The following is a 57,671-nucleotide window of genomic DNA, read 5'->3' as shown; positions in this document are numbered from 1 at the left end:
TGGTCCTGAAACCAAATCGACATTATTTATTCTCTCAAATGACATTTTCCCTGAGAAGCCAGAACTGCATAGTGAATGAAGCTGCATACGGATGAAGCCACTGACATATGCAGCAAACCACGGCCTGCTGAATACCGTTGTGTATTTTTTTTCTGAGGGCCATAGGTAGCTGTCCAGTTCTCTGCAGTTGTAGTTCAGTGTGTTTCCATCAATGTGTAAATATCCATACATTCTGAATCCAAACCATGGAAAGCTAATATGAGGATTGACTGTGTTGGTACGGCCCGCCAGAGCTGTCCGTTTGGCAAGCAACACTAAACATCTGTCTGTTTCATCGAGTACTTCATACCAGGAAACCGGAGCTGGCTCTCCCCAGTACTCTTCGTTGTACAGGCAATTATAGATCTGAACGATATCCAGAGCGTTTAATGTCATTATACGGTCATTCACCACAGCCTCTGTTAAGGTGCCCTTCAGCGCTGCTAATTGGGATAATCGTTGAAGATCAGATGCTGCCAGACGGTTTCTGTATGTCTGGAGTTCTTCTCGCATGTGAGCAACGATTTGCTGATCCTCGATAGCTATATCACTGGTGGTGTGATTTAGCAGATCTCCCCAGCTAGAAAACCGATAAAAATACGCGACCATCTCATAGGCATGGTTCAATTGAACATTGCAGTGATCCCTGAGGAAACGGGCTTGTTTGCGAAGCTGATCGAGTGAGGGGACATATCGGTGATTGTTAACATTGATGCGTGAGAGCATTGCATATGCCTTTTACAAATACTCTGCGGCCTGTAAACACAGAGCAAAGTTAAAAGGATATGCTCTGAAAACTAAGGGGTAAAAAGCGCGTTGGCGGATTTGTCTACAGGCTGACAGGTCTGCGCATAACCTGTTAATTAGGTTATTAAAAAATCCAGTTACAGTCAATAGTCTGTGTTAAATATGTGCTAATCACTTAACTGCCCCCCCCCAAGGCAGCTAAAGTTTCATAATCCGTTTTCTACATATTTTATTCTTAGGGAAAGTGAAGTGCTATCAACGTCCGCTCCTCTCTCATAGCAGACATTTGCGTGAGCGTATCCACAGACGTTCAGGTTTCCTGATAGCATCCCTGTTCAGACCTTGTTAATTTCTGCCTTGATAGCTCTTTAGGCGGTATTCAACCGGGCTGAGTCCGTTAAATTTAAGGCTAATTCGTCGGGTATTGTAGTATCGTATGTAATCCTCAACAGCTATCTTAAGTTCATCAATATCCTTAAATTTACTGGTGTAAAAACTTTCTGATTTTAAAGTCCCGAAAAAACATTCTGCACAGGCATTATCAAGGCAGTTGCCTTTGCAGGACATACTTTGGATGATGCCAAACTCTCGTAACTGATACTGGTACCATCGATGACGGCATTGCCAGCCCTGATCTGAATGAAGAACCGGATTGGTACCCGCATCAAGTCTGGCAAATGCCTTCATGAGCATGTCATCGATCATCGGCATAGTTGGACGTTCTGAAATACTGCAGGAGATCGCTTCGTTATTGAAGAGATCAATAATGGGCGCAGTGCACTTTTGATTTATATACCCTTCATACTTCAAGTTGCTTATGTGTTGGCTACGCTCGCTCACCCCAGTCACATAGTTATCTATGCTCCTGGGGACTCACTCCCTTGCCGCCTTTAAGCAACTCGAATTATTTTGGGTATAGTCAGGTGGGGATTTTCTCTGTCTGCCTTTTGGTGAATACCTGAGACAAACAGTCTCAAGCACCCGCAGCTATTCTAACGCCAATATCCGTACCGCCAGCGTTAATGTATTCCTGAAATATTTCTTGCCAATCAATAGAAATAACCGCGTCTATGAGTTACAGAATTATTAGCGAATCGACTAGCACTCTTTACGTTATAAAAAAAACCTGCCCGAAAGCAGGTTTTTTTTATTTAACTGAACGCTTATTGCAGTAACGAAATATCCGCAACCTGCAGGAACAGTTCGCGTAGTTTCGACAACAGCGTCAGGCGGTTGATACGGATATCTTTCTCTTCCGCGTTAACCATGACATTTTCGAAGAATTCATCCACCGGCGCGCGCAGAGCAGCCAGCTCAATCAACGCTTCCTGATAACGACCATCGGCAAAGTACGGCTGAAGCTTATCACGCAGCACAACCAGATGTCTGGCCAACTCAATTTCCGCCGCTTCTTTCAGTACGGAGGCGTGGACGATATCGTTCAGCGGCTCAGTGGCTTTCGCCAGGATGTTGGAGACGCGCTTGTTCGCCGCCGCCAGCGCAGAGGCTTCTTCCAGGGTGCGGAAGTGCGATACCGCTTTCATACGAGCATCGAAATCTGCCGGACGGGTCGGACGACGCGCCAGTACCGCCTGGATGGTGTCGACGGTGTAACCTTCGTCCTGATACCAGGCGCGGAAGCGACCCAGCATAAAATCGATCACATCATCGACTACGTTGGCGTTGGTCAGCTTGTCGCCATACAGACGCGCCGCTTCTTCGGTCAGCGTTTGCAGATCAAGGTTTAGGTTCTTCTCAACGATGATGCGCAGCACGCCCAGCGAGGCACGACGCAGCGCAAACGGGTCTTTGTCGCCTTTCGGATGCTGACCAATACCGAAGATACCCGCCAGAGTATCCATCTTGTCAGCGATCGCCAACGCGCAGGCCACCGGGTTAGACGGCAGGTCATCACCGGCAAAGCGTGGCTGATACTGTTCGTTCAGCGCCACAGCGACATCTTCCGCTTCACCATCGTGACGCGCGTAGTGCATCCCCATCACACCCTGGGTGTCGGTGAACTCGAAGACCATGTTGGTCATCAGGTCGCACTTGGAGAGCAGGCCCGCACGAGTGGCGTGGTTGACGTCAGCGCCAATCTGACCGGCAATCCAGCCCGCCAGCGCCTGAATACGGTCGGTCTTGTCGCGCAGCGTGCCCAGTTGTTGCTGGAACAGGACGGTTTGCAGACGCGGCAGATGGTCTTCCAGACGTTTTTTACGGTCGGTATTGAAGAAGAATTCAGCATCTGCCAGACGCGGACGCACCACTTTCTCGTTACCGGAGATAATCTGGGTCGGATCTTTCGATTCGATATTCGCGACGAAGATAAAGTTCGGCAGCAGCTTGCCCGCGTTGTCATAAACCGGGAAATACTTCTGGTCGCCCTTCATGGTGTACACCAGCGCTTCGGCAGGCACGGCGAGGAATTTCTCTTCGAATTTCGCCGTCAATACCACCGGCCATTCCACCAGCGAGGCGACTTCTTCCAGCAGGCTTTCGCTCAGGTCGGCATTACCGCCAATCTTGCGTGCTGCTTCTTCAGCGTCCGCTTTGATTTTGGCTTTACGCGCTTCGTAGTCCGCAATGACTTTACCGCGCTCCAGCAGAATTTGCGGGTACTGGTCAGCATTGTCGATAGTGAACTCAGGCTGACCCATAAAGCGATGGCCGCGAATGACGCGGTCAGACTGAATACCCAGAATAGTCGCCGGAATCACTTTATCGCCCAGCAGCAGAGTCACAGTGTGTACCGGACGCACGAAGTGGACGTCAGACGCGCCCCAGCGCATCAGTTTCGGGATCGGTAGTTTCGCCAGCGAGGTGGCTACCATGTTCGGCACCAGCGCTTCGGTACTTTCGCCCTTCACGTGGGCGCGATACAGCAGCCATTCGCCTTTGTCGGTCTTCAGACGCTCGGCCTGATCAACGGTGATCCCGCAGCCGCGCGCCCAGCCTTCTGCCGCTTTGCTCGGTTTGCCTTCGGCGTCGAACGCCTGGGCAATCGCCGGACCACGTTTTTCGACTTCGCGATCGGGCTGAGATTCAGCAAGGTTCGCCACTTTCAGCGCCAGACGGCGCGGGGCGGCAAACCATTCAACGTTACCGTGCGCGAGGCCGGCGTTATCCAGCTCCGCAGTGAAGTTCGCAGCAAAGGACTCAGCCAAACTGCGCAGGGCTTTTGGTGGCAGCTCTTCAGTGCCGATTTCCACCAGAAAAGTTTTCTCAGACATGGCCGCCTCTTACTTGTCTTTGTTGCACATCGGGAAGCCGAGGGCTTCACGGGAAGCATAATAAGCCTCTGCCACTGCTTTGGTCAGGGTGCGAATACGCAAAATGTAGCGCTGACGTTCGGTGACGGAGATAGCTTTACGCGCATCCAGCAGGTTGAAGCTATGGGCGGCTTTCAGAATACGCTCGTAGGCCGGCAGCGGCAGCGGGTTTTCCAGCGCCAGCAGCTGCTGGGCTTCTTTTTCATACTGCTCGAAGCAGGTGAATAAGAAATCCACATCGGCGTATTCAAAGTTATAGGTGGACTGCTCCACTTCGTTTTGATGGAACACGTCACCGTAGGTGGTTTTACCCAGCGGGCCATCGCTCCAGACCAGGTCGTAAACGCTGTCCACGCCCTGGATATACATCGCCAGACGTTCCAGACCGTAGGTGATTTCACCGGTCACCGGCTTGCACTCCAGGCCGCCGACCTGCTGGAAGTAGGTGAACTGCGTCACTTCCATGCCATTCAGCCACACTTCCCAGCCGAGTCCCCAGGCGCCCAGCGTCGGGTTCTCCCAGTTATCTTCCACGAAACGGATGTCGTGAATGGTCGGGTCCATACCCAGCTCTTTCAGAGAACCGAGGTACAGCTCCTGAATATTCTCCGGAGACGGCTTAATCACCACCTGGAACTGATAGTAGTGCTGTAAGCGGTTCGGGTTTTCGCCGTAGCGGCCATCGGTCGGACGACGAGAAGGCTGCACATAGGCAGTCGCCATCGGCTCTGGCCCCAGCGCGCGCAGGCAGGTCATTGGATGAGAAGTTCCCGCGCCGACTTCCATGTCCAATGGTTGAACAATGGTGCAGCCCTGGCGAGCCCAGTAATCCTGTAAGGTCAGGATCAAGCCCTGGAAGGTCCTGGTATCAAACTTTTGCATATTATTTCGTGCTGGATACGTGTGGATTTAAAGGAAGGAGCCAGTATACCCGCTGGATGCGAGATATACAGTATGAAACCGGTTTGTTTAGCGAAAATTGCCGGATTTCGCGGCATCACACCTCACCAGGCGCGGCTTTTACCGCATAGAAAGATGTAAAAACTGCCCATCTGCATCAAAAGAGCAGACAAAACTCTCTTTACGGAAGGTATTACCACGCATCTCATAGCTCCCCTGAAACTGTTCGAAGCCGGTAACAGCAATTTTCTGTGCGCCAGTGTTGTAACGCTGCGCCGCCTGAGCTTTACACAATGCTTCCATATCCAGCGTGCGTGTTGGGCTCACTTTACTCTGCTGGGCTTTTTGCGTCGGTGGCGGTGTCGCTGTGCATCCCACCAGAGCGATGGCTATCATCACAGTACAGAAATACTTCATTATCATTTTTATTACCGTCTGGTTTGCTGGTCAGTCTTATTATTAAGGTTTGTGGGTAGCAGACACATTGTGCGAATCTCCTTACGCCATCACAAGATGTAGCGTAGAAAGTCGGATTTTTCCAGTGAGCCACCGCGCTGGAACTCTATTCAAACGGAAGCTGAGGAACTGATGCAGCCTAAAATTAACTGGATTGATAACCTGCGAGGGATCGCCTGTTTAATGGTAGTGATGATCCATACTACAACGTGGTACATCACCAACGCCCACAGCGTCAGCCCGCTAAACTGGGATATTGCGAATGTCCTGAATTCGGCTTCGCGCGTTAGCGTTCCCCTGTTTTTTATGATTTCAGGCTATCTTTTTTTTGGCGAGCGCTGCGCGCAACCGCGGCATTTTTTACGTATCGCCCTGTGCCTTATCTTTTACAGCGTTGTCGCCCTGGCTTACATTTCTCTTTTTACTTCGATCAACGTCGAGCTTTCGCTAAAAAATGCGCTGCAAAAACCCGTGTTTTACCACCTGTGGTTTTTCTTTGCGATTACGGTGATCTACCTGGTATCGCCATTAATCCAGGTAAAAAACGTGAGCGGCAAAATGCTCCTGATGCTGATGGTGATCATTGGTATTATTGCTAACCCAAATACTGTGCCGCAAAAAATCGGCGGCATTGAATGGTTGCCCATCAATCTGTATATCAGCGGCGACACGTTCTACTACATTCTCTACGGTATCCTGGGCCGCGCCATTGGAATGATGGAGACGCAAAAGTCATCGCTGACGCTTATCTGCACTGCCCTGTTCATCATCGCGGTATTTGTTATTTCTCGCGGCACATTGCATGAATTACGCTGGCGCGGAAATTTTGCCGATACCTGGTATCTGTATTGCGGTCCCATGGTGTTTATTTGCGCTGTCTCACTGTTCACGGTAGTTAAAAATAAGCTGAATGCGCGGACGTTACCTGGACTGGGGCTTATCTCCCGCCACTCGTTGGGTATTTATGGTTTCCACGCGCTGATTATCCATGCGCTACGTACTAATGGTCTGGAGCTAAAACGTTGGCCGCCGTTAGACATCGTGTGGGTTTTTGCCGCGACGGTGACAGGAAGCCTGCTACTTTCCATGCTGTTACAGCGTATTGATAAACGGAAATGGGTTAGCTAAACGACAATGATGGCTCCGGCCATCATTCATCATCACTGTAGGAAGCGTAAAGATCGGTTCCATATATACTGACCCCCAGCGCCACCAGACACAGTATTTTCAGCGCGCCCGCCAGCGCCAGGTTAAATACGCCGACCGCGACCATGCCGATGCCAAGTAACAGCAAAGATTTGCAACGAGAAAGCAAGCGGTCATTCCCCGTGTGTTCCTGGCGAATTAAGACTGGAAAACCGCACATGACGATTGCCGCAAAAAAATATCCCTTTTCGCTTAATGTATGACAGCCTGGCCACAGTCCCACCAGGTATACCACTGCACCGACAACTAACATTCCCAGGCCGAACATCCGTTTCCTGCGTGCAACGTGATCGTCCATCTCACTCTCCTTGTGGTTGTGTGAGACACATTAAGCGAAGAAATAGCGATGAAAAAGGCGCCTGCTCAGCAATAATATAAAAATCAGAAAACACACATACTTACTTCGATATAATTCAATAGAATTAATATTTACGGGAAATGCCTTTCAGCCAAAACCGAAAGGCATTCTGACTTATGACATCAACGGCAACAGCTGCTGATAGAGTCGACGGAAGGTTTCACGACGTTGTTGATAAACCGCATGACGCTGCGCATCAGGATAATGCGCCTGCTCCAGCGGCAACTGCGGCAATACATCGGCGAGCGGAGTCTGTTTATTCACCGCAATTTGCGCCAGACGCGCCGCGCCCAGCGCTGGCCCCACATCGCCGCCAGTACGATAATCAAGCTGTAGCCCGCTAATATCAGATAGCATCTGACGCCAGTATTCGCTGCGCGCCCCGCCGCCGATAAGCGTCACGCTGGCGGGTTTGACGCCGCAGGCGTGAACCACATCCATGCCATCCGCCAGAGCATATCCCACGCCTTCCAGTACCGCCCGCGCCAGTTCCGCCGGGCCATGCTGATGGGTTAAACCAAAGAAAACGCCTTTTGCCTGCGGATTATTGTGCGGCGTGCGCTCGCCGGACAGGTACGGCAAAAACCAGATCGAATCGGCATGCTCATCCGCCTGCTGTGCGGCGGCAATCAGCGCCGGGACGTTCTCCTGCCCGGTGAGTTTAGCCGCCCAGTCCAGACAAGAGGCGGCGCTCAACATCACAGACATTAAATGCCAGCGTTCCGGCAGCGCATGGCAAAAACTGTGTACTGCGCTCTCCGGTTTACTCAGAAAGCCATCGCTGACGGCAAAATAGACGCCCGATGTTCCAAGTGAGAGCATCGCCTGTCCGGCATCGATCATTCCTACGCCGACCGCGCCAGCCGCATTGTCGCCGCCGCCCGCCACCACAGGTACTGCTGGCATTCCCCATGCGCTGGCTACCTCTGGCAGCAACGTTCCGGTAATGTCACTACCTTCAAATAACGCTGGCATCTGCTGTCGGGTTAAATGACAGGCGTTGAGCATAACGTCGCTCCAGTCGCGCTTTTTCACGTCCAGCCACATCGTTCCCGCCGCATCCGACATATCGCTGGCAAAGACGCCCGTCATTCGCAGCCGCAGAAAATCTTTCGGCAGCAGAACTTTGTCTATCTGGCGGAAAATATCCGGTTCGTGGCGCTGCACCCAGACTAATTTGGGCGCGGTAAAACCGGGCATCATCAGATTACCAGTTATCGCACGCGACTGCGGCACCTGTTTTTCCAGCCAGGCGCACTCTTCGCTACAGCGTCCGTCATTCCATAAAATCGCTGGTCGCAGAACCTGCTGACGGCTATCAAGCAATGTCGCGCCATGCATTTGTCCGGCGATGCCCAACGCCCGGACGCCACTTAACGACTGTTGCCGACCTAAACCTTTAACCGCACGATCCGTCGCCTGCCACCACTGCTCTGGTTCCTGTTCCGACCATAAGGGATGTGGACGCGATACGGTCAGTTTTTCAGTATGCGTAGCCAGCACATCGCCCTGCTCATTCAACAGGATAGCTTTTACACCCGATGTACCAAGATCGATCCCGATATACATAGTGTGGGTTCCTTTACTGAAAGCGCCCGGCAGCGCTACGCTTACCGGGCTAATCACGACTACAGGCCGGGCTAACGCGGAGTCGCCCGGTAGATAGGGTTATTTATCAAACAGATAACGGTTAACCAGATTTTCTAACAGCTCCTGATGACCGCTTTGATGTACTGGCGCCAGATTGTGCTGCTCCGCATACTGCGCCAGTTCGCCTAAAGAGAGTTGTCCTTTCAGAATCTGCTGCCCCAGCTCGCCATTCCAGCCGGCATAGCGCTTCGCCACGCGTTTATCCAGCTCTCCGTCTTCAACCATACGCGCGGCAATTTTCAGCGACAACGCCATCGTATCCATCGCGCCGATATGACCGTAGAACAGATCGTATTTATCGGTGCTCTGGCGACGAACTTTGGCGTCGAAGTTGAGACCGCCCGTCGTGAATCCGCCCGCTTTCAGGATTTCGTACATCACCAGCGCGTTCTCTTCAACGCTAATCGGGAACTGATCGGTATCCCAGCCCAGTTGCGCATCGCCGCGGTTGGCGTCAACGGAGCCAAAAATACCCAGCGCGATAGCGGTCGCGATTTCATGGTGGAACGAATGGCCCGCCAGCGTCGCGTGGTTCGCCTCAATGTTCACTTTGATCTCTTTTTCCAGGCCGAACTGTTTGAGGAAGCCATAGACCGTTGCAACGTCATAATCATACTGATGTTTTGTCGGTTCCTGCGGTTTCGGTTCAATCAGCAGCGTGCCCTGGAAACCCATTTTATGTTTGTGCTCGACCACCATTTGCATAAAACGGCCAATCTGTTCGCGTTCCTGGCGCAGATCGGTATTCAGCAACGTTTCATAACCTTCGCGCCCGCCCCACAGGACGTAATTTTCGCCGCCCAGTTTATGCGTGGCGTTCATTGCCGTAACCACTTGCGTCGCTGCCCAGCTAAAGACTTCCGGATCCGGGTTAGTGGCGGCGCCTGCGCCATAGCGCGGGTTGGTAAAGCAGTTCGCCGTTCCCCACAGCAGTTTTACGCCGCTCTGTTCCTGTTTCGCCGCCAGCACATCCACCATCTGCGCGAAGTTGTTTTTATATTCTTTCAGCGACGCGCCTTCCGGCGACACATCCACGTCATGGAAGCAATAAAAAGGCACATTCAGTTTGTGGAAAAATTCAAACGCCACGTCCGCTTTGCGTTTCGCCAGCTCCAGCGCTTCGCCCGGTTGCTGCCACGGACGATTAAACGCGCCTACACCAAACATATCCGCGCCGTTCCAGCAGAAGGTATGCCAGTAACAGGCCGCGAAACGCAGGTGATCTTCCATACGTTTACCTAAAACCAGCTCGTCGGGATTGTAATGACGAAATGCCAGCGGGTTAGTCGATTGAGGGCCTTCATAGCGAACACGATCGAGTTGGTCAAAATAAGCCTGCATAGTGAGCTCCATAATCAGATAAGACGGCAAGTAAACGACATAACGTCATACTGGAATTTCCTGATTTATTGCTCAATTACGTTATTTCACACCGCTATTAAGAGAATCCCCAAATGTGCTCTGGCTCTCAAAAAAACGCTGAAAACCACAGAAGAAAAAAGCGATCGCGATCGAATCCTGGCAAATAAACAAAAAACCGTAATATATAGATAAGAAATGACAATTGTCATCCGCCGTTTGCTGTGATGAATTTCGCATAACGTTTCAGGCGCAAAATAATTTGTCATCATTCGCCAGACCGTTATGTCAGCCGTTTTGATAGTATCCATGAGTCCAGGTTCACTTTTGCAGGATATATCCTCATGTTTGATAAACGTCACCGCATCACTCTGTTATTTAACGCGAATAAAGCCTATGACCGTCAGGTAGTGGAGGGGGTGGGTGAATATTTACAAGCCTCGCAATCCGAATGGGATATATTTATTGAGGAAGATTTCCGTGCCCGTATCGATAACATTAAAGAGTGGTTAGGCGACGGCGTTATTGCCGATTACGATGATGACGATATCGCGCAATTATTGGCCGATGTCGACGTACCCATTGTCGGGGTCGGCGGTTCTTACCATCTTGCTGAAAATTATCCCGCCGTTCATTACATCGCCACCGATAATCATGCGCTCGTTGAAAGCGCTTTCCTGCATTTAAAAGAAAAAGGCGTTAACCGCTTCGCGTTTTACGGTTTGCCCGACTCCAGCCGCAAACATTGGGCGGCGGAACGGGAATACGCCTTTCGCCAGCTGGTCGCCGAGGAAAAATACCGCGGCGTAGTCTATCAGGGGCTGGAAACCGCGCCGGAAAACTGGCAGCACGCGCAAAATCGCCTCGCCGACTGGCTTCAGACGCTGCCGCCGCAAACCGGCATCATTGCCGTAACGGATGCCCGCGCCCGCCACGTATTGCAGGCCTGTGAACACCTGCATATTCCGGTGCCGGAAAAACTTTGCGTTATCGGTATTGATAACGAAGAGTTAACCCGTTATCTGTCGCGCGTCGCGCTTTCCTCCGTCGCGCAGGGGGCGCGGCAAATGGGCTATCAGGCGGCGAAGCTGCTGCACCGTTTGCTGGCGCGCGAAGAGATGCCGTTACAGCGCATTCTGGTGCCGCCGGTGCGCGTCATTGCGCGCCGCTCGACAGACTATCGCTCCCTGACCGATCCGGCGGTTATCCAGGCGATGCACTTTATTCGTAACCATGCCTGTAAGGGCATTAAAGTCGAGCAGGTGCTGGACGCGGTTGGGATTTCACGTTCAAACCTGGAAAAACGTTTTAAGGAAGAAGTTGGCGAGACGATACATGCGCTGATCCACGCCGAAAAGCTGGAAAAAGCGCGTAGTTTGTTGATTTCTACCACGTTGGCGATAAACGAAATTTCGCAAATGTGCGGCTACCCGTCGCTGCAATATTTCTATTCGGTGTTTAAAAAGGAGTACGTCACTACGCCGAAGGAGTATCGCGACCAGCATAGTGAAGCGTTGTTGTAGTTTATCCAGCCTACAGACGCCTTGTAAGCCGGATAGCGTAGCGCCATCCGGCACACAGAATTACATATGCGCAGCGATCAGACGCTGGTTGTCCTGGTACATCGCGAACAAGTAGTTGTTATAGCGCGACCCCTGGGTAGAGTAACCCTTCAGCTTATGAATCATCGCCGTGGCGGTGACTTCCTGATCCGCCTTACGCAGTTGAGCGCGCGACTTGCGGAAAGAAGAATAAGCCGGATGCGTGTTCAGGTTGGTGACATACGCGCTCACCGACTCCTCAACCGACGCGAATTGCGAGTAACCTTTCACCTTACCCGGCGTATTGGTACAACGCCCCTTCGTGCACTTCATGCCGAACAGGTTATTGTTGCTACGCGCCAGTTTAGAGGTTCCCCAGCCGCTTTCCGCCGCCGCCATCGTCGCCACCATGCTGGTGGGAATAATGTCGACGCGCTCCAGCAACGTATTCCACGGAATACGACGCGTGTTGCCGGACCAGCTCACTTTATAGCGCTTCGCGATATCTTTCATACGCGCGCGTTCAGACGGCGACCAGCGGTTCTGGTACTGTTTTGAGATCAGCCAATTACGGGCCGCGGTAATCGCGGCATTTTGGCTGGTGATGTAAGGCATAACGGTCCGGAGAAACGCTTTTTTTCTGGGGGTTCCGGAAGGGTATTTTCGCAAATCAGGAAGTGAACTGCTCTTTGCACTATTGCGAGAATACTCTTGTTTACTGCTAACCTGTTTATAACTTGTCTCAGTTATGTGGGACTTTTGACTCGTTTGTGTTGCGTGCGTCTTTGCCAGCACCTCACCCGAAAATGCGATGGTGAGTAACATAAGAATCATTGCCCCATATCGTCGCATGGGAGTCAATATCATTAGGTCTCCTGGTCGGATTGATACATTCCAACACCTTTTATTTTTCACGAAGTTAAGGTTTGAACCCCAAATTCTAGCAAAAATAGGCTTAAAAAGCACCTCAGGGAATAGTCTTAATCCGAAACTATGTCAACTATTAACGATAACAGACAGCAATAATGCCAATGAAATGTGGCGCTTATCGCAAATAGAGGCGTTTTTTTGCGCCTCGTCGCTCACCCTCGCGCCTCCTCCTGCGCGACTCTCTGCGGGGGAGGAGTTCATTCGCCTAAAAACCAGGCAAGCTGATGAATATTGCCCACAAAGGATAGCGTGATGAAACTTGCCGCCTTCGCTCTGACGCTGATACCCGGTATCGCGATCGCCTCATCATGGACCTCACCCGGTTTTCCGACGTTCTCGACGCAGGAAACCGGGCGCTTTACCAGCCATGCTGCATTAACAAAAGGTACACGCGCGTTAACGCTCCATATTGACCAGCAGTGCTGGCAGCCCTCCGGCGCCATAAAACTCAACCAAATGTTGTCGTTAAAACCCTGCGAAGGCGCGCCGCCGCAATGGCGTTTGTTTAAAGATGGTGACTATACGATAACGGTAGATACCCGCTCCGGTACGCCGACCCTGTTGTTATCGATAAAAACTGAACCTGAACGCACCGCGCAGCTCGCCTACCAGTGTCCCGTCTGGGATGGTTCGCCGCTCACGCTGGATGTTAGCCAGACCTTTCCGGAAGGGACGGTAGTGCGCGATTATTACAGTGGTCAAACCGATACCGTCCAAAACGGGCAAATCACGCTGCAACCTGCCGACAGCCACGGGCTTTTATTGCTGGAACGCGCGGAAACCCATGCATCAGCGCCTTTTAACTGGCGCAACGCCACCGTTTATTTTGTGCTTACGGATCGCTTTCGCAATGGCGATCCAACCAATGACCACAGCTATGGTCGCCATAAGGATGGTATGCAAGAGATTGGCACTTTCCACGGCGGCGATTTACGCGGGTTGACGAGTAAACTGGACTATCTACAGCAATTAGGCGTGAACGCCTTGTGGATAAGCTCGCCGTTTGAACAGATCCACGGCTGGGTCGGCGGCGGAACAAAAGGCGATTTTCCTCATTACGCCTATCACGGCTATTACACTCAGGACTGGACGACGCTGGATGCCAATATGGGCAGCGAAGCCGATCTCCGCGCGCTGGTCGACGGCGCGCACCAGCGCGGCATCCGTATTTTATTTGACGTAGTAATGAATCATGCCGGTTACGCCACGCTGGCGGATATGCAGGAGTATCAGTTCGGCGCGCTCTATTTATCCGGCGCGGAACGGCAAAAAATTCTCGGCGATCGCTGGACAAACTGGCGACCCGCCGCCGGACAAAGCTGGCACAGCTTTAACGACTACATCAACTTCAGCGACAGCGCCGCCTGGGAAAAATGGTGGGGGAAAAAGTGGATTCGTACCGATATTGGCGACTACGACAGTCCGGGATTTGACGATTTAACCCTGTCGCTGGCCTTCCTGCCGGATATAAAAACGGAATCTACCACGCCTTCCGGCCTACCCGTGTTCTATGCCAACAAATCCGATACTAAAGCAAAGTTCATTGAAGGCTATACGCCACGGGATTATCTGACTCACTGGTTAAGCCAGTGGGTGCATGATTACGGCATTGACGGGTTCCGGGTCGATACTGCCAAAAACGTTGAGCTTCCTGCCTGGCAACAGCTAAAAACCCAGGCCAGCGCGGCGTTACATGAATGGAAGCAGGCCAATCCGGACAAAGCGCTGGATGATAGCCCGTTCTGGATGACTGGCGAAGCGTGGGGCCACGGCGTCATGAAAAGTGATTATTATCGCTATGGTTTCGACGCGATGATCAATTTTGATTATCAGGAGCAGGCCGCGAAAGCGGTCGATTGCCTGGCGGAAATGGGGCCAGTCTGGCAGCAGATGGCGGATAAAATGCAGGATTTCAACGTATTAAGTTACCTCTCCTCGCATGATACGCGCCTTTTCCGTGAGGGCGGTGATAAGGCGGCGGAACTGCTGCTGCTTTCACCGGGCGCGGTGCAGATCTTTTACGGCGATGAATCCGCTCGTCCCTTCGGCCCCACCGGCTCCGACCCGCTGCAAGGCACCCGTTCAGATATGAACTGGCAGGACGTGAGCGGAAAGTCAGCCGCAGCCGTCGCGCACTGGCAGCGTATTAGCCAGTTCCGCGCCAGACATCCCGCCATCGGCGCAGGCCAACAAACCACGCTGACGCTAAAACACGGGTACGGTTTTGTACGCCAGTACGGCGACGATACGGTGATGGTCGTCTGGGCGGGCCGCCGCTAATCGTGGCGCTACCGGTCTCCTCGCGTACCGGTAGCCCCTTCAAAATAAAAAACTAACCTGATAAAAATTTGTAGCATAAAATATCAACACTACCGCCTGACCCCCATTTGCGCCCCGCCATTTGTAGCGTTATGGTTATCCACTTTGACAGACAGTTCGATAGATCACCCGTTATGACATTTTCACTTTTCGGCGATAAATTTACCCGCCATTCAGGCATTACCCGCCTGATGGAGGATCTCAACGACGGCTTACGCACGCCAGGCGCCATCATGCTTGGCGGCGGTAACCCGGCACATATCCCTGCAATGCAGGATTATTTCCAGACGCTACTGACAGAGATGGTAGAAAGCGGCAAAGCCGCTGATGCGCTTTGTAATTATGACGGTCCCCAGGGAAAAACGGCGCTACTGAATGCACTGGCCGTACTGCTACGTGAAACGCTGGGATGGGATATCGAACCACAGAATATTGCGCTGACAAATGGCAGTCAGAGCGCGTTTTTCTACTTATTTAATCTCTTCGCCGGACGTCGCGCCGACGGCAGTACGAAAAAGGTACTATTCCCGCTTGCGCCGGAATACATCGGCTATGCAGATTCCGGTCTGGAAGACGACCTCTTCGTTTCGGCGCGCCCGAATATTGAGCTGCTGCCGGAAGGCCAGTTTAAGTATCACGTCGATTTTGAGCATCTGCACATCGGCGAAGAAACGGGGATGATTTGCGTCTCGCGCCCGACCAACCCAACCGGTAACGTTATCACCGACGAAGAGCTGATGAAACTGGACAGACTGGCGAATCAGCACAACATCCCACTGGTGATTGATAACGCTTATGGCGTACCGTTTCCGGGCATTATCTTTAGCGAGGCGCGCCCGCTGTGGAACCCCAATATTATCCTATGCATGAGCCTCTCGAAGCTGGGGCTGCCCGGTTCCCGCTGCGGGATTATCATCGCCAATGATAAGACGATTACCGCCATTGCCAACATGAACGGCATCATCAGCCTTGCGCCCGGCGGCATGGGTCCGGCGATGATGTGCGAAATGATTAAGCGTAACGATCTGCTGCGGCTGTCGGAAACGGTTATCAAACCTTTCTACTATCAGCGCGTTCAACAGACGATCGCGATCATTCGTCGCTATTTATCCGAAGAACGCTGCCTGATTCATAAACCGGAAGGCGCAATATTTTTGTGGCTGTGGTTTAAAGATCTGCCGATTACCACCGAGCTACTCTATCAACGCTTGAAAGCGCGCGGCGTGCTGATGGTGCCGGGCCACTATTTCTTTCCCGGGCTGGATAAACCCTGGCCGCACACACACCAGTGTATGCGGATGAACTACGTGCCTGAACCGGACAAAATCGAGGCGGGCGTAAAAATTCTGGCAGAAGAGATAGAACGCGCCTGGCGTGAAGGCTGACGGCTATTCCGGCCATCATGCAGGCCGGAACGACATTCAGAAAGGTTGAGAATAGAGGCGCTGGCGCTGCACGTGTGCTGCGTCAACGCACTGTAACGCACTGGTCGGGCAGGCTTCCACGCACGCCGGCCCCGCTTCCCGATGCCAGCAAAGATCGCATTTAATCGCCTGCGCGCCTGACGTGGACGCCACCACGGTCATCGCGCCAAACGGGCAAGCCAGCATACAGCTTTTACAACCAATGCAGCGCGATGGCGTCACGAAGATATGCCCCCGATCACGTCGAATCGCCTGTACCGGGCAGACATTCGCGCACGGCGCGTCCTCACACTGATGGCAGACCGTGGCCGTGGTGAAGCTATCCTCTTTTATCACCCGGATACGCGGCACAAAGTCCGCCGTCGTCACCGCCGCGCTATTCTGCTGTTCCTGGTGCGACACCACGCAGGCGACCTCGCAGGTACGACACCCGATACACGCCGACGCATCCGCCATAATAAACCGGTTCATTGTTCTCCCCCTGCGTTAAAACGCCAGAATGCCAGAGAGCCATTCCCCGCCGCTTTGATCCCACTACGCAAACGGACAAATTTTGTCAGATGCCTGATAAAACCTGGTGAGCTGTCTTATTCGCGAACGGTAAATCCCAGCTCATTAGAGATAGCCTGTGCGGTTTCACGCAACGGTTTGAGCAGATTTTTCTCGCCGATCTGTTTTAGCCGTGACGTCGACAGTGAAATAGAAATGGCGTAAGGCACCCGATGGTGAATATCAAACACAGGCACAGCAATACAGGAAACGCCCAGTTCATTTTCTTCGCGATCCATTGCCATGCTGGTTTCACGAATTTGCGCCAGCTCATCGTACATTGCTGGTAAATCGGTAATGGTATTACGAGTCAGCGGCTGGATCTGATCTTTATGGCTTTCCCAGTAAGACGCCACATAATCCGGCTGACCAAACGCCATATAAATTTTCCCCATCGCCGAGCAGTACAGCGGCATATGCTGGCCAATGTAGGCGCGCGTGCGCAGCATACCGGTGGTCGGTTCCAGCTTATAAATCAGGATAGCGTGATCATCTTCACGGCTGGAAAAATTCACCGTCTCGCCGGTGGCCAGGTTGAGCGCCTCAAGGTGCGGTGCCGCAACGTGGATGATATTCAGCGATGACAGGGCTTTTTGGCCGACGGCAATAAACTTTGTCGTCAGACGGTAGCTCCCGGCCGCCGGCGCTGGCGTCACGTATCCGCAGGATTGAAGCCCCTGCAACAAACGATGGACGGTGCTCTTGTTCAACCCCGCCAGCTCCGACAGGTGCGCCAGTGGGCAACCGTTCGGGTAGTTACTCAAAATTTCTATCAACATCAGGCCACGAAACAGGCTCTGACTCCCCGCAGGCTTCTCTTTATCGTTGTTCTGGCTCATCAGAAAACTCTCTCCTTTCTTGGGCGATCAGATGGTAGCTCAAAGTGTGTTGCAGTTCACGATATCAGCATAAAAAACATAACCCGATGATTTTAATCGTTTTTAAAAACCTTCTCTGGCGTTGCCATGTCAATTTTTGATCTATATATTTGGAACTACATTTCGTATTATGAAATTTATCGACAAAAAAACATACTAAAATTTCTAACAATCGACCAGGAGAACAGGGATGAAAGTAACTTTCGAAGAGTTAAAAGGGGCCTTCTACCGCGTCTTGCGGTCGCGGAATATTGCAGAAGATACCGCCGACGCCTGCGCGGAAATGTTCGCTCGCACCACCGAGTCCGGTGTCTATTCCCACGGCGTGAACCGCTTTCCCCGCTTCATTCAGCAACTAGATAACGGCGACATTATTCCTGATGCTAAACCGCAGCGGGTTACCAGCCTCGGCGCCATCGAACAGTGGGATGCTCAGCGCGCTATCGGCAACCTGACGGCGAAAAAGATGATGGACCGGGCCATCGAGCTGGCTTCCGATCATGGTATTGGCCTGGTGGCGTTACGTAATGCTAACCACTGGATGCGCGGCGGCAGCTACGGCTGGCAGGCGGCGGAAAAAGGCTATATCGGCATTTGCTGGACCAACTCCATCGCCGTCATGCCGCCGTGGGGCGCGAAAGAGTGCCGTATCGGTACCAATCCGCTGATCGTCGCCATCCCTTCCACGCCGATCACGATGGTAGATATGTCGATGTCGATGTTCTCCTACGGGATGTTAGAAGTTAACCGTCTGGCGGGCCGCGAACTGCCGGTGGACGGCGGTTTCGACGATAACGGTCAGTTGACCAAAGAACCGGGCGTTATCGAGAAAAATCGCCGCATTTTACCAATGGGTTACTGGAAAGGATCTGGTCTGTCGATTGTGCTGGACATGATTGCCACCCTGCTTTCCAACGGCTCTTCCGTTGCCGAAGTGACCCAGGAAAACAGCGATGAATATGGCGTTTCGCAGATTTTCATCGCCATAGAAGTGGATAAGCTGATCGATGGCGCAACCCGCGATGCCAAACTGCAGCGGATTATGGATTTCATCACCACCGCTGAACGCGCCGACGACAACGTCGCTATCCGGCTGCCAGGCCACGAATTTACCAAACTGCTGGATGACAACCGCCGTCACGGTATCACCGTTGACGACAGCGTCTGGGCTAAAATTCAGGCGCTGTAAGGAGCCACATCATGATTTTTGGACATATCGCGCAGCCAAATCCATGTCATTTGCCAGCCGCGATCGAGAAAGCGCTTCACTTTTTACGTACCACCGACTTTCGCACGCTGGAACCCGGCGTAGTAGAAATCGACGGCAAAAATATCTTCGCGCAGATTATCGATATGACCACCCGCGATGCTGCTGAAAATCGTCCGGAAGTCCATCGCCGCTATCTGGATATTCAGTTTCTGGCATGGGGCGAAGAGAAAATTGGGGTTGCCATTGATACCGGTAATAATCAAATCAGCGAGTCATTATTAGAACAGCGCGATATTATTTTTTATCACGACAGTGAACATGAATCATTCATTGAAATGATACCGGGAAGTTATGCCCTGTTTTTCCCGCAGGATGTTCATCGTCCAGGTTGTAATAAAAGCATTGCTACGCCGATACGGAAAATAGTCGTAAAAGTCGCCATAGACGTTTTATAAAATAGAGTTTACTGGAGCACAAAATGAAAAATAATACCGGTTATATTATCGGTGCGTACCCTTGTGCACCCTCATTTCACCAGAAGAGTGAAGAGGAAGAGACGGAATTCTGGCGGCAACTCTCTGATACTCCGGATATCCGGGGGCTGGAGCAGCCTTGTCTTGAACATCTTCACCCGCTCGGCGACGAGTGGTTATTGCGCCATACACCGGGAAACTGGCAAATCGTGGTCACCGCGATAATGGAAACCATGCGCCGCCGTAGCGAAAACGGTGGTTTTGGATTAGCGTCCAGTGACGAGGAGCAGCGTAAAGCCTGCGTGGAATACTACCGTCATCTTTATCAGAAGATAAATAAACTCAATGCGAAAATCCCCGGCAAAGTCATAGCCCTTGAGCTTCACGCCGCCCCGCTGGCGGGCAATCCGAACGTAGCGCAGGCAACCGACGCCTTTGCGCGCTCATTAAAAGAGATTGCCAACTGGGACTGGTCCTGCGACCTGGTGCTTGAACACTGCGACGCGATGACCGGCCCCGCACCGCGCAAAGGATTCTTACCGTTGGTAAACGTACTGGAAACTATTGCCGACTATGACATAAGCGTCTGTATTAACTGGGCGCGCTCCGCTATTGAAGGGCGGGATACCTCTCTACCGCTGATCCACACGCAGCAGGCCAAACAGGCTGGAAAACTCGGGGCGCTGATGTTCTCCGGTACAACGCTGGATGGAGAATACGGCGAATGGCAGGACCTCCATGCTCCGTTTGCACCTTTCTGTCCACAAAGCCTGATGACGGAGAAACATGTTCAAGAACTGATTACCGCCGCAGCTCCCGAACTGTTGCAGTTTACCGGCATTAAATTGTTGGAAATCAATGCCAGCGCCGATATTAATCACCGCATAAATATATTACGTGATGGTATTAATATGATGAAAAAGGCCACACGCAGCTAACCTGAATTAAACATCATCACCTTAATCCTCGGCCTGCAACTCAACGTTGCGCCGACCTAATATAAACCAAACATAAGAAATTAAGTTCCACTATTCAGCATCGAAAGAAATAAGTTTCTATAACCTGATGGAGTCGTTATGAAGCGGGTACTTGAGGGCATACTTGCGGTATTAATTGCCGTACTTTCCTGCATTGTATTTATTAACGTTATTTTACGTTACGGTTTTGAGAGCAGTATTTTGTCGGTAGATGAACTATCACGTTATCTATTTGTATGGCTGACGTTTATTGGCGCCATCGTTGCATTTATGGATAACGCTCACGTTCAGGTCACTTTTGTGGTGGAAAAACTTTCGCCAGCGAATCAGCGTCGTCTCTCGCTGCTGACGCATTCACTGATTTTATTGTTATGCCTCGCATTAGGCTGGGGCAGCCTGCAAAAAGCGTTGCAGGACTGGAGCGATCACTCGCCAATCCTCGGTTTACCGATCGGCCTGATGTATATCGCCTGTCTGCCCACAAGCGTTGCTATCGCGTTAATCGAGCTGCGTCGGCTTTATCACTTAATAACGCGTAACGATTCCTTTCAACAACCACAGCAAGGAGCCTAATCATGGCCGTGGTGATATTTCTCTGCTGCCTGCTCGGCGGGATCGCGATAGGTTTACCCATCGCCTGGTCGCTGCTGCTTTGCGGCGCTGCTCTGATGGCATACCTGGATATGTTTGACGTGCAGATTATGGCGCAAACCCTGGTTAACGGCGCGGACAGTTTCTCCCTGCTGGCCATTCCCTTTTTTGTTTTGGCCGGTGAAATCATGAACGCGGGCGGCCTGTCAAAGCGAATTGTCGACCTGCCGATGAAGCTGGTCGGCCATAAGCCCGGCGGCCTGGGCTACGTGGGCGTTATTGCGGCAATGATTATGGCCAGCCTTTCCGGCTCTGCGGTAGCAGATACCGCTGCGGTCGCCGCGCTGCTGGTGCCGATGATGCGCTCCGCAAACTATCCGATCAATCGCTCCGTTGGGTTAATCGCTTCCGGCGGGATCATTGCGCCAATTATTCCCCCCTCGATTCCTTTTATTATCTTCGGCGTTTCCAGCGGCTTGTCGATCAGCAAGCTGTTTATGGCCGGGATCGCACCGGGCATCATGATGGGCGCGGCGCTTATGCTCACCTGGTGGTGGCAGGCCGGGCGATTAAATCTCCCTTCTCAGCCTAAAGCAACACCGCGTGAAATCTGGCAATCATTGGTTTCAGGTATCTGGGCGCTGTTTTTACCGGTGATTATTATCGGCGGCTTCCGTTCCGGACTTTTCACGCCAACGGAGGCAGGGGCGGTTGCCGCGTTTTACGCCCTCTTTGTCGCTGTTGTTATCTATCGGGAATTAACGTTTTCCAGTCTCTACCACGTGCTGGTCAATGCCGCCAAAACGACGTCAGTCGTCATGTTTCTGGTGGCCGCGGCCCAGGTATCCGCCTGGCTGATTACGATCGCGGAATTACCCATGATGGTGTCAGATTTGCTGCAGCCGCTGGTCGACTCTCCGCGACTCTTATTTATCGTCATTATGATCTCAATTATGGTCGTCGGTATGGTGATGGATTTAACGCCAACGGTGTTAATTCTTACCCCTGTATTATTACCATTAGTTAAAGAAGCCAATATTGACCCGATTTATTTCGGCGTCATGTTCATTATTAACTGCTCTATTGGATTAATCACACCGCCCGTTGGCAACGTCCTCAACGTTATTTCCGGGGTAGCAAAATTGAAATTTGATGACGCGGTAAGAGGCGTATTCCCTTACGTTGTCGTACTGATGTCGCTGCTGGTTTTATTTATTTTTATTCCCGAGCTAATTATCACACCGCTTAAATGGATTAATTAAAGGATAATATTATGAAATTACACGTTATTGCTCGTTCATTATTGATAGCTGGTCTGACGGTTTTCAGCGTGTCGTCTCTGGCGGCGCAATCTTTACGTTTTGGTTATGAAACACCGCAAACTGACTCCCAACATATTGCCGCGAAAAAATTTAACGAACTATTAAAAGAAAAAACCAACGGCGAATTAACGCTAAAACTCTTTCCTGACAGCACATTAGGTAACGCCCAGGCAATGATCAGCGGGGTGCGCGGCGGAACCATTGATATGGAAATGTCCGGTTCGAACAATTTCACCGGCCTGGCCCCTGTATTCAACTTACTTGATGTCCCCTTCCTGTTTCGCGATACCGCGCATGCGCATAAAACGCTCGACGGTAAAGTCGGCGATGAACTGAAAAAATCACTCGATTCAAAAGGGTTAAAAGTCCTCGCCTACTGGGAAAACGGCTGGCGCGACGTCACCAACTCCCGCGCGCCGGTAAAAACGCCGGGCGATTTGAAAGGCTTAAAAATCCGCACTAACAACAGCCCAATGAATATCGCGGCCTTTAAAATCTTCGGCGCGAACCCTATTCCGATGCCATTCTCCGAAGTCTATACCGGTCTCGAAACCCGTACGATTGATGCCCAGGAGCACCCTATCAACGTCGTGTGGTCAGCGAAATTCTATGAGGTACAGAAATACCTCTCCCTCACTCATCACGCCTATTCGCCTCTGCTGCTGGTGATCAATAAAGCCAAATTCGACGCTTTAAGCCCGCAGTTCCAGGAGGCACTGCTGAGTTCCGCTAAAGAAGCGGGTGACTACCAGCGCAAACTGGTCGCCGAAGATCAGCAAAAAATTATCGATGGCATGAAAGAAGCCGGAGTTGAAGTCCTGACCGATATCGACCGTAAAGCCTTTAGCGATGCGCTGGGCAGCCAGGTGCGCGATATGTTCCTGAAAGACAACCCGCAGGGCGCCGATCTCCTGAAAGCCGTGGACGAGGTGCAATAAGTCATGAGCAACTACTGGCTGGGGTTAGATTGTGGTGGGAGTTGGCTAAAAGCCGGGTTGTACGATGGCGCAGGCCGGGAAGTAGCGGTGCAACGCCTGCCGCTACACGCTTTAAGCCCGCAGCCAGGCTGGGTTGAACGCGATATGACCGAACTGTGGCAACAGTGCGGCTCGGTCATCAACAAACTGCTGGCGCACACGGGGGTGAGCGGCTCACAAATCCGCGGTCTGGGCATTTCCGCTCAGGGTAAGGGCCTGTTTCTGTTAGATAAAAGCGATCGGCCATTAGGTAAAGCGATACTCTCTTCCGACCGTCGCGCCATGGAAATTGTCCAGCGCTGGCAAAAAGAGGCGGTTCCGCAAAAACTCTACCCTCTGACCCGACAAACCCTGTGGACCGGGCATCCGGTCTCCCTTTTACGCTGGGTAAAAGAGAATGAGCCGCAGCGCTACGCGCAGATAGGCAGCGTCATGATGACGCATGACTATCTGCGCTGGTGCTTAACCGGCGTTAAAGGCTGTGAGGAGAGCAACATCTCCGAGTCCAACCTCTACAACATGGCGACGGGCCAGTACGACCCGCGCCTGACCGAGTGGCTGGGCATCAGTGAAATCGACAGCGCGCTGCCCCCCGTGATGGGTTCAGCCGAAATATGCGGGGAGATCACCGCTCAGGCGGCCGCCATCACCGGTCTGGCGGTGGGCACCCCCGTCGTCGGCGGCCTGTTTGACGTGGTTTCCACCGCCCTTTGCGCCGGTATTGAGGATGAATCAACGCTCAATGCGGTGATGGGGACCTGGGCCGTCACCAGCGGCATCGCTCACGGTCTGCGCGACCATGAGGCCCATCCTTACGTCTATGGCCGCTACGTCAATGACGGGCAGTATATCGTTCACGAAGCCAGCCCGACCTCTTCCGGCAACCTTGAATGGTTCACCGCCCAGTGGGGCGACCTCTCTTTTGATGAGATCAACCAGGCGGTTGCCAGCCTGCCGAAAGCCGGTAGCGACCTCTTTTTTCTGCCGTTTCTCTACGGCAGCAATGCCGGACTGGAGATGACCTGCGGTTTTTACGGTATGCAGGCGCTGCACACCCGCGCGCACCTGCTGCAGGCGATTTATGAAGGCGTGGTCTTCAGCCATATGACCCACCTCAACCGCATGCGTGAACGCTTTACCGAGGTTTGCGCCCTGCGCGTTACCGGCGGACCGGCCCACTCCGACGTCTGGATGCAGATGCTGGCGGACGTCAGCGGCCTGCGCATTGAGCTGCCGCAGGTGGAGGAGACCGGCTGCTTCGGCGCGGCGCTGGCTGCCCGCGTCGGCACCGGCGTATATCGCAATTTCCGCGAGGCCCAACGCGACCTCCGGCACCCGGTGCGCACGCTGCTGCCGGACATGGCCGCGCACGCCCTCTACCAGCGCAAATACCGCCAATACCAGCATTTGATTGAAGCACTACAGGGCTATCACGCCCGTATTAAGGAGCACGCATTATGAGCCGACCATTACTGCAACTGGCGCTCGACCACACCAGTCTGGAAGCAGCCCAGCGCGATGTCGCCCTGCTACAGGACCACGTCGATATCGTTGAGGCGGGCACGATTCTCTGCTTAACCGAAGGGTTAGGCGCGGTGAAAGCCCTGCGAGCGCAGTGCCCGGAAAAAATCATCGTCGCCGACTGGAAAGTGGCCGATGCCGGTGAAACCCTGGCGCAGCAGGCTTTTGGCGCTGGCGCCAACTGGATGACTATCATCTGCGCCGCACCGCTCGCCACGGTCGAAAAAGGCCACGCCGTCGCGCAATCCTGTGGCGGTGAAATTCAAATGGAGCTGTTCGGCAACTGGACGCTGGACGACGCCCGAGACTGGTATCGCGTCGGGGTTCGCCAGGCGATTTACCACCGCGGACGCGATGCGCAGGCCAGCGGGCAGCAGTGGGGCGAAGCGGACCTGGCGCGTATGAAGGCGTTGTCCGACATCGGCCTTGAACTGTCAATTACCGGCGGCATTACCCCAGCGGATCTGCCGCTGTTCCGCGACATTAACGTCAAGGCATTTATCGCCGGACGCGCGCTGGCAGGTGCCGCCCATCCGGCGCAGGTCGCCGCCGAATTCCACGCCCAAATTGACGCCATCTGGGGAGAAAAGCATGCGTAATCATCCATTAGGGATCTATGAAAAAGCGCTGGCGAAAGACCTCAGTTGGCCAGAGCGGCTGGTGCTGGCAAAAAGCTGCGGTTTTGATTTTGTCGAGATGTCGGTGGACGAAACGGATGAACGCCTTTCTCGCCTGGAGTGGACGCCAGCCCAACGCGCATCGCTGGTGAACGCGATGCTGGAAAGCGGCGTCGCTATCCCGTCAATGTGTCTCTCCGCCCATCGCCGTTTCCCTTTTGGCAGCCGCGACGAAGCGGTACGCGAGCGGGCGCGTGAAATCATGACCAAAGCCATTCGCCTGGCGCGCGACCTGGGGATCCGCACCATCCAGTTGGCAGGTTACGACGTCTATTACGAAGAACACGACGAAGGCACCCAGCAACGTTTCGCCGAAGGGCTGGCGTGGGCGGTGGAACAGGCCGCAGCGGCGCAGGTGATGCTGGCGGTGGAGATCATGGATACCGCGTTTATGAACTCCATCAGCAAGTGGAAAAAGTGGGACGAGATGCTTTCGTCACCGTGGTTCACCGTTTATCCAGACGTCGGCAACCTCAGCGCCTGGGGGAACGACGTGACCGCCGAACTGAAGCTGGGTATCGACCGTATCGCCGCTATCCACCTGAAAGACACGCTGCCGGTGACCGGCGATAGCCCCGGTCAGTTCCGCGACGTGCCGTTTGGCGAAGGATGCGTTGATTTTGTCGGCATCTTCAAAACGCTGCATGAGCTGAACTATCGCGGTTCATTTCTGATTGAGATGTGGACAGAGAAAGCCAGCGAGCCGGTGCTGGAAATTATCCAGGCCCGCCGCTGGATTGAATCACGGATGCAGGAAGGAGGTTTCACATGTTAGAGCAACTGAAAGCCGAGGTGCTGGCGGCCAACCTGGCGCTTCCGGCGCACGGGCTGGTCACCTTTACCTGGGGCAACGTCAGCGCGGTCGATGAGACGCGCAAACTGATGGTCATCAAGCCTTCCGGCGTTGAATATGAGGAGATGACCGCCGACGATATGGTGGTGGTAGAGATCGCCAGCGGTAAGGTCGTTGAAAGCAACAAAAAACCGTCGTCCGATACCGCGACCCATCTGGCGCTCTATCGCCGCTATCCGCAGATCGGCGGGATCGTTCATACCCATTCCCGCCATGCGACGATCTGGTCGCAGGCCGGGCTCGATCTGCCCGCCTGGGGCACCACCCACGCCGACTATTTCTATGGCGCGATCCCCTGTACCCGACTGATGACCGTTGAGGAAATTAACGGCGAGTACGAGTATCAGACCGGCGAGGTGATTATTAAAACCTTTGAAGAGCGCGGTCTGGATCCGGCGCAAATCCCGGCGGTATTGGTTCATTCGCACGGCCCGTTTGCCTGGGGTAAAAATGCCGCCGATGCCGTCCACAACGCCGTGGTGCTTGAGGAGTGCGCCTATATGGGGCTGTTCTCGCGCCAGCTGGCCCCGCAGTTGCCGGATATGCAGCCGGAATTGCTCGATAAACACTATCTGCGTAAACACGGCGCGAATGCCTATTACGGGCAGTAATGCCGGCAGCCACAGCCTGTGTCGGATGGCGGCTGCGCCTTATCCGACCTACAAGATTTGCAATATCAATACGTTGTGATGAACTCTCGTAGGCCCGATAAGCAAAGCGCCATCGGGCATTCAGTTTGCAACCGCGTTGTCAGAGGGCCAAAGATTATACTCAAGAATTAACGTGTTCCTTACTGTAGCGCCGCTTCCAGGCGGTAGGCGTCAGGCCGGTGTGCTTGCGGAAGATCTGGCGAAAGTAACCAACATCATTAAAACCGCACCGCTCCGCCACCTCTTTTAACGAACGCGCGTCGCTAATCAGCAACTTTTCCGCCTCGCGCACCCGCTGGCGGTGGATGGCCTCCGTTAGCGTAAGGTGAAATACCCGCCGATAAACGCGTCCCAGATAATCCACATTGCAATGCAGTTCTTTCGCCAGAACTGAGCTGGAAAGCGGCAGGTGATAGTGCGTTCGAATCAGCTGCTGTACTTTCCAGGCCAGCGACACGCCAGCGGCCTCGGCGTTTTCATTCTGCCGGGCGTCAACAGTGAGCTGCTGCAAAATCAGCAGCACGATGAACTCCAGCGCCGGGCTGCGCTGGTGCTCTTCCTGCTCGTTCATAAACTGGCGAAAAAGCGCAATCAGCGCCTGCGGATCGGCAACCTGGGTATGCTGCGGCACGGAAAGATGCGTCAGCCAGCGCGGGTCGCTGTCCGGCGCTTTGACCTCAAAATGGAGCCAGTAAAATTTAAGATCGGCGGGAAACTCCTCAACGCCAATATGGCGGCGATGCGGCCAAAGCAACAGGCTTTCCCCGGCGTCGACACAGAAAACACATTCTTCTTCCTGAATTTTCAGGCAGCCTTTTTCCACAAATATAATTTCCCACGATTGCAGACGCCTGGCAGGATGACGCCCAATGCCGCGAGAAATAAATAATCCGCCGTTTTGGACTTTAATCGGTAATGTCATGGATAATTCGAGCATTAATATGTCATTTCCCGCTCATTCAGCACCGTATTTCATATTAGCTTTTGATTATTAACTAAAAATAGTCATTTCACTCGATCCATCTCACATTTTTAAATACGGGTCGGAATCGTCATCTTTTTTTACTCTTTTATCGCCTTGTCGCTCACCGCTATCCGGGCAAAATGAATCAGGTCATAACGCGAAAATAAAAATTACTGCCATAAAATACCCCGTCAGCGAGGAATATCTATGACCTCTACAGCCTTAAGGAGCACGAAATGAACGTACTGGAAGTCGATCTGCATAAACTGACGGTCAGCGATCCGTTCCTCGGACAGTATCAACAACTGGTTCGCGATGTGGTTATTCCTTACCAGTGGGATGCGTTAAACGATCGTATTCCAGAGGCTGAACCCAGCCATGCCATTGAAAATTTCCGCATTGCCGCAGGCCAGCAGACGGGCGACTTTTACGGCATGGTCTTTCAGGACAGCGACGTGGCGAAATGGCTGGAAGCGGTTGCCTGGTCACTGTGCCAGAAGCCCGATCCCGCGCTTGAGAAAACCGCCGATGAGGTGATTGAACTGGTGGCCGCCGCGCAGTGTGACGATGGCTATCTCAATACGTACTTTACGGCAAAAGCCCCGCAAGAACGCTGGAGCAACCTGGCGGAGTGCCACGAGCTTTATTGCGCCGGGCATCTGATTGAAGCGGGCGTCGCCTTCTTTCAGGCCACCGGTAAGCGTCGGCTGCTAGACGTCGTTTGTCGCCTGGCCGATCATATCGACAGCACTTTCGGCCCTGGCGAAAATCAGCTGCACGGCTATCCGGGCCACCCGGAAATTGAGCTGGCGCTGATGCGTCTGTATGAGGTAACAGAGCAGCCGCGCTATATGATGCTGGCAAGCTACTTTATCGGACAGCGCGGCACCCAACCGCACTTCTACGACGAAGAGTACGAAAAACGCGGCCAAACCTCTTACTGGCATACCTACGGCCCGGCGTGGATGGTCAAAGACAAAGCCTACAGCCAGGCGCATCTGCCAATTTCGCAGCAGCAGACGGCCATTGGCCACGCGGTACGTTTTGTCTATCTGATGACTGGCGTGGCGCATCTCGCTCGCCTGAGCAACGATGAAGGCAAACGCCAGGACTGCCTGCGTCTGTGGAAAAATATGGCGCAGCGTCAGCTGTATATCACCGGAGGCATCGGTTCACAGAGCAGTGGCGAAGCCTTTAGCAGCGATTACGATTTACCGAATGATTCGGTCTATGCGGAAAGCTGCGCTTCAATCGGCCTGATGATGTTCGCCCGCCGAATGCTGGAAATGGAAGCCGATAGCCAGTACGCCGACGTGATGGAGCGCGCGCTGTACAACACCGTCCTCGGCGGTATGGCGCTGGATGGCAAGCATTTCTTCTACGTCAATCCGCTGGAAGTGCATCCAAAATCGTTAAAATTCAACCATATTTACGATCACGTTAAGCCCATTCGCCAGCGCTGGTTTGGCTGCGCCTGCTGCCCGCCGAACATCGCCCGCGTGCTCACCTCCCTTGGTCACTACATCTACACGCCGCGTGCGGATGCGCTGTACATCAATATGTACGTGGGTAACAGCATGGAAATACCGGTTGAAAATGGCGCGCTCAAACTGCGAATCAGCGGGAACTACCCGTGGCATGAGCAGGTGAAGATCGCCATCGACTCTGTGCAGCCGGTACGTCACACGCTGGCGCTACGTCTGCCGGACTGGTGCCCTGAGGCAAAAGTGACGCTCAACGGGCTGGAAGTGGAGCAGGATATTCGCAAAGGTTATCTGCATATCCGTCGGACCTGGCAGGAGGGCGATACGATAACCCTGACGCTGCCGATGCCGGTTCGCCGCGTGTATGGCAATCCGCTGGCGCGTCACGTCGCCGGTAAGGTCGCCATTCAGCGCGGGCCGCTGGTCTATTGCCTTGAGCAGGCCGATAACGGCGAAGAACTGCATAATCTGTGGCTACCGAAAGAGAGTGAATTCCGGGTCTTTGAGGGCAAAGGGCTTTTTGCGCATAAGATGCTGATTCAGGCTGAAGGCGAGAAGCAAAGCGCCTCAGATGCGCAGCATCAGGCGTTGTGGCACTACGATAACGCGCCGTCATCGCGCCAGCCGCAGACGCTAACGTTCATTCCGTGGTTTAGCTGGGCCAACCGTGGCGAGGGCGAAATGCGGATTTGGGTCAACGAGCGGTAATACTGTGCCGGATGGCGGCTGCGCCTTATCCGGCCTACAAGATTTGCAATATCAGTATATTGCGATGAATTTTTGTAGGCCCGATAAGCGCAGCGCCATCGGGCATTACCTCTTGCGTCAGAACAGCCCCAGCGGCTTATCGGAATAGCTCACCAGCAGACACTTGGTTTGCTGGTAGTGTTCCAGCATCATCTTATGCGTTTCGCGCCCGATGCCCGACTGTTTATAGCCGCCGAACGCCGCATGTGCCGGATAGGCGTGATAGCAGTTGGTCCATACGCGCCCGGCCTGAATGCCGCGCCCCATCTTATAGGCCAGATTGCCGTTGCGGCTCCAGACGCCGGCGCCGAGGCCATACTGCGTATCGTTAGCGATTTCCAGCGCCTCCTCCATGGTTTTAAAGGTGGTTACCGCCAGCACCGGGCCAAAGATCTCCTCCTGAAAGACGCGCATATTATTCTTACCAAACAGAATGGTAGGCTCAAGGTAATAGCCCTCTTTAAGTTCGCCATCCAGCTCCTTGCGTCGCCCACCGGTCAGAATATCGGCCCCCTCTTTTTTACCGATATCGATATAATTGAGGATAGTCTCAAGCTGGCCGTGGGAGACCTGCGCCCCCATCTGTGTACCGCTATCTAGCGGGTTCCCGCTGCGAATGCTCTCTACCCGGCGAATAGCGCGCTCCATAAAGCGCTCATAGATGGACTCCTGGACCAGCGCACGGCTTGGACAGGTACACACCTCGCCCTGGTTAAAGGCAAACAGGGCAAAACCCTCCAGCGCTTTATCAAAGAACGCATCTTCTTCATCCATCACGTCAGCAAAGAAGATATTTGGCGATTTACCGCCTAACTCCAGCGTCACCGGAATAATATTCTGCGTGGCGTACTGCATGATCTGTTGACCCACTTCCGTCGAACCGGTAAACGCCACCTTCGCGATACGTTTCGAGGTCGCCAGATATTCACCGATCTCGCCGCCCGCGCCGTTCACGACGTTGACGACGCCCGGTGGTAACAGATCGCCAATGACTTCCATCAACAGCAGAACGGAAAGCGGCGTCAGGCGTGCCGGTTTAAGCACTACGCAGTTACCCGCCGCCAGCGCTGGCGCCATTTTCCAGCTTGCCATCAACAACGGAAAGTTCCACGGGATTATCTGCCCCACGACGCCAAGCGGTTCGTGAAAATGGTAGGCCACGGTTTCACTATCAACTTCGCTGATCCCGCCCTCCTGCGCACGTATACAGGAGGCGAAATAGCGGAAATGATCGATCGCCAGCGGTACGTCGGCGGCGCTGGTTTCACGAATCGGTTTACCGTTATCCCAGGTTTCCGCTGTCGCCAACAGTTCGAGGTTTTGTTCCATCCGATCGGCGATCTTAAACAAGATAGCGGCACGGTCTTGTACTGACGTATGCGCCCACTTATCTTTCGCCTTATGCGCGGCGTCGAGCGCTAAATCGATATCTTTTTTACCGGAGGAAGCGACTTCACATAGCGGCTGGCCGGTCACTGGCGTCAGGTTTTGATAATATTCGCCGTCGGCGGGCGCAACCCAGTCACCGCCAATAAAATTGTCATAGCGGGCTTTTAACTTCAGTGGGTACCCGTATTCACCTGGCTGAATACGTGTTGAAGGGGGATTGTTCGTCATGACCAACTCCTTATTGTAAAGGTACTCCACAAGGGTAGACGGTACTGGTGAATTTTTCGCCAATGGTTTTCCGCTTTACGACAGCAATCACGAATTACTTTCCTTTACGTTTCTCCGTCTGGTTTTAGCCATACTAAACAGGTGCCTGTTTAACGTACGGAGAACACTATGCAGCAATATATCGGCATTGATGTGGGAGGAACTCACGTCAAATATGGCGTGATTAACAGTGACGGCGAAGAATTAACCCATCATCAATTCGATACGCCAGAGGACGCCTCCACGTTTACCCGCAAATGGCAGGATGTGGTGGCGCGTTGCCAACAGGACTATGACATTGCGGCAATCGGGGTCAGTTTCCCCGGCCATATTAATCCCCATAACGGTTATGCGGCAAAAGCGGGCGCGCTGGCTTACCTGGATGACGTCAACCTGATGGAGTTGTTCAGCGGGCTGACCGATCTGCCGCTGGTCGTGGAGAACGACGCGAACTGCGCGGCGCTGGGCGAAATGTGGCGAGGCGCCGGGCAGCATTATGACAATCTGGTCTGTATCACCATTGGAACAGGCATTGGTGGCGGTATTATCGTCGGACGAGAACTGTATCGCGGCGCACATTTCCATGCCGGTGAATTCGGCGTCATGCCGGTCGGGAATAATGGCGAAAGTATGCACAAAATCGCGTCAACCAGCGGATTAATGGCGTCGTGCCGCCAGGCGCTGGCGCTGCCTGCCGAAGAGATGCCGCCTGCGGATGTGATCTTCGAACGAATGGCGACCGATGTTCATCTGCGTGAGGCGGTCAATGACTGGGCGCGTTATCTGTCACGCGGCGTTTACAGCGTAATCTCTATGTTTGATCCGGGCGTGGTGCTGATCGGCGGAGGAATAAGCGAACAGGAAAAGCTCTACCCGCTCCTGACGCGGCATCTTGAAACGTTTGAAATGTGGGAGGCGCTCCAGGTGCCGATTCAGCCCTGCCAACTGGGAAATCAGGCGGGCAGGCTGGGCGCCGTCTGGCTGGCGCAGCAAAAGCTCGATCGAAGCTAACGTGTTACGCCTTATCCGGCCTGCATCGTCTACGCAGGCCCGGTAAGCGTCCGCGCCACCGGGCAAAGGCGTTACATCGCCGCGCGATAAATTTCCACAATCTCGTCGTGAGTCGCCTGAATCGGGTTCGTCAGACCACAGGCATCTTTAAGAGCATTGGTCGCCAAAACCGGGATATCTTCTTCCTTCACGTTTAGCTCGCGCAGTCCCGCCGGAATGTTGACTTTCTGCGACAGTTGGCGAATGGCCGCCACACACGCCTGCGCGCCTTCCGCCTCGCTCATACCTGATACATCGACGCCCATCGCCGCAGCGCAATCACGCAGGCGAGCCGCCGCTACCTGGCTGTTGAATACCTGCACATGCGGCAGCAGAACCGCGTTACATACGCCGTGCGGTAGGTTGTAGAAACCGCCAAGTTGATGCGCCATAGCATGAACGTAGCCCAGCGACGCATTGTTAAACGCCATTCCCGCCAGGAACTGAGCATAAGCCATCGCTTCACGCGCCTGGACATTGCTCCCCTCTTCAACCGCAACAACCAGATTTTCCGCAATCATCGTTACCGCTTTCAACGCGCAGGCATCGGTAATAGGCGTTGCCGCAACGGAAACATAAGCTTCAATCGCGTGGGTTAACGCATCCATACCGGTTGCCGCCGTCAGGGATTTCGGCATACCAACCATTAAAGAGGAGTCGTTGACAGAGAGCAGCGGCGTAACGTGTTTATCGACGATAGCCATTTTAATATGACGTTCTTCGTCGGTGATGATACAAAAACGGGTCATTTCAGACGCGGTGCCGGCGGTCGTATTAATCGCAATCATCGGCAACTGCGGTTTCGCGGAGCGGTCAACGCCTTCATAGTCACGAATATCGCCGCCATTCGCCGCCACCAGAGCGATACCTTTCGCACAGTCGTGCGGGGAACCGCCGCCCAGCGAGATAACGCTGTCGCAGCCATTTTCTTTCAGAAGCTTCAACCCAGCTGCCACATTGCTGGTGGTAGGGTTAGGCTGCGTACCATCATAAATCACGCTAAAAATATCACGTTCCTGTAGCGCTTTTTGAATATCACCCGCCATCCCTAATTTTGTCAGCATAGCATCCGTAACAATTAATGTACGGCGAAAACCATATTCCGCCATCGTATTCATTGCGTTCTTTAATGAATCGGCACCAATTACATTCACGGAAGGAATAAAAAACGTTGAAGCTGCCATTATACTGTCCTTAATTACCAGAATAAGGTGCGAAGAATACGGGTGAAATTATCCTAATAATATGATCACGATGACTATTTTAAGAAGTCAGAAAAATAAAAAGCACATTAGGTTAATTTCCTGATGTGCTTTTATAAATCAACTCAATAATTGTATTGATTCATTTCTGATTTAATTTAACCATTTCATTCTTTTTGCGGAAATAATAACGCATCACGTAATAAATGATCATTCCCACGACGCCGTGTAAATCCAATCCGGTCAAAATATTCAAGGATCTGAATAGCCAGTTTCCGCCCTACATTCAGCCTGTCGCGAAAATCCGCCGCACACGTTGATCCTCTCTCTTGATCCAGCTCGCGGATCATATTGGCGAAAGCGACAATCCGATCGTTACGATAGTACCGATCTTTTACGATCGCGGTAATGATGCCTTGCTGTGCCGCCTGCCGCAGCACCAGCCGCATCAATTGTTCCTCCGTTCCGGTCTCTTTCGCCAGATCGCGTACCCACCAGGGCTCATCGCCAAATAGCGGTTCGACTTTTTGCCAGACGGCCTGCTGCTCATCGCTAAATCCCGCTTTATGATCCGGCAGATGCAACCAACCGTGATGGCTATGAATCAGGCCGTCATCGCGCATCCGCTCGATCAGCATCAGGACCAGCGCTTCATCTTCCATTGGCAGGGCCATGCGGCGTAAACGCTCGCGTCCCGGCCCCGGTTCATCGCGGTGCTGTTCGTGGTAGGTCGCCAGCGTATCAAGAATCTTACGCTGCCAGCGGGCGGCGACGGGCGCACTTAACAGATTGTCTCCGGCCTGGATAAAACCATGTTGCTCAATAAGCTGACGCATACCGAGAGGATTAAGCTGACGCGCCCAACCGAAATCCGGCAGGTTGACGGCGCCGCGTTCCAGATGAATGGCCAACGCCGCGCTATCGTCCTGCGCGTCGGCAAGCGTTGAAAGCCAGTGCAAATAATCTGGTTTACGTTTACCGCGACGCGGCGCCTTAAGCGTCACCACGCGTGCGCCGGCAAGGGTGGCACGTGCGGAAATATCACGCAGCACTAGTCTGTCATTATCGGCCAGCCACAACGGCGTATCGAAGATCAGCTCGGCCAGCCCGCCTTCCAGCAAAGAGACGCGACCGGTCACATGGCTGGCGGCATGGTGAATATGTAGCGGCTGCCATTGGGAAAGCGGCGCATGAAGCGCCAGAGAAACGATCACCCGGGAAAAAGCTTCCCCCACCGGCGCATCGGAAAGCAGCCAGTCGCCGCGGTTAAGCTGTTCCTTCTCCGCATCGCCCGCAATATTGAGCGCAATACGTTGCCCGGCGTGCGCATGGTCGGTAGGCTGATTTTGTGCGTGCAGGCTACGCACCCGCATCGGTTTATTTACTCCGGTTAACCACAGCGTATCACCTACCTTCACCTCTCCGCTCAACGCCGTTCCGGTCACCACCAGTCCCGCCCCTTTCACCGTAAACGCACGGTCGATAGCCAGACGGAAGCGATGCTGCGCGGCGTGCAAACGTGCAGGAAGCTGCTGTAAATGAGCGCGAAGTTCTGCAATACCGCGTCCTTCATTGGCAGCGGTGACAAATAAAACGGTATCGGCGAAGCCATAGTTGTCGAGCGCCGCCAGTACCTCTTCTCGTACTTCACCGATACGCGCCTCGTCCACGCGATCGGCTTTGGTCAGCGCGACGGTGAGCTGGAGATTGCCCGTCAGTTGCAGGATCTGTAAATGCTCGCGCGTTTGCGCCATAACGCCGTCATCACAGGCGACCACCAGCAAAGCGTGATCGATACCGCCTACGCCCGCCAGCATGTTAGAGAGGAATTTTTCATGCCCAGGCACATCGATAAAGCCCAGCACACGACCATCCGGCTGCGGCCAATAGGCGTAGCCCAGATCGATAGTCATCCCGCGTTTTTTCTCTTCCGGCAGGCGATCGGCATTGACTCCGGTAATCGCCTGGAGCAACGTCGTTTTACCGTGGTCTACGTGTCCGGCAGTTGCAATAATCATTTCAGCATCATCTCCATAAACCGGCTTTCGTCTTCAAGACAGCGCATATCCAGCCATAAACGGCCATCATAAATTCGGCCAATGACCGGTACAGGCAGCGTGCGCCAGCGAGCCGCCAGCGCCTCCAGCCGACTACCGCGCCCGTCGTGCGGGGTAAATGTCATGGCGGCGCTGGGGAGGCGGTCTACCGGTAATGAACCGCTGCCGATTTGCGACAGGCAGGGTTTAACCTCCAGCGCAAATTCATCGCCGTAACGTGCCACCAGCCGCGCCTGTAACCGCTGCGCTTGTTCGCGAATCGACGCTTCACTGCGGGTTAACAGACGCAGGGTGGGTAATTTCTCCGCCAACGCTTCCGGGTGCAGATACAGACGTAACGTTGCCTCCAGCGCCGCCAGCGTCATTTTATCCGCGCGCAGAGCGCGTTTCAGCGGATGGCTTTGCAGTTGGGCAATCATCGCTTTTTTGCCGACGATGATCCCGGCCTGCGGCCCGCCCAGCAACTTATCGCCGGAGAAGCTTACCAGGCTGACGCCTGCGGCAATGAGCTGCTGCGGCATCGGCTCTTTGGGTAAGCCATATTGACTTAAATCCACCAGTGAACCGCTGCCCAGATCCGCCACCACCGGAATATCCAGCTCTCGCCCGATTTCCGCCAGTTCCGCTTCCTCTACCGTTTTGGTAAAGCCCTCAATGCTGTAATTACTGGTATGCACCTTCATCAACAGCCCGGTATTTTCATTTACCGCCTGACGGTAATCTTTCGCGTGCGTCCGGTTGGTGGTGCCTACTTCATGCAGCGTACAGCCCGCCTGGCGCATAACATCCGGAATACGAAACGCGCCGCCGATTTCGACCAGCTCGCCACGCGAAACCACCACCTCTTTGCCGCTGGCGGTCGCCGCCAGCATCAGCAATACCGCCGCCGCATTGTTATTGACGATACAGGCGTCCTCCGCCCCGGTGATACGGCATAACAGCGTCGCCAGCGCCCGGTCGCGATGCCCCCGCCCGGCGCCATCCAAATCATATTCCAGCGTCACCGGCGCGCGCATCGCCTGCGTTACCGCCTCAATCGCTTCTTGCGCCTGCAATGCGCGGCCAAGATTGGTGTGCAGCACCGTCCCCGTCAGGTTAATCACCGGGCGCAGCGCGCTTTGCGCCGCATTTTCCAGCCGGAGTTTCGCCTCTTGCGCCCAGTCTGCGTACCAGTCGGGAAGCGTTTGCGTATTCCGGATGACGTCGCGCGCGTCGTCAAGCATCCGCCTAAGCAGATCAACCACCTGGGTATGGCCATACCGATCGCGCAGAGAAAGAAAAGCGCTATCGTGCAATAAGCGATCGATAGCAGGAAGCTGGCTGTAGAGTGTACGCGTTTCGCTTGTCATGAAAATGCCTGGCTGTTGGTGGCCCTCTCCTGGCGGGAGAGGGATATCGACATAAGGGGGATTGTAACGTGAGTTTGCTCAGGCGGACATAATGCGCGTCAAGCCTTTGGCGCTTCGGTGCGGGCAAAGCTTTCGCGTTGAAAAAGCGTTTCGACCAGTTTGACCAGGTGGGGGCGGCTAACACACCAGCCGGGCGCGACCCGGCGGAAGTTGAGATAGCCTACCGCACAGGCAATCGCGATAGTCGCCAGATTGACCGTATCCGTTTTTAGCGTCCCATCGCTCAGATAACTTTCGAGCATATCCAGGCTGCGGTTGATTTTTTCCCGCTGGCGCAGCAGTTCCGTTTCCGATTGTTGCGCCGCCGGGCGCGCCTGTTCGCGTACAGAAACCAACGCTGCATCCATAATGCCGTCAGCCAACGCTTCAAGCTGGCGAACTTTAAGCGCTGCCATCGGGTCACGCGGGAGCATCGCTGGCGCGATATCCAGCAACTCAATATATTCCGCGATGATCGGCGAATCGAACCAATACTCGCCTTTCTCCGTCACCAGCGCTGGCACCTTACCCAGAGGGTTGTATTGCGCCACGCCGTTATCCGCCTCGTAGGGTAGTTCATTAATAAATTCGAAGGTAATGCCTTTTTCGAGCAGCAGAACAGAGATTTTGCGCACAAAAGGGCTGGTGTAGCTACCGATGAGTTTCATGCCGTGTCCTTTTTGCCAACCAGTAAAAATCATAGTATGGCTCAAATAAGACGAAAAGAGACACAAAAGGAGGTTGCTGAATGACATAACGTGAGAAGGCTCGCGACAAAATGTTTGCCGGATCGTATTGACGTTACCCGGGCTTAAAATTTCTTGTGAAGAAGATCACAAAAACTCAACAAAGCACCAAAATAAAAATGTGAAATATCTCACATAAAATTGCATTTTAAGAGCTAAAAATTAGATTCGTTGTTTTTTTACACAGCCACTTTGTGATCAATATCACATCAATTACCTCTCTACCCCCTATATTAATGTGACACAAATCACATAAATTGTCCCTGTCTGGACAGTTGAACGATTCAGTGCCAGATTGCGCAGTATCTACACTACAGGGTCCGGCTACCTCTGCCGCTACATTAACAAACCTCGGGCTTTCAGCCTGCGCGACAGCAACATAAGAAGGGGTGTTTTTATGTCATCCGATATTAAGATCAAAGTGCAAAGCTTTGGTCGATTCCTCAGCAATATGGTGATGCCTAATATCGGCGCGTTTATCGCGTGGGGTATTATCACCGCATTATTTATTCCAACAGGGTGGTTGCCTAACGAAACGCTGGCGAAACTGGTTGGTCCGATGATCACCTACCTGCTGCCGCTGCTCATCGGTTATACCGGCGGTCGTCTGGTTGGCGGCGAACGCGGCGGCGTAGTGGGCGCTATCACTACCATGGGCGTTATTGTCGGCGCGGATATGCCGATGTTCCTCGGCTCGATGATCGCCGGTCCATTAGGCGGCTACTGCATTAAGAAATTCGACAGTTGGGTAGACGGTAAGATCAAATCCGGTTTTGAGATGTTGGTGAACAACTTCTCCGCTGGCATCATCGGTATGATCCTCGCCATCCTGGCGTTCCTCGGTATTGGTCCGGCGGTTGAAGTCCTGTCCAAAATTCTGGCGGCGGGCGTTAACTTCATGGTGGCGCACGATATGCTGCCGCTGGCGTCCATTTTTGTTGAACCGGCGAAAATCCTGTTCCTCAATAACGCGATTAACCACGGCATCTTCTCACCACTGGGTATCCAGCAGTCCCATGAGATGGGTAAATCCATCTTCTTCCTGATTGAAGCTAACCCGGGTCCGGGGATGGGCGTCCTGCTGGCGTACATGTTCTTCGGTCGCGGCAGCGCTAAACAGTCTGCGGGCGGCGCGGCGATTATCCACTTCCTGGGCGGTATCCATGAGATCTACTTCCCGTACGTGCTGATGAACCCACGCCTGATTCTGGCGGTGATTCTCGGCGGTATGACCGGCGTATTCACCCTGACCATCCTGAACGGCGGTCTGGTCTCTCCGGCATCTCCAGGTTCCATTCTGGCGGTACTGGCGATGACGCCAAAAGGCGCTTACTTCGCTAACATCGCTGCCATCGTGGCGGCAATGGCAGTTTCCTTCGTGGTGTCTGCAATTCTGCTGAAAACCAGCAAAGTGAAAGAAGAAGATGACATTGAAGCGGCCACCCGTCGTATGCATGACATGAAAGCGGAATCTAAAGGCGCCTCTCCGCTGGCGGCTGGCGACGTGACTAACGACCTGAGCCATGTGCGTAAAATCATCGTGGCTTGCGATGCCGGTATGGGTTCCAGCGCGATGGGCGCAGGGGTACTGCGTAAGAAAGTACAGGATGCGGGCCTGAGCCAGATCTCCGTCACCAACAGCGCCATTAACAATCTGCCGCCGGATGTGGATCTGGTCATTACTCACCGCGACCTGACCGAGCGCGCGATGCGTCAGGTACCGCAGGCGCAGCATATTTCGCTGACCAACTTCCTGGATAGCGGCCTGTACACCAGCCTGACCGAACGTCTGGTTGCCGCACAGCGCCACAATACTAATGAAGAGAAAGTACGCGACCATCTGAAAGACAGCTTTGAGGAGGGTGATAACAACCTGTTCAAACTGGGTGCGGAGAATATCTTCCTGGGCCGTAAAGCCGCTAACAAAGAAGAGGCGATTCGCTTTGCCGGTGAACAGCTGGTGAAAGGCGGCTATGTTGAGCCGGAATACGTCGAGGCGATGCTGGACCGCGAAAAGCTGACGCCGACTTACCTCGGTGAATCCATCGCAGTACCGCACGGTACAGTGGAAGCGAAAGATCGCGTGCTGAAAACCGGCGTGGTGTTCTGCCAGTATCCGGAAGGCGTACGCTTCGGTGAAGAAGAAGACGATATTGCCCGTCTGGTTATTGGTATCGCCGCACGTAACAATGAGCACATCCAGGTCATCACCAGCCTGACTAACGCGCTGGATGATGAATCCGTGATCGAACGTCTGGCGCACACCACCAGCGTGGATGAAGTGCTGGAACTGCTGGCAGGTAAAAAAGCTTAACAGTTAAGTATCCCCAAAATAGTTCGAGCTGCAGGAAGGCGGCAACGCAGTGAATCCCCAGGAGCGTACATAAGTACGTGACTGGGGTGAGCGAGGAGAGCCAACGCATCTGCAGTTCGAAATATGAAGGCGATATCCTCTCCCTTGTGGAGAGGGTTAGGTTGAGGGGAAATCTATGCAGTCCCTCACCCCAGCCCTCTCGGGTAAAAACATTAATGAAGGTTAATACTATGAAAGCATTACATTTTGGCGCAGGTAATATCGGTCGTGGCTTTATCGGCAAACTGCTGGCTGACGCGGGGATACAACTGACGTTTGCGGATGTAAATCAGGTCGTACTCGATGCCCTGAATGCCCGTCATAGCTATCAGGTTCATGTTGTGGGTGAAAATGAGCAGGTGGATACCGTTTCCGGCGTCAACGCTGTCAGCAGCATCGGCGATGATGTTGTCGACCTGATTGCCCACGTTGATTTAATCACTACTGCCGTGGGTCCGGTTGTGCTTGAGCGTATCGCTCCGGCCATCGCTAAAGGGCTGGTAAAACGTAAGGCGCAGGGCGTGGATGCCCCGCTGAATATCATCGCCTGTGAAAATATGGTGCGCGGCACCACACAGCTCAAAGGTCATGTGATGAACGCGCTGGCGGATGGCGATAAAGCCTGGGTTGAACAGCACGTCGGTTTTGTGGATTCCGCCGTTGACCGTATTGTGCCGCCATCTGCTTCTGCAACCAACGATCCGCTGGAAGTGACGGTAGAAACCTTCAGCGAGTGGATCGTCGATAAAACCCAGTTCAAAGGCGCGTTGCCGACCATTCCGGGGATGGAGTTAACGGATAACCTGATGGCATTTGTCGAACGTAAACTCTTCACGCTGAACACAGGTCATGCTATAACCGCGTACCTCGGCAAATTAGCCGGTCATCAAACCATTCGCGACGCCATTCTCGATGAGAGTATTCGCGCGGTGGTGAAAGGCGCGATGGAAGAAAGCGGCGCGGTGCTGATCAAACGCTACGGTTTTGATGCCGACAAACATGCGGCATACATTCAGAAAATCCTCGGTCGTTTTGAAAACCCGTATCTGAAAGATGATGTTGAGCGCGTTGGACGTCAGCCGCTACGCAAACTCAGCGCGGGCGACCGTCTGATCAAACCGCTGCTTGGCACCCTGGAATATGGTCTGCCGCATGTGAATCTGGTCAAAGGGATCGCGGCGGCGATGCATTTCCGCAGTGAAGAAGATCCGCAGGCACAGGAACTGGCCGCGCTGATTGACGAAAAAGGTCCACAGGCCGCTCTGGCGCAAATTTCCGGGCTGGATGCCAATAGCGATGTGGTGGCGGAGGCGGTTAACGCTTATAACGCGACCAAATGACGCAGAACCCGGCGCAGGTTAGCCTGCGCCCAAATAACAGATTGTCAGATATGCAGGCAATAATGGAACAAACCCAGGCCTTTGAAAATCGTGTGCTTGAGCGTCTGAATGCTGGCAAAACCGTACGGAGCTTCCTGATTACTGCCGTCGAGTTATTGACCGAGGCGGTGAATATTCTGGTGCTCCAGGTGTTTCGCAAAGACGACTATGCGGTGAAATACGCTGTGGAACCGTTGCTGGACGGCGACGGACCGCTGGGCGATCTTTCGGTACGTCTGAAACTTATCTATGGCCTGGGCGTACTCAGCCGCACCGAATATGAAGATGCGGAGCTGTTAATGGCGCTGCGCGAAGAGCTGAATCACGACGGCAATGAATACGCCTTTACCGACGATGAAATCCTCGGGCCGTTTGGCGAACTGCACTGCGTCATGGCGCTGCCGCCGCCGCCGCATTTTGATACGTCCGACGCGGCGCTCTACGCCATGCAAATTCAGCGCTACCAGCAGGCGGTGCGTTCGACGATGGTTCTCTCCCTGACCGAGCTGATTTCTAAAATCAGCTTAAAAAAGGCCTTTCAAAAGTAAATCCCGCAGTTAACCTCTTTCTTCTTCTTTTGGTCGGTACAGCCGCCGGTAATATTCCAGACGCTGCAAATAAATGGGCGCGCTCTCCGACGGCACTTCGGAAGGAACATAATCACGCGGCGGCGTTTTATTCAAGTATTCACGGAACGCCTGGCTGGACGCCATAAAATCGACGGCTTTATCAATAAGAAGTGGTACGTTCTCACCTATTTTTGCCATGATAGATCCTCCATGTGTGACCCGCGTCTGACTCCCGCGGTCGCTTATTTGAGTTTAGGATCACTTTAGCGTTGTCATTGAGGAAAATGTGCTTAATCGCTTTTCTTGCGGCAAAAAAGGCGCTTCATCTTTTCTTTCGAAAAAAAGATTTTATTCTCAAAGAGATAACTAAATAATTAGCGGTGTAATACTTGCCATAATTGATTATCTTTACGTCATGAGTTGTGAAGAATCACTCACTGCGCGCATACTATAGGGTATCTATCCCATTTCTATCAGAAGCTATCCCATGAAAGAAGTTGAAAAAAACGAAATTAAACGCCTGAGCGATCGTCTTGACGCTATTCGCCACCAGCAGGCAGGTCTCTCTCTGGTTGAATCCGCCGATAAATACGCGGAGCTGGAAAAAGAAAAAGAGACGCTGGAAGCAGAAATTATCCGTCTGCGCGAAGTACACAGCCAGAAACTGAGTAAAGAAGCGCAGAAGCTGATGAACCTGCCGTTTCGCCGCGCGATCACTAAAAAAGAGCAGGCCGATATGGGCAAACTCAAAAAAAGCGTACGCGGCCTGATCGTGGTGCACCCGATGACGGCGCTGGGCCGGGAAATGGGGCTCAAAGAGATGACAGGCTTCGCGAAGAACGAGTTCTAAACACTTCCGCATCACAGGCTCTCAAGGTACCTGTCGTTCGACGGGGGCCTTGAGAGCATCGGGCTATATTCCGAATTTTTATCCAGACGTATTTACACCGCTTATATACGAGTTCATTTTTAACGGTAATCTCGATTTTTCAGGAATATAAATGCCACTATCAGGCCTATTTGTATTTATACAATGAATTTTTTCATCGACTGTTCTCATGACCCGCAGAATATAATTGACCCACTAAATTAAATAACATTATTATCTACAAGGTAATGCATCTATACATAAATATCATGATTATATTTTTATAAGGTATTGCCATGGGTAATTGATAATGAATTTCGGGCATTTATACAAATTCATAGAGACAATGAATATTTTCGTTGTAATCATACATTAATTGATTATCGACAATGCCGTAACCCCGCAGAACGGTGAGTTAGCTGTATAAATAATAGTTTAACTATTTATATCATATAAATTATAAACAAGGATATTTTATATGCACAAAAATGGAAAATTTATTCCCCTGCTTGTTTTGGGATTCACATTTTTTTTATCTGGTTGTGATTACTTCGCAGATAAGCACCTTGTTGAAGAACTGAAAAAACAACAAAAAGAACAAGAAGCAAAGATAAATTTGCTAGAAAAACAACAAACTACGCTTATCAACACGACCCAAAAGGTCGCCGAAGTCGTTGGCCGCGTTGAACGCAAACAACGGCTATTCGACTACACAGAACTGGACCCATCACAAACGCGCTATTTTATTATTAACAACGGCAATATCGGATTAGCCGGGCGTATTCTATCTATTGAGCCAATAGATGATGGAAGTGTTATTCATCTTGATTTAGTTAACTTACTCAGCATTCCCGTATCAAACCTTGCGTTTAATATGACATGGGGTACGAAAAAACCTTCCGAGGCAAAAGATCTACCTCGCTGGCGACAACTCCTGCTCAACACAAAAATGGATTCGACAATCGAACTCTTACCGGGAACATGGACAAACGTCACGCTAACATTAAAAGGCGTATCACCCAATAACCTTAAGTATCTAAAAATAGGTATTAACATGGAGAATGTCATATTCGACAGCATACAACCTATTAACGATACAAAAAAGAAGCCCAAAAAATAATAGCTATTGATACAACTATTTTAGAAAAGGAAAGCATTTATCCATGAACAGAATATTTAAAGTCCTCTGGAATGCCGCTACGGGAACATTTATTGTCACCAGCGAAACCGCAAAAAGCCGCGGCAAAAAAAGCGGCCGCAGAAAGCTGGCGGTTTCCGCACTCATCGGTCTTAGCAGTATTATGATCTCAGCGGATGCGCTGGCCAAAGCAGGGAACGATACTGGCGCCGGCGTTACTCCAACGGGTACCCAGACTGGAGGAACAGGGTGGATTGCAATTGGTACCGATGCCACAGCCAATACTTACACCAACGTTGATGGCGCAAGCGCTGCAATGGGTTATCACGCCTCCGCGATGGGGAAATGGAGTACCGCCATTGGTTCATACAGCCAGTCCACCGGCGACTCTTCGCTAGCGCTTGGCGTAAAATCGACTTCAGCCGGTGACCGGGCTATTGCGATGGGAGCCTCATCATCCGCTGCTGGAAATTTTGCTATGGCAATGGGGGTTCTCTCCAGTGCCAGCGGAGAGAACTCCGTAGCACTGGGTTATAAATCTGTCGCGAGCGGAGCAACTTCCTCTGCATTAGGTTATCAAGCCACTGCGAGCGGCGACGACAGCGCTGCATTTGGTAAGGGCGCAAAAGCGATAGGCACCAACTCAGTTGCCCTTGGCTCGGGCTCTATCGCCCAGGAAGATAATTCCATCGCCGTGGGTAACAGCACCACTCAGCGGCAGATCACCTACGTTGCTAAAGGCGACATCAATGCCAACAGTACCGATGCCGTTACAGGTGCGCAAATTTACTCTTTAAGTCAATCCGTCGCCGACCGACTCGGCGGAGGGGCTTCCGTTAATAGTGATGGTACAGTGAATGCGCCCCTCTACGAGGTAGGCACAGGCATCTACAATAACGTAGGCAGTGCATTAAGCGCACTTAACACTTCTATCACTAACACAGGGGCCTCTGTCGCAGGATTAGCCGAAGATGCGCTGTTGTGGGATGGCAACACAAGCGCATTCAGCGCTAACCACAGCGGAAGCGACAGCAAGATTACCAATCTGGCGGCAGGCACCCTGGCCGCAGACAGCACCGACGCCGTTAACGGCTCACAGTTGTTTGATACGAATGCAAAAGTGGATCAGAACACCGCTGACATCACTACCAATACCAACAGCATTAACCAGAACACAACCGATATCGCCGCCAATACGGCCAGCATTAATCAGAACACCACTGATATCGCCACCAACACCACCAGTATCAACAGTCTGAGCAACTCCGTCACCACGCTCACCGACGATGCCCTGTTGTGGGATGGCAACACAAGCGCATTCAGCGCTAACCACAGCGGAAGCGACAGCAAGATTACCAATCTGGCGGCAGGCACCCTGGCCGCAGACAGCACCGACGCCGTTAACGGCTCACAGCTGTTTGCCACCAATGAAAATGTGTCTCAGAACACCACTGATATCGCTGCCAATACAACCAGCATCAATCAGAACACCACTGATATCGCCGCCAACACCACCAGTATCAACAGCCTGAGCAACTCCGTCACCACGCTCACCGACGATGCCCTGCTTTGGGATGCGACCTCTGGCGCATTCAGCGCTAAGCACAACGGAAGCGACAGCAAAATCACCAATCTGGCGGCGGGTACCCTGGCTTCGGACAGCACCGACGCCGTTAACGGCTCACAATTGTTTGCCACCAATGAAAATGTGTCTCAGAACACCACTGATATCGCTGCCAATACAACCAGCATCAATCAGAACACCACTGATATCGCCACCAACACCACCAGTATCAACAGTCTGAGCAACTCCGTCACCATGCTCACCGACGATGCCCTGTTGTGGGATGCAGCCTCTGGCGCATTCAACGCTAACCGCAACGGAAGCGCCAGCAAAATCATTAATGTCGCCGCCGGTAACCTTTCTGAAGACAGTACAGACGCGGTGAACGGCTCCCAGTTGTATGAAACCAACCAGAAGGTGGATCAAAACACCTCTGCTATCGCAGATATTAATACGTCCATCACTAACCTTAGCTCTGACAACCTGAGCTGGAATGAGACAACAAGTTCGTTCTCTGCCAGCCACGGAAGTAGTACGACAAACAAAATTACCAACGTTGCCGCTGGGGAGCTGTCTGAAGGAAGTACCGACGCCGTTAACGGATCGCAGCTGTTCGAAACCAATGAAAAAGTGGATCAGAACAAGACCGATATCGCCGCCAATACCACTAACATCACTCAGAACAGCACCGCGATTGAGAACCTGAATACTTCTGTCTCCGACATTAATACGTCCATTACCGGCCTCACTGATAACGCTCTGTTATGGGACGAAGACATCGGCGCTTTCAGCGCAAACCACGGTGGAAGCATCAGTAAAATAACCAATGTCGCCGCCGGGGCGCTTTCTGAGGACAGCACAGACGCAGTAAACGGCTCACAGTTGTATGAAACCAACCAGAAGGTAGATCAAAACACCTCTGCTATCGCAGATATCAATACGTCCATCACCAATCTTGGTGCCGATGCACTGAGCTGGGATGACGAAGAGAGTGCGTTCAGCGCCAGCCACGGTACCAGCGGTACCAATAAGATAACCAATGTAGCAGCAGGTGAAATCGCCAGTGACAGTACTGACGCCGTTAATGGATCTCAGCTCTATGAAACTAACATGCTGATTTCTCAGTATAATGAGTCTATTAGCCAACTAGCCGGCGATACCAGCGAAACCTATATCAAGGAAAATGGTACTGGCGTGAAATACATCCGTACGAATGATAGCGGGCTTGAAGGCCAGGATGCATACGCAACGGGTAACGGCGCAACGGCAGTGGGTTACAACGCCGTCGCATCCGGTGCTTCGAGTCTGGCGCTTGGAGAGAACAGCAGCAGCAGCATTGATGGCAGCATCGCTTTGGGCAGTGGCTCCACCTCTAACCGCGCTATTTCATCAGGTATACGAGCAACGAGCGTAACAAGCGATGGCGTCGTCATTGGCTACAATACAACAGACAGAGAGTTGCTGGGCGCATTGTCATTGGGGACGGATGGAGTAAGCTATCGTCAAATTACCAACGTTGCGGACGGCTCTGAAGCGCAAGATGCGGTAACAGTTCGTCAGTTACAAAATGCCATTGGTGCGGTCGCCACTACACCGACCAAGTACTACCACGCAAACTCAACGGAAGAAGATTCACTGGCTGTCGGGACTGACTCACTGGCAATGGGTGCGAAAACCATCGTCAATGCTGATGCAGGTATTGGTATTGGTCTGAATACACTGGTGATGGCTGATGCCATCAACGGTATTGCTATCGGTTCTAACGCACGCGCCAACCATGCAAACAGTATTGCAATGGGTAATGGTTCTCAGACCACTCGCGGCGCACAGACTGACTACACCGCCTACAACATGGACGCACCGCAGAACTCTGTCGGTGAGTTCTCTGTCGGCAGTGAAGACGGTCAACGTCAGATCACTAACGTCGCGGCGGGTTCGGCAGACACCGATGCCGTAAACGTTAGTCAATTGAAAGTCACCGACAGCCGTGTTGCCGCAAATACCGAAAGTATCAATAACCTGAACACGCAGGTGAGTAGTCTTGATACCCGCGTCACCAATATCGAAAACTCTGTCGGCGATATTGTCACTACCGGTAGCACCAAGTACTTCAAGACCAACACCGATGGCGTAGATGCTAATGCGCAGGGTAAAGACAGTGTTGCGATTGGCTCTGGCTCTATTGCTGCCGCTGAAAACAGCGTAGCGTTAGGCACAAATTCAGTCGCAGATGAAGCTAATACTGTGTCTGTCGGCTCTTCTACCCAACAACGCCGTATTACCAACGTTGCCGCAGGGGTGAACAACACTGACGCGGTTAATGTGGCGCAACTGAAAGCTTCAGAAGCAGGCTCCGTTCGTTATGAAACCAATGCAGATGGCTCGGTTAACTATAGCGTGCTCAACCTGGGAGACGGGAGTGGCGGTACTACTCGGATCGGCAATGTTTCAGCGGCGGTGAACGATACGGATGCGGTTAACTATGCGCAATTGAAACGCAGCGTCGAAGAAGCAAACACCTATACCGACCAGAAAATGGGTGAAATGAACAGCAAAATCAAAGGCGTAGAAAACAAGATGAGCGGCGGTATCGCCTCAGCGATGGCCATGGCCGGTCTGCCACAAGCCTACGCCCCAGGCGCCAACATGACTTCGATTGCTGGCGGTACATTTAATGGTGAAAGTGCCGTCGCCATTGGTGTCTCCATGGTAAGTGAAAGCGGGGGCTGGGTGTATAAATTGCAAGGAACCAGCAACAGCCAGGGCGATTACTCTGCAGCTATTGGCGCTGGCTTCCAGTGGTAATGGAGTAACAATACTCCCGACATCAAAGGCAATGGCATAATGCCATTGCCTTTTCACTTCCCTTTGTTGTCTTCACCCCTTAATTGGCCCTACCAATTCCCGCTGAATCCGGCCACATGTTCACATTTCATTAAATTACCCCTACAATACCGTTGCCAATAAATAACATCTGGTTAACTATTTGTTGTCATTATCCATACACAACAATATTGGCAGGACCACTTTTACACATAATGTGACCCCAACGAGATGAGCAAAGATTCATCCCATTATGCGTGTGGTTCTCAGGAGACCTGCAATGAACCTCTGGCAACAAAACTATGACCCGGCGGGTAATATCTGGCTTTCCAGCCTGATCGCATCGCTCCCAATCCTGTTCTTCTTTTTCGCCCTGATTAAACTCAAGCTGAAAGGCTACGTTGCCGCTTCGTGGACGGTGGTTATCGCGCTCGCCGTCGCGCTGCTGTTCTATAAAATGCCGGTCGATCACGCACTGGCATCGGTCGTGTATGGCTTCTTCTACGGGCTATGGCCGATTGCCTGGATAATCATCGCCGCGGTCTTCGTCTATAAAATCTCGGTAAAGACCGGGCAGTTTGACATTATCCGCTCGTCAATTCTGTCGATAACCCCCGATCAACGCCTGCAAATGCTGATTGTCGGCTTCTGCTTCGGCGCGTTCCTTGAAGGTGCGGCGGGTTTCGGCGCGCCGGTGGCGATAACCGCCGCGCTGCTGGTGGGTCTGGGCTTTAATCCGCTGTATGCGGCAGGGCTGTGCCTGATTGTAAACACCGCGCCAGTCGCCTTTGGCGCGATGGGTATTCCGATTCTGGTTGCCGGACAGGTTACGGGCCTGGACAGCTTTGAAATCGGTCAGATGGTAGGCCGCCAGTTGCCATTCCTGACCATTATCGTGCTGTTCTGGATTATGGCGATTATGGACGGCTGGCGCGGCGTGAAAGAAACCTGGCCTGCGGTGATGGTCTCTGGCGGTTCATTTGCTATCGCCCAGTATCTCAGCTCCAACTTTATCGGGCCGGAACTGCCGGATATTATCTCTTCTCTGGTGTCTCTGGTGTGTCTGACGCTGTTCCTCAAACGTTGGCAGCCGGTACGCATCTTCCGCTTCGGCGATATGGGCGCGTCGCAGGTCGATCAGACGCTGGCCCGTACCCGCTATACGACAGGACAAATTGTTCGCGCCTGGTCGCCGTTCCTGTTCCTGACCGCCACGGTCACTCTCTGGAGCATACCGCCGTTCAAAGCGCTGTTTGCCCCCGGCGGCGCCCTGTATGACTGGGTAATTAACGTTCCGGTACCGTATCTCGATAAACTGGTCGCCCGTATGCCGCCGGTCGTACACGAAGCGACCGCTTACGCGGCGGTGTATAAATTTGACTGGTTCTCCGCCACCGGCACGGCGATCCTGTTTGCCGCGCTGTTGTCTATCGTCTGGCTGAAAATGAAACCCTCAGCCGCAATCCAGACCTTTGGCAGCACGCTGAAAGAGCTGGCGTTGCCGATTTACTCCATCGGCATGGTGCTGGCGTTCGCGTTTATCTCGAACTATTCCGGGCTTTCCTCCACGCTGGCGTTAGCGCTGGCGCACACCGGCAGCGCCTTCACGTTCTTCTCGCCGTTCCTCGGCTGGCTGGGGGTATTCCTGACCGGCTCGGATACCTCATCTAACGCGCTGTTTGCCTCTCTACAGGCTACCGCGGCGCAGCAAATCGGCGTCTCTGATGTGCTGATGGTGGCGGCGAATACCACTGGAGGCGTAACCGGGAAGATGATCTCGCCGCAGTCTATCGCCATCGCCTGCGCGGCGGTGGGACTGGTAGGGAAAGAGTCCGATCTGTTCCGTTTTACCGTCAAACACAGCCTGATCTTCACCTGTATGGTGGGCGTGATCACTACGCTTCAGGCCTATGTTTTAACCTGGATGATTCCGTGATTGTGATGCCAAAACGCCTGTCAGACGAGATTGCCTCTCGCGTGCGGGCGCTGATTGAAGAACAAAACCTGGAAGCGGGCATGAAATTGCCCGCCGAGCGCCAGTTGGCTCAACAGCTTGGCGTATCACGCAACTCTTTACGCGAAGCGCTGGCGAAGCTGGTCAGCGAAGGCGTGCTGGTGAGCCGTCGCGGCGGCGGGACGTTTGTTCGCTGGCAGCATGAAGCCTGGTCTGAACAAAACATCGTTCAGCCGCTGAAAACCCTGCTGGCGGACGATCCGGACTACAGCTTCGATATTCTGGAAGCCCGCCACGCCATTGAAGCCAGTACTGCCTGGCACGCCGCCATGCGGGCCACCAGCGCCGACAAAGAGAAGATCAGACTCTGCTTTGATGCGACGCTCAGCGAAGACCCGGATCTCGCCTCCCAGGCCGACGTGCGCTTTCATCTGGCGATCGCGGAAGCCTCGCACAATGTGGTGCTGTTGCAAACCATGCGCGGGTTCTTCGACGTCCTGCAATCCTCCGTCAAACAGAGTCGCCAGCGTATGTATCTCGTTCCGCCCGTATTCTCAAAGCTGACGGAACAACACCAGGCGGTGATGGACGCCATTCTGGACGGTAACGCCGAGGGCGCGCGTAAAGCGATGATGGCGCACCTCAGTTTTGTCCACACTACGATTAAACGATTTGATGAAGACCAGGCCCGCCAGGCGCGTATTACCCGCCTGCCCGGCGACCATAATGAGATGACCAGGGAGAATAAATCATGATTATTTCAGCAGCCAGCGATTATCGCGCCGCAGCTCAGCGCACACTGCCTCCTTTCCTCTTCCACTACATCGACGGCGGCGCGTATGCGGAATATACCCTGCGCCGAAATGTGGAAGACCTGTCGCAAGTCGCTCTGCGCCAACGTGTGCTGAAAAATATGTCCGATTTAAGCCTGGAAACGACCCTGTTTAACGAAACGTTGTCGATGCCGGTGGCATTAGCGCCGGTAGGCCTGTGCGGCATGTACGCCCGTCGCGGCGAAGTACAGGCCGCCGCCGCCGCAGACGCAAAGGGCATTCCGTTCACCCTTTCCACCGTCTCCGTCTGTCCGATTGAAGAAGTTGCACCAACCATTAAGCGCCCGATGTGGTTCCAGCTTTATGTGCTGCGTGACCGGGGCTTTATGCGTAATGCGCTGGAACGAGCAAAAGCGGCGGGCTGCTCCACGCTGGTCTTTACCGTGGATATGCCGACGCCGGGCGCGCGCTACCGTGACGCCCACTCCGGGATGAGCGGCCCAAACGCGGCCATGCGCCGTTACTGGCAGGCGGTGATGCACCCTAAATGGGCGTGGGATGTCGGCCTGAACGGTCGCCCGCATGATTTAGGCAATATTTCCGCCTATCTGGGTAAACCGACCGGCCTTGAGGACTATATCGGCTGGCTGGCAAATAACTTCGATCCGTCCATCTCCTGGAAAGATCTGGAGTGGATACGCGAATTCTGGGACGGCCCAATGGTGATCAAAGGGATCCTCGATCCAGAAGATGCCCGCGATGCGGTACGTTTCGGCGCTGACGGTATCGTGGTGTCGAATCACGGCGGCCGCCAGCTCGATGGCGTGCTCTCTTCCGCCCGCGCCCTGCCCGCCATTGCCGATGCGGTGAAAGGCGATATCGCCATTCTGGCAGATAGCGGGATTCGTAACGGGCTGGATGTCGTGCGTATGATTGCGTTGGGGGCCGATACCGTACTGCTGGGTCGGGCCTATCTCTACGCGCTGGCGACGGCAGGAAAAGCGGGTGTCGCCAACCTGCTGGACCTGATCGAGAAAGAGATGAAAGTCGCCATGACCCTGACCGGCGCGAAATCCATTAGCGAAATCAGTGGCGATTCACTGGTGCAGGAACTGGGGAGAAGTTTGCCCGCCGCGCTGGCGCCAATGAGCAAAGGCGATGCCGCCTGAACGCCTGGCGCGTGAGAGCCCGGTAAATTTCTGCTATTCTGCCCCCCGCATTTAAGGGGGCATCATGCTTAACATCGTACTCTTCGAACCAGAAATCCCGCCGAATACCGGCAACATCATTCGTCTTTGCGCCAATACCGGCTTTCGTCTGCACATCATCGAACCGATGGGGTTTACCTGGGATGATAAGCGCTTACGCCGCGCAGGGCTGGACTATCACGAATTCGCCGCGGTTCAGCGCCATCACGATTATGCCGCCTTTGTCGCCGCTGAAAACCCGCAGCGCCTGTTTGCGTTGACGACAAAGGGGACGCCCGCCCATAGCGCCGTAAGCTATCAGGATGGCGATTATTTGATGTTTGGCCCGGAAACGCGCGGCCTGCCCGCCAGCATTCTCGATGCGTTGCCTAAAGAGCAGAAGATTCGCATTCCGATGATGCCGGATAGCCGTAGCATGAACCTGTCGAATGCGGTGTCGGTGGTGGTGTATGAAGCGTGGCGCCAGTTAGGATACCCCGGCGCGGTATTGCGCAGTTGATTTGTGCGGATGGCGGCTGACGCCTTATCCGGCCTACATTAATATTGATAATATTCGTTTCGAGCGTTATCGGCGCAGCCAGATTGGACACGGACTGCGCTTGTCTACCTGAGCGTACACGCAATACAAGAGGATGACGAGCATAGCCCAGGTTCAATATGGCAAGTAAGATAGCTCGAAATCAGATGCCGTCGCCATACTCAAACGTATGATGTAGCCCGTTGAAATGCTGATCCATATCCATCGACGGCTTATCGCTGCCAGGCTTGCCGACAATACGCGCCGGAACGCCTGCGGCGGTAGTGTGCGGCGGGACAGGCTGTAAAACGACGGAACCTGCGCCAATTTTCGCGCCGCGCCCCACCTCGATATTGCCAAGAATTTTCGCGCCCGCGCCAATCATCACGCCTTCGCGGATTTTAGGATGGCGATCGCCGCTCGTTTTCCCGGTACCGCCCAGGGTGACGGATTGCAGAATCGACACATCATCTTCAATAACCGCCGTCTCCCCCACCACAATACCGGTGGCATGGTCGAGCATAATCCCGCGGCCAATTTTCGCTGCCGGGTGAATATCCACCTGAAACGAGACCGAAACCTGATTTTGCAGGAAGATAGCCAGCGCGCGGCGACCTTTATTCCACAACCAGTGACCAATGCGGTAGGCCTGTAGCGCATGAAAGCCTTTCAGATATAACAGCGGCGTGGAGTATTTATCCACCGCCGGATCGCGAGTGCGCACGGCCTGAATATCGCAGGCTGCCGACGCGATCATTTCCGGGTCGGCGGCATAGGCTTCTTCAACTACTTCACGGATAGCGATAGCGGGCATGATGGGCGAAGCCAGTTTATTTGCCAGCATATAGCTCAGCGCACTGCCCAGATTTTCATGCTTGAGTAGCGTGGCGTGATAAAAACTGGCCAACATAGGCTCACAGTCAGCTAAAGCGCGGGCTTCAGCTTTAATATTCTTCCAGACGATTTCCAGTTCTTCACACGGCATGGCTTACTCCAGACGGGCAGAAAACGACCAACCCGTTCTGTGCGGGTTGGGTCGTTTATGCAAACAGTTCCTTACGGCTAGTGGCGACTCAGCTCTTCCTTGCGGGCGCGACCTAATAACGTTAATGCTGCCTCGCGCGCGTTTTTTCCGCAATACAATACTTGATAAATTTCCTCGGTTATTGGCATTTCAACACCAAAACGGTGCGCCAATTCACGAACTTCTTTCGTATTGCGATAGCCTTCGACCACCTGGCCAATCTTATCCTGCGCGCCTTTAACGTCCATGCCCTGGCCAAGCATCATGCCAAAACGACGGTTGCGCGACTGGTTGTCGGTACAGGTCAGCACCAGATCGCCTAAACCCGCCATCCCCATAAAGGTGGCGGGATCGGCACCAAGCGCTGCGCCAAGCCGCGACATTTCGGTCAGCCCACGTGTGATTAGCGCCGTGCGGGCGTTCGCGCCGAAGCCGATGCCGTCAGACATCCCCGCGCCAATCGCAATCACGTTTTTCACCGCGCCGCCAAGCTGCACGCCGATAAAATCCGCATTGATATAGACGCGAAAACTTTTTCCGCAGTGCAACAGTTGCTGGAGATCGTCGGCAAAGGTCTCATCGGTTGAGGCCAGAGAGATTGCCGTCGGCAAACCCGCCGCCAGCTCTTTAGCGAACGTCGGACCGGAAATCACCGCCAGCGGGATTTGATCGCCTAACGCCTCTCGAGCGACATCCTGCAACAGGCGCCCCGTTTCCGCTTCCAGGCCTTTGGTCGCCCATACCAGACGCGCATCCGGACGCATCAGCGGTTTAATCTGCCGCAGCACGTCGCTGAAAACATGGCTTGGCACCACCACCAGAATGTTACGACTGGCCGCCAGCGCGGTTGCTAAGTCGCTTTCCAGGTGTAACGTATCGGGAAAAGGCACATCGGGAAGGAACGCGACGTTGCAGCGATCGTGCTCCAGGGTCGCGATATGTTTTGGGTCGTGGCCCCACAGGACAACCTGGTGGCCGTTTCTCGCCAGAGTGATGGCAAGAGCGGTGCCGTACGAGCCGGCACCGATGACTGTCATTGACGCATTACTTTGGTTCATCAGGCATCCTGATGTTCTTCAGTACCTTCGCCAGCCTGCTGCTGCAAATAGTTCATGAACAGCGCATCAAAGTTGACCGGCGCAAGGTTCAGTTGCGGGAACGTACCGCGTGAAACCAGGCTGGTGATGCACTCGCGAGCATACGGGAACAGAATGTTCGGGCAGTATGCACCCAGGCAATGCGCCATCTGAGTACCTTCAATACCGCTGATGGAGAAAATACCGGCCTGCTGAACTTCGCACAGGAACGCGGTTTCTTCCCCCAGGGAAGCCGTTACGGTAACACGCAGCACAACTTCATAAACGTCATCCGCCAGTTGGGAAGATGCCGTATCAAGATCCAGTTTAACCTCTGGCTGCCAATCTTTCTGGAAAACATGCGGTGCGTTTGGCGCTTCGAAAGAAACATCCTTGGTATAGATACGTTGGATCTGGAAAGCCATTTCAGTGTTATTTTGTTCTGACATGTGTAAAACCCTTTAGTGTTGTCCTTAAATACTTGAGTACGCCTTAACGCAACAGCGGATCCAGTCCACCACGCGCATCCAGCGCATACAAGTCGTCACAACCGCCAATGTGCTGTGCATCAATAAAAATTTGCGGAACCGTCGTTCGGCCACTACGTTTGATCATCTCTTCACGCTTCACGGCGTCGCCGTCAATCGCAATTTCCTGGAAACTCACGCCCTTGCTGTTTAACAGCGCCTTTGCACGATGGCAAAACGGGCAGGTTGCTTTGGTGTAGATTTCAATATTGGCCATGACTTCGCTCCTGTTTTTTACCCGATGGATTTCATGTCGACGCAAGGGCAAGTCATTCCCCTTACGTCATGAAAACGACGGGTATCACTTACCGCGCACCAGAGGCAGATTCTCGCCGCTCCAGCCTGCTACGCCTTCTTTCAACACAAAGACCTTTTCAAAGCCGACTTTTGTCAGCGCGTTAGCGGATTCCTGGCACTGCATACCAGAACCGTCGACCACGATAATCGGCTTGTCTTTGTGCTTTTCCAGTTCGCCAACATTGTTGGCTTTGATTTCGCTCGGCAGCAAATTGGTCGCGCCAGCGATATGGCCTTTACGGAAATCGTCACGTTGACGTAAATCCACAACAACGGCGTCCTCTTTGTTGATAAGGCGCGTGGCTTCGCCGCGTGTAATCACCTTAACTTTTGAAGTCAGACCTTTGAACGTGGTAAATAAAACCGCCACCAGTAACGCAATCCAGGCGATACTCAGTATGGGATGACGGCCAACAAATTGCATAATTTCTTGCATGGGGGGTAACAACTCCCGACGTAGTGATTAAAAAACCAGGAAAGGAGTATACCTGTGCAGTGGCGCAAATACAGCCAGAGCGTGCACTGGAATGCATTTTTGCGGGGCGCTACGAAAAAAAATCACGCTATTACTTGCCTTCTCACGCCAGCGCGATCCCTTTCTTTGATCTTCTGAGGCTATTTTATCGATTCAGCTGTAGTAAAATTACGCAATTATTTTGTCTATTGAGTATGAGGTTGTCGCAATGTCGGTTTCTAAAAAACCTATGGTACTGGTGATTCTGGATGGCTACGGCTACCGTGAAGAACAGCAGGATAACGCTATCTTAAACGCCAAAACCCCGGTGATGGATGCTCTGTGGGCAAAACGTCCGCATACCCTGATCGACGCATCCGGTCTGGAAGTGGGTCTGCCTGACCGCCAGATGGGCAACTCCGAAGTGGGCCACGTTAACCTGGGCGCAGGCCGCATCGTTTATCAGGACCTGACGCGTCTGGACGTTGAAATTAAAGAACGTACTTTCTTTGCTAACCCAGTCCTGACCAATGCGGTAGACCAGGCGAAAAACGCCGGTAAAGCGGTTCATATTATGGGTCTGCTGTCCGCGGGCGGCGTCCACAGCCACGAAGATCACATTATGGCGATGGTGGAACTGGCCGCAGAGCGCGGCGCAGAAAAAATCTATCTGCACGCCTTCCTCGACGGTCGCGATACGCCGCCGCGCAGCGCTGAAGCCTCGCTGAAAAAATTCGAAGACAAATTCGCCGCGCTGGGCAAAGGCCGCGTGGCGTCTATCGTCGGTCGTTACTACGCTATGGACCGCGACAACCGTTGGGATCGCGTGGAAAAAGCGTATGATCTGATGACCCTGGCTCAGGGCGAATTCCAGGCGGATACCGCTGTGGCTGGCCTGCAGGCCGCTTACGCTCGTGATGAAAACGATGAGTTTGTCAAAGCGACCGTTATCCGCGCCGAGGGCCAGGCTGATG

General features: G+C 53.2%; 49 protein-coding genes and 1 pseudogene (2 of these 50 cut by a window edge). 27 read left to right on the top strand and 23 right to left on the bottom strand.

What is annotated here, in order from left to right; translation table 11 throughout:
* The 5 genes and pseudogenes from ACLD3P_RS14995 to ACLD3P_RS14975 form a co-directional block, all read right to left on the bottom strand.
* Positions 1–765 carry the 5' portion of a hypothetical protein gene (locus tag ACLD3P_RS14995; protein WP_115285568.1) on the bottom strand. The gene continues 141 nt to the left of window position 1, outside the view, so 765 of the gene's 906 nt are visible here — the first part of the coding sequence; the start codon lies at positions 763–765; its stop codon lies beyond the left edge, outside the window.
* Between the two features lie 366 nt (positions 766–1,131).
* A pseudogene (locus tag ACLD3P_RS14990) lies at positions 1,132–1,560 on the bottom strand (transposase); the annotation flags it as partial.
* A gap of 389 nt (positions 1,561–1,949) precedes the next feature.
* Positions 1,950–4,019 (bottom strand): glycine--tRNA ligase subunit beta, encoded by a 2,070-nt coding sequence (gene glyS / locus ACLD3P_RS14985; RefSeq protein ID WP_411006470.1) that lies wholly within the window; start codon positions 4,017–4,019, stop codon positions 1,950–1,952.
* A 9-nt stretch (positions 4,020–4,028) separates the two neighbouring features.
* Positions 4,029–4,940, bottom strand: coding sequence for a glycine--tRNA ligase subunit alpha (gene glyQ / locus ACLD3P_RS14980; RefSeq protein ID WP_001168556.1), 912 nt, complete (start codon positions 4,938–4,940; stop codon positions 4,029–4,031).
* Between the two features lie 138 nt (positions 4,941–5,078).
* Entirely contained in the window at positions 5,079–5,381 is a 303-nt protein-coding gene (locus ACLD3P_RS14975) for a YsaB family lipoprotein (protein WP_000605592.1), read from the bottom strand.
* A gap of 165 nt (positions 5,382–5,546) precedes the next feature.
* Here ACLD3P_RS14975 and ACLD3P_RS14970 point away from each other — a divergent pair, with 165 nt between their 5' ends.
* On the top strand, positions 5,547–6,542 hold the full coding sequence (locus tag ACLD3P_RS14970; protein ID WP_131046743.1) for an acyltransferase: 996 nt from the start codon (positions 5,547–5,549) through the stop codon (positions 6,540–6,542).
* A gap of 22 nt (positions 6,543–6,564) precedes the next feature.
* On the opposite strand, the gene ACLD3P_RS14965 is transcribed toward ACLD3P_RS14970, so the two are convergent.
* From ACLD3P_RS14965 to xylA, 3 genes are all read right to left on the bottom strand, one after another.
* Positions 6,565–6,918 carry a YiaA/YiaB family protein gene (locus ACLD3P_RS14965; protein WP_001635944.1) on the bottom strand — a complete coding sequence of 118 codons (354 nt, stop codon included), beginning with the start codon at positions 6,916–6,918 and terminating at the stop codon, positions 6,565–6,567.
* 174 nt (positions 6,919–7,092) lie between these two features.
* Entirely contained in the window at positions 7,093–8,547 is a 1,455-nt protein-coding gene (gene xylB, locus ACLD3P_RS14960) for a xylulokinase (protein ID WP_000275320.1), read from the bottom strand.
* A 99-nt stretch (positions 8,548–8,646) separates the two neighbouring features.
* A complete protein-coding gene (gene xylA / locus ACLD3P_RS14955; protein WP_001149561.1) occupies positions 8,647–9,969 on the bottom strand; it encodes a xylose isomerase in 1,323 nt (440 codons plus the stop codon).
* Positions 9,970–10,331: 362 nt separating this feature from the next.
* Here xylA and xylR point away from each other — a divergent pair, with 362 nt between their 5' ends.
* Entirely contained in the window at positions 10,332–11,510 is a 1,179-nt protein-coding gene (gene xylR / locus ACLD3P_RS14950; RefSeq protein ID WP_000459824.1) for a D-xylose utilization transcriptional activator XylR, read from the top strand.
* Positions 11,511–11,570: 60 nt separating this feature from the next.
* Here xylR and ACLD3P_RS14945 read toward each other — a convergent pair whose 3' ends face one another.
* On the bottom strand, positions 11,571–12,395 hold the full coding sequence (locus ACLD3P_RS14945; RefSeq protein WP_411006713.1) for a protein bax: 825 nt from the start codon (positions 12,393–12,395) through the stop codon (positions 11,571–11,573).
* Positions 12,396–12,710: 315 nt separating this feature from the next.
* On the opposite strand from ACLD3P_RS14945, the gene ACLD3P_RS14940 reads away from it, so the two are divergent.
* Complete coding sequence (locus ACLD3P_RS14940) at positions 12,711–14,738, top strand: alpha-amylase (protein WP_131046742.1); 2,028 nt, start codon at positions 12,711–12,713, stop codon at positions 14,736–14,738.
* Positions 14,739–14,911: 173 nt separating this feature from the next.
* A complete protein-coding gene (gene avtA, locus ACLD3P_RS14935; RefSeq protein WP_000144384.1) occupies positions 14,912–16,162 on the top strand; it encodes a valine--pyruvate transaminase in 1,251 nt (416 codons plus the stop codon).
* Positions 16,163–16,198: 36 nt separating this feature from the next.
* Here the strand turns inward: avtA and ACLD3P_RS14930 are convergent, their stop codons facing one another.
* Entirely contained in the window at positions 16,199–16,672 is a 474-nt protein-coding gene (locus ACLD3P_RS14930; protein WP_001078819.1) for a 4Fe-4S dicluster domain-containing protein, read from the bottom strand.
* A gap of 116 nt (positions 16,673–16,788) precedes the next feature.
* The gene (gene yiaJ / locus ACLD3P_RS14925) at positions 16,789–17,589 is read right to left on the bottom strand and encodes an IclR family transcriptional regulator YiaJ (RefSeq protein WP_000081338.1); all 801 of its coding nucleotides are present in this window, start codon (positions 17,587–17,589) and stop codon (positions 16,789–16,791) included.
* 229 nt (positions 17,590–17,818) lie between these two features.
* Here yiaJ and yiaK point away from each other — a divergent pair, with 229 nt between their 5' ends.
* The 10 genes from yiaK to araD all read left to right on the top strand — a co-directional run bounded on the left by yiaK (position 17,819) and on the right by araD (position 26,840).
* Positions 17,819–18,817: a 3-dehydro-L-gulonate 2-dehydrogenase gene (gene yiaK, locus ACLD3P_RS14920; protein WP_000869009.1), complete on the top strand. Its 999-nt coding sequence runs from the start codon at positions 17,819–17,821 to the stop codon at positions 18,815–18,817.
* Between the two features lie 11 nt (positions 18,818–18,828).
* On the top strand, positions 18,829–19,293 hold the full coding sequence (locus ACLD3P_RS14915; RefSeq protein WP_000576059.1) for a YhcH/YjgK/YiaL family protein: 465 nt from the start codon (positions 18,829–18,831) through the stop codon (positions 19,291–19,293).
* A 23-nt stretch (positions 19,294–19,316) separates the two neighbouring features.
* A complete protein-coding gene (locus ACLD3P_RS14910; RefSeq protein ID WP_411006471.1) occupies positions 19,317–20,249 on the top strand; it encodes a DUF4862 family protein in 933 nt (310 codons plus the stop codon).
* A gap of 138 nt (positions 20,250–20,387) precedes the next feature.
* A complete protein-coding gene (gene yiaM / locus ACLD3P_RS14905; protein WP_000832316.1) occupies positions 20,388–20,861 on the top strand; it encodes a 2,3-diketo-L-gulonate TRAP transporter small permease YiaM in 474 nt (157 codons plus the stop codon).
* Positions 20,862–20,863: 2 nt separating this feature from the next.
* Complete coding sequence (gene yiaN, locus ACLD3P_RS14900) at positions 20,864–22,141, top strand: 2,3-diketo-L-gulonate TRAP transporter large permease YiaN (protein ID WP_000301822.1); 1,278 nt, start codon at positions 20,864–20,866, stop codon at positions 22,139–22,141.
* Positions 22,142–22,152: 11 nt separating this feature from the next.
* A complete protein-coding gene (yiaO, locus tag ACLD3P_RS14895; protein WP_000766337.1) occupies positions 22,153–23,139 on the top strand; it encodes a 2,3-diketo-L-gulonate TRAP transporter substrate-binding protein YiaO in 987 nt (328 codons plus the stop codon).
* A 3-nt stretch (positions 23,140–23,142) separates the two neighbouring features.
* Positions 23,143–24,639 (top strand): FGGY-family carbohydrate kinase, encoded by a 1,497-nt coding sequence (locus tag ACLD3P_RS14890; protein ID WP_079846394.1) that lies wholly within the window; start codon positions 23,143–23,145, stop codon positions 24,637–24,639.
* Positions 24,636–25,298 carry a 3-dehydro-L-gulonate-6-phosphate decarboxylase gene (ulaD, locus tag ACLD3P_RS14885; RefSeq protein ID WP_411006472.1) on the top strand — a complete coding sequence of 221 codons (663 nt, stop codon included), beginning with the start codon at positions 24,636–24,638 and terminating at the stop codon, positions 25,296–25,298. The genes ACLD3P_RS14890 and ulaD overlap by 4 nt, the downstream gene beginning before the upstream one ends.
* A complete protein-coding gene (locus ACLD3P_RS14880; protein ID WP_001528309.1) occupies positions 25,291–26,151 on the top strand; it encodes an L-ribulose-5-phosphate 3-epimerase in 861 nt (286 codons plus the stop codon). Before ulaD ends, ACLD3P_RS14880 begins: the two co-directional genes overlap by 8 nt.
* Positions 26,145–26,840 carry an L-ribulose-5-phosphate 4-epimerase gene (araD, locus tag ACLD3P_RS14875; protein ID WP_411006473.1) on the top strand — a complete coding sequence of 232 codons (696 nt, stop codon included), beginning with the start codon at positions 26,145–26,147 and terminating at the stop codon, positions 26,838–26,840. Before ACLD3P_RS14880 ends, araD begins: the two co-directional genes overlap by 7 nt.
* A 160-nt stretch (positions 26,841–27,000) precedes the next feature.
* Here the strand turns inward: araD and ACLD3P_RS14870 are convergent, their stop codons facing one another.
* Positions 27,001–27,816: a helix-turn-helix domain-containing protein gene (locus tag ACLD3P_RS14870; RefSeq protein WP_411006474.1), complete on the bottom strand. Its 816-nt coding sequence runs from the start codon at positions 27,814–27,816 to the stop codon at positions 27,001–27,003.
* A 263-nt stretch (positions 27,817–28,079) separates the two neighbouring features.
* On the opposite strand from ACLD3P_RS14870, the gene ACLD3P_RS14865 reads away from it, so the two are divergent.
* Positions 28,080–30,035 (top strand): glycoside hydrolase family 127 protein, encoded by a 1,956-nt coding sequence (locus tag ACLD3P_RS14865; RefSeq protein ID WP_411006475.1) that lies wholly within the window; start codon positions 28,080–28,082, stop codon positions 30,033–30,035.
* Positions 30,036–30,152: 117 nt separating this feature from the next.
* Here ACLD3P_RS14865 and aldB read toward each other — a convergent pair whose 3' ends face one another.
* Positions 30,153–31,691: an aldehyde dehydrogenase AldB gene (aldB, locus tag ACLD3P_RS14860; protein WP_000183988.1), complete on the bottom strand. Its 1,539-nt coding sequence runs from the start codon at positions 31,689–31,691 to the stop codon at positions 30,153–30,155.
* A gap of 168 nt (positions 31,692–31,859) precedes the next feature.
* Here aldB and ACLD3P_RS14855 point away from each other — a divergent pair, with 168 nt between their 5' ends.
* The gene (locus ACLD3P_RS14855; RefSeq protein WP_131046738.1) at positions 31,860–32,741 is read left to right on the top strand and encodes an ROK family protein; all 882 of its coding nucleotides are present in this window, start codon (positions 31,860–31,862) and stop codon (positions 32,739–32,741) included.
* A gap of 71 nt (positions 32,742–32,812) precedes the next feature.
* Here ACLD3P_RS14855 and yiaY read toward each other — a convergent pair whose 3' ends face one another.
* From yiaY to ACLD3P_RS14835, 4 genes are all read right to left on the bottom strand, one after another.
* The gene (gene yiaY, locus ACLD3P_RS14850; protein ID WP_061377055.1) at positions 32,813–33,964 is read right to left on the bottom strand and encodes an L-threonine dehydrogenase; all 1,152 of its coding nucleotides are present in this window, start codon (positions 33,962–33,964) and stop codon (positions 32,813–32,815) included.
* Positions 33,965–34,149: 185 nt separating this feature from the next.
* A complete protein-coding gene (gene selB / locus ACLD3P_RS14845) occupies positions 34,150–36,000 on the bottom strand; it encodes a selenocysteine-specific translation elongation factor (protein ID WP_000582384.1) in 1,851 nt (616 codons plus the stop codon).
* Positions 35,997–37,388, bottom strand: coding sequence for an L-seryl-tRNA(Sec) selenium transferase (gene selA, locus ACLD3P_RS14840; RefSeq protein ID WP_023229751.1), 1,392 nt, complete (start codon positions 37,386–37,388; stop codon positions 35,997–35,999). The genes selB and selA overlap by 4 nt, the downstream gene beginning before the upstream one ends.
* Positions 37,389–37,486: 98 nt before the next feature.
* Positions 37,487–38,095: a glutathione S-transferase gene (locus tag ACLD3P_RS14835; RefSeq protein WP_000766681.1), complete on the bottom strand. Its 609-nt coding sequence runs from the start codon at positions 38,093–38,095 to the stop codon at positions 37,487–37,489.
* A 475-nt stretch (positions 38,096–38,570) separates the two neighbouring features.
* Here ACLD3P_RS14835 and mtlA point away from each other — a divergent pair, with 475 nt between their 5' ends.
* From mtlA to mtlR, 3 genes are all read left to right on the top strand, one after another.
* Positions 38,571–40,487, top strand: coding sequence for a PTS mannitol transporter subunit IICBA (gene mtlA / locus ACLD3P_RS14830; protein WP_000093287.1), 1,917 nt, complete (start codon positions 38,571–38,573; stop codon positions 40,485–40,487).
* Positions 40,488–40,717: 230 nt separating this feature from the next.
* A complete protein-coding gene (gene mtlD, locus ACLD3P_RS14825; protein ID WP_076727390.1) occupies positions 40,718–41,866 on the top strand; it encodes a mannitol-1-phosphate 5-dehydrogenase in 1,149 nt (382 codons plus the stop codon).
* On the top strand, positions 41,863–42,453 hold the full coding sequence (gene mtlR, locus ACLD3P_RS14820) for a mannitol operon repressor MtlR (protein ID WP_000193201.1): 591 nt from the start codon (positions 41,863–41,865) through the stop codon (positions 42,451–42,453). The genes mtlD and mtlR overlap by 4 nt, the downstream gene beginning before the upstream one ends.
* Positions 42,454–42,462: 9 nt before the next feature.
* Here mtlR and ACLD3P_RS14815 read toward each other — a convergent pair whose 3' ends face one another.
* Positions 42,463–42,672, bottom strand: coding sequence for a hypothetical protein (locus ACLD3P_RS14815; RefSeq protein WP_001062558.1), 210 nt, complete (start codon positions 42,670–42,672; stop codon positions 42,463–42,465).
* A gap of 289 nt (positions 42,673–42,961) precedes the next feature.
* Here ACLD3P_RS14815 and ACLD3P_RS14810 point away from each other — a divergent pair, with 289 nt between their 5' ends.
* The 7 genes from ACLD3P_RS14810 to trmL all read left to right on the top strand — a co-directional run bounded on the left by ACLD3P_RS14810 (position 42,962) and on the right by trmL (position 53,301).
* Positions 42,962–43,324: a YibL family ribosome-associated protein gene (locus tag ACLD3P_RS14810; protein WP_131046737.1), complete on the top strand. Its 363-nt coding sequence runs from the start codon at positions 42,962–42,964 to the stop codon at positions 43,322–43,324.
* 496 nt (positions 43,325–43,820) lie between these two features.
* Entirely contained in the window at positions 43,821–44,462 is a 642-nt protein-coding gene (locus tag ACLD3P_RS14805) for a DUF3251 domain-containing protein (protein WP_131046736.1), read from the top strand.
* Between the two features lie 43 nt (positions 44,463–44,505).
* A complete protein-coding gene (gene sadA / locus ACLD3P_RS14800; protein WP_411006712.1) occupies positions 44,506–48,849 on the top strand; it encodes a trimeric autotransporter adhesin SadA in 4,344 nt (1,447 codons plus the stop codon).
* Between the two features lie 298 nt (positions 48,850–49,147).
* On the top strand, positions 49,148–50,803 hold the full coding sequence (lldP, locus tag ACLD3P_RS14795) for an L-lactate permease (RefSeq protein ID WP_001055308.1): 1,656 nt from the start codon (positions 49,148–49,150) through the stop codon (positions 50,801–50,803).
* Positions 50,800–51,576: a transcriptional regulator LldR gene (gene lldR, locus ACLD3P_RS14790; protein ID WP_076727395.1), complete on the top strand. Its 777-nt coding sequence runs from the start codon at positions 50,800–50,802 to the stop codon at positions 51,574–51,576. Before lldP ends, lldR begins: the two co-directional genes overlap by 4 nt.
* Positions 51,573–52,763, top strand: coding sequence for an FMN-dependent L-lactate dehydrogenase LldD (gene lldD / locus ACLD3P_RS14785; protein WP_000586991.1), 1,191 nt, complete (start codon positions 51,573–51,575; stop codon positions 52,761–52,763). Before lldR ends, lldD begins: the two co-directional genes overlap by 4 nt.
* Before the next feature lie 64 nt (positions 52,764–52,827).
* Positions 52,828–53,301: a tRNA (uridine(34)/cytosine(34)/5-carboxymethylaminomethyluridine(34)-2'-O)-methyltransferase TrmL gene (trmL, locus tag ACLD3P_RS14780; protein WP_000932335.1), complete on the top strand. Its 474-nt coding sequence runs from the start codon at positions 52,828–52,830 to the stop codon at positions 53,299–53,301.
* A gap of 181 nt (positions 53,302–53,482) precedes the next feature.
* Here trmL and cysE read toward each other — a convergent pair whose 3' ends face one another.
* The 5 genes from cysE to ACLD3P_RS14755 all read right to left on the bottom strand — a co-directional run bounded on the left by cysE (position 53,483) and on the right by ACLD3P_RS14755 (position 56,679).
* Positions 53,483–54,304 (bottom strand): serine O-acetyltransferase, encoded by an 822-nt coding sequence (cysE, locus tag ACLD3P_RS14775; protein WP_001112114.1) that lies wholly within the window; start codon positions 54,302–54,304, stop codon positions 53,483–53,485.
* A gap of 77 nt (positions 54,305–54,381) precedes the next feature.
* Entirely contained in the window at positions 54,382–55,401 is a 1,020-nt protein-coding gene (gene gpsA / locus ACLD3P_RS14770) for an NAD(P)H-dependent glycerol-3-phosphate dehydrogenase (RefSeq protein WP_001076596.1), read from the bottom strand.
* Positions 55,401–55,868: a protein-export chaperone SecB gene (gene secB, locus ACLD3P_RS14765; protein WP_000003370.1), complete on the bottom strand. Its 468-nt coding sequence runs from the start codon at positions 55,866–55,868 to the stop codon at positions 55,401–55,403. Before secB ends, gpsA begins: the two co-directional genes overlap by 1 nt.
* A gap of 43 nt (positions 55,869–55,911) precedes the next feature.
* On the bottom strand, positions 55,912–56,163 hold the full coding sequence (gene grxC / locus ACLD3P_RS14760; protein ID WP_001273795.1) for a glutaredoxin 3: 252 nt from the start codon (positions 56,161–56,163) through the stop codon (positions 55,912–55,914).
* A gap of 84 nt (positions 56,164–56,247) precedes the next feature.
* On the bottom strand, positions 56,248–56,679 hold the full coding sequence (locus tag ACLD3P_RS14755) for a rhodanese-like domain-containing protein (protein ID WP_411006711.1): 432 nt from the start codon (positions 56,677–56,679) through the stop codon (positions 56,248–56,250).
* A gap of 247 nt (positions 56,680–56,926) precedes the next feature.
* Here ACLD3P_RS14755 and gpmM point away from each other — a divergent pair, with 247 nt between their 5' ends.
* On the top strand, positions 56,927–57,671 hold the start of the coding sequence (gene gpmM, locus ACLD3P_RS14750; RefSeq protein WP_080210349.1) for a 2,3-bisphosphoglycerate-independent phosphoglycerate mutase. The gene runs 800 nt beyond the window's last position; 745 of the gene's 1,545 nt are visible here — the first part of the coding sequence; its start codon is at positions 56,927–56,929; the stop codon falls past the right edge of the window.

Origin of the sequence: Salmonella sp. 741265073_HBA (assembly GCF_046569105.1) — a bacterium.
Classification (GTDB): Bacteria; Pseudomonadota; Gammaproteobacteria; order Enterobacterales; family Enterobacteriaceae; genus Salmonella; species Salmonella enterica.
This window is presented reverse-complemented; position numbering and strand designations above follow the sequence as displayed.

What these genes read in the sequence shown, in the direction of transcription:
- glyS (WP_411006470.1), bottom strand. Translation starts at nt 4,019, where the DNA reads ATGTCTGAGAAAACTTTTCTGGTGGAAATCGGCACTGAAGAGCTGCCA.
- glyQ (WP_001168556.1), bottom strand. Translation starts at nt 4,940, where the DNA reads ATGCAAAAGTTTGATACCAGGACCTTCCAGGGCTTGATCCTGACCTTA.
- ACLD3P_RS14975 (WP_000605592.1), bottom strand. Translation starts at nt 5,381, where the DNA reads ATGATAATGAAGTATTTCTGTACTGTGATGATAGCCATCGCTCTGGTG.
- ACLD3P_RS14970 (WP_131046743.1), top strand. Translation starts at nt 5,547, where the DNA reads ATGCAGCCTAAAATTAACTGGATTGATAACCTGCGAGGGATCGCCTGT.
- ACLD3P_RS14965 (WP_001635944.1), bottom strand. Translation starts at nt 6,918, where the DNA reads ATGGACGATCACGTTGCACGCAGGAAACGGATGTTCGGCCTGGGAATG.
- xylB (WP_000275320.1), bottom strand. Translation starts at nt 8,547, where the DNA reads ATGTATATCGGGATCGATCTTGGTACATCGGGTGTAAAAGCTATCCTG.
- xylA (WP_001149561.1), bottom strand. Translation starts at nt 9,969, where the DNA reads ATGCAGGCTTATTTTGACCAACTCGATCGTGTTCGCTATGAAGGCCCT.
- xylR (WP_000459824.1), top strand. Translation starts at nt 10,332, where the DNA reads ATGTTTGATAAACGTCACCGCATCACTCTGTTATTTAACGCGAATAAA.
- ACLD3P_RS14945 (WP_411006713.1), bottom strand. Translation starts at nt 12,395, where the DNA reads ATGATATTGACTCCCATGCGACGATATGGGGCAATGATTCTTATGTTA.
- ACLD3P_RS14940 (WP_131046742.1), top strand. Translation starts at nt 12,711, where the DNA reads ATGAAACTTGCCGCCTTCGCTCTGACGCTGATACCCGGTATCGCGATC.
- avtA (WP_000144384.1), top strand. Translation starts at nt 14,912, where the DNA reads ATGACATTTTCACTTTTCGGCGATAAATTTACCCGCCATTCAGGCATT.
- ACLD3P_RS14930 (WP_001078819.1), bottom strand. Translation starts at nt 16,672, where the DNA reads ATGAACCGGTTTATTATGGCGGATGCGTCGGCGTGTATCGGGTGTCGT.
- yiaJ (WP_000081338.1), bottom strand. Translation starts at nt 17,589, where the DNA reads ATGAGCCAGAACAACGATAAAGAGAAGCCTGCGGGGAGTCAGAGCCTG.
- yiaK (WP_000869009.1), top strand. Translation starts at nt 17,819, where the DNA reads ATGAAAGTAACTTTCGAAGAGTTAAAAGGGGCCTTCTACCGCGTCTTG.
- ACLD3P_RS14915 (WP_000576059.1), top strand. Translation starts at nt 18,829, where the DNA reads ATGATTTTTGGACATATCGCGCAGCCAAATCCATGTCATTTGCCAGCC.
- ACLD3P_RS14910 (WP_411006471.1), top strand. Translation starts at nt 19,317, where the DNA reads ATGAAAAATAATACCGGTTATATTATCGGTGCGTACCCTTGTGCACCC.
- yiaM (WP_000832316.1), top strand. Translation starts at nt 20,388, where the DNA reads ATGAAGCGGGTACTTGAGGGCATACTTGCGGTATTAATTGCCGTACTT.
- yiaN (WP_000301822.1), top strand. Translation starts at nt 20,864, where the DNA reads ATGGCCGTGGTGATATTTCTCTGCTGCCTGCTCGGCGGGATCGCGATA.
- yiaO (WP_000766337.1), top strand. Translation starts at nt 22,153, where the DNA reads ATGAAATTACACGTTATTGCTCGTTCATTATTGATAGCTGGTCTGACG.
- ACLD3P_RS14890 (WP_079846394.1), top strand. Translation starts at nt 23,143, where the DNA reads ATGAGCAACTACTGGCTGGGGTTAGATTGTGGTGGGAGTTGGCTAAAA.
- ulaD (WP_411006472.1), top strand. Translation starts at nt 24,636, where the DNA reads ATGAGCCGACCATTACTGCAACTGGCGCTCGACCACACCAGTCTGGAA.
- ACLD3P_RS14880 (WP_001528309.1), top strand. Translation starts at nt 25,291, where the DNA reads ATGCGTAATCATCCATTAGGGATCTATGAAAAAGCGCTGGCGAAAGAC.
- araD (WP_411006473.1), top strand. Translation starts at nt 26,145, where the DNA reads ATGTTAGAGCAACTGAAAGCCGAGGTGCTGGCGGCCAACCTGGCGCTT.
- ACLD3P_RS14870 (WP_411006474.1), bottom strand. Translation starts at nt 27,816, where the DNA reads ATGCTCGAATTATCCATGACATTACCGATTAAAGTCCAAAACGGCGGA.
- ACLD3P_RS14865 (WP_411006475.1), top strand. Translation starts at nt 28,080, where the DNA reads ATGAACGTACTGGAAGTCGATCTGCATAAACTGACGGTCAGCGATCCG.
- aldB (WP_000183988.1), bottom strand. Translation starts at nt 31,691, where the DNA reads ATGACGAACAATCCCCCTTCAACACGTATTCAGCCAGGTGAATACGGG.
- ACLD3P_RS14855 (WP_131046738.1), top strand. Translation starts at nt 31,860, where the DNA reads ATGCAGCAATATATCGGCATTGATGTGGGAGGAACTCACGTCAAATAT.
- yiaY (WP_061377055.1), bottom strand. Translation starts at nt 33,964, where the DNA reads ATGGCAGCTTCAACGTTTTTTATTCCTTCCGTGAATGTAATTGGTGCC.
- selB (WP_000582384.1), bottom strand. Translation starts at nt 36,000, where the DNA reads ATGATTATTGCAACTGCCGGACACGTAGACCACGGTAAAACGACGTTG.
- selA (WP_023229751.1), bottom strand. Translation starts at nt 37,388, where the DNA reads ATGACAAGCGAAACGCGTACACTCTACAGCCAGCTTCCTGCTATCGAT.
- ACLD3P_RS14835 (WP_000766681.1), bottom strand. Translation starts at nt 38,095, where the DNA reads ATGAAACTCATCGGTAGCTACACCAGCCCTTTTGTGCGCAAAATCTCT.
- mtlA (WP_000093287.1), top strand. Translation starts at nt 38,571, where the DNA reads ATGTCATCCGATATTAAGATCAAAGTGCAAAGCTTTGGTCGATTCCTC.
- mtlD (WP_076727390.1), top strand. Translation starts at nt 40,718, where the DNA reads ATGAAAGCATTACATTTTGGCGCAGGTAATATCGGTCGTGGCTTTATC.
- mtlR (WP_000193201.1), top strand. Translation starts at nt 41,863, where the DNA reads ATGACGCAGAACCCGGCGCAGGTTAGCCTGCGCCCAAATAACAGATTG.
- ACLD3P_RS14815 (WP_001062558.1), bottom strand. Translation starts at nt 42,672, where the DNA reads ATGGCAAAAATAGGTGAGAACGTACCACTTCTTATTGATAAAGCCGTC.
- ACLD3P_RS14810 (WP_131046737.1), top strand. Translation starts at nt 42,962, where the DNA reads ATGAAAGAAGTTGAAAAAAACGAAATTAAACGCCTGAGCGATCGTCTT.
- ACLD3P_RS14805 (WP_131046736.1), top strand. Translation starts at nt 43,821, where the DNA reads ATGCACAAAAATGGAAAATTTATTCCCCTGCTTGTTTTGGGATTCACA.
- sadA (WP_411006712.1), top strand. Translation starts at nt 44,506, where the DNA reads ATGAACAGAATATTTAAAGTCCTCTGGAATGCCGCTACGGGAACATTT.
- lldP (WP_001055308.1), top strand. Translation starts at nt 49,148, where the DNA reads ATGAACCTCTGGCAACAAAACTATGACCCGGCGGGTAATATCTGGCTT.
- lldD (WP_000586991.1), top strand. Translation starts at nt 51,573, where the DNA reads ATGATTATTTCAGCAGCCAGCGATTATCGCGCCGCAGCTCAGCGCACA.
- trmL (WP_000932335.1), top strand. Translation starts at nt 52,828, where the DNA reads ATGCTTAACATCGTACTCTTCGAACCAGAAATCCCGCCGAATACCGGC.
- cysE (WP_001112114.1), bottom strand. Translation starts at nt 54,304, where the DNA reads ATGCCGTGTGAAGAACTGGAAATCGTCTGGAAGAATATTAAAGCTGAA.
- gpsA (WP_001076596.1), bottom strand. Translation starts at nt 55,401, where the DNA reads ATGAACCAAAGTAATGCGTCAATGACAGTCATCGGTGCCGGCTCGTAC.
- secB (WP_000003370.1), bottom strand. Translation starts at nt 55,868, where the DNA reads ATGTCAGAACAAAATAACACTGAAATGGCTTTCCAGATCCAACGTATC.
- grxC (WP_001273795.1), bottom strand. Translation starts at nt 56,163, where the DNA reads ATGGCCAATATTGAAATCTACACCAAAGCAACCTGCCCGTTTTGCCAT.
- ACLD3P_RS14755 (WP_411006711.1), bottom strand. Translation starts at nt 56,679, where the DNA reads ATGCAAGAAATTATGCAATTTGTTGGCCGTCATCCCATACTGAGTATC.